This is a genomic window from Candidatus Pelagibacter sp. PS_43 (assembly GCF_059417795.1).
Window position 1 is genome coordinate 633,617 of sequence record NZ_CM182066.1, and the last position, 57,671, is coordinate 691,287.

At 29.2% G+C, this 57,671-nt stretch carries 60 protein-coding genes, 3 tRNA genes and 1 pseudogene (2 of these 64 running past the window's edge); 11 read left to right on the top strand and 53 right to left on the bottom strand.

Annotation, left to right across the window (positions count from 1 at the left end; all coding sequences use genetic code 11):
- From bamA to AC5SLL_RS03690, 41 genes and pseudogenes are all read right to left on the bottom strand, one after another.
- Positions 1–262, bottom strand: partial view of an outer membrane protein assembly factor BamA gene (bamA, locus tag AC5SLL_RS03490; RefSeq protein WP_494586108.1) — the 5' portion only. 1,979 nt of this gene lie to the left of the window's left edge; only the first 262 of its 2,241 coding nucleotides appear in the window; the start codon lies at positions 260–262; the stop codon falls past the left edge of the window.
- 6 nt (positions 263–268) lie between these two features.
- Positions 269–1,435, bottom strand: coding sequence for a 1-deoxy-D-xylulose-5-phosphate reductoisomerase (locus tag AC5SLL_RS03495; RefSeq protein WP_494586109.1), 1,167 nt, complete (start codon positions 1,433–1,435; stop codon positions 269–271).
- Between the two features lies 1 nt (position 1,436).
- Positions 1,437–2,102, bottom strand: a complete 666-nt coding sequence (locus tag AC5SLL_RS03500) for a phosphatidate cytidylyltransferase (protein ID WP_494572596.1) — start codon at positions 2,100–2,102, stop codon at positions 1,437–1,439.
- Positions 2,102–2,778, bottom strand: a pseudogene (uppS, locus tag AC5SLL_RS03505) (polyprenyl diphosphate synthase). Before uppS ends, AC5SLL_RS03500 begins: the two are co-directional and overlap by 1 nt.
- Entirely contained in the window at positions 2,775–3,326 is a 552-nt protein-coding gene (gene frr / locus AC5SLL_RS03510) for a ribosome recycling factor (RefSeq protein ID WP_494572598.1), read from the bottom strand. The pseudogene uppS and the gene frr overlap by 4 nt, the downstream one beginning before the upstream one ends.
- Positions 3,327–4,178 (bottom strand): translation elongation factor Ts, encoded by an 852-nt coding sequence (gene tsf / locus AC5SLL_RS03515; protein ID WP_494586111.1) that lies wholly within the window; start codon positions 4,176–4,178, stop codon positions 3,327–3,329.
- A 4-nt stretch (positions 4,179–4,182) separates the two neighbouring features.
- A complete protein-coding gene (gene rpsB / locus AC5SLL_RS03520) occupies positions 4,183–4,998 on the bottom strand; it encodes a 30S ribosomal protein S2 (protein WP_494586112.1) in 816 nt (271 codons plus the stop codon).
- 129 nt (positions 4,999–5,127) lie between these two features.
- Complete coding sequence (dnaE, locus tag AC5SLL_RS03525) at positions 5,128–7,869, bottom strand: DNA polymerase III subunit alpha (RefSeq protein ID WP_494586113.1); 2,742 nt, start codon at positions 7,867–7,869, stop codon at positions 5,128–5,130.
- Complete coding sequence (locus AC5SLL_RS03530; protein ID WP_494586114.1) at positions 7,850–8,539, bottom strand: ABC transporter ATP-binding protein; 690 nt, start codon at positions 8,537–8,539, stop codon at positions 7,850–7,852. Before AC5SLL_RS03530 ends, dnaE begins: the two co-directional genes overlap by 20 nt.
- Positions 8,532–9,764 (bottom strand): lipoprotein-releasing ABC transporter permease subunit, encoded by a 1,233-nt coding sequence (locus AC5SLL_RS03535; RefSeq protein ID WP_494572603.1) that lies wholly within the window; start codon positions 9,762–9,764, stop codon positions 8,532–8,534. Before AC5SLL_RS03535 ends, AC5SLL_RS03530 begins: the two co-directional genes overlap by 8 nt.
- Positions 9,761–11,095 (bottom strand): proline--tRNA ligase, encoded by a 1,335-nt coding sequence (gene proS, locus AC5SLL_RS03540; protein WP_494586115.1) that lies wholly within the window; start codon positions 11,093–11,095, stop codon positions 9,761–9,763. Before proS ends, AC5SLL_RS03535 begins: the two co-directional genes overlap by 4 nt.
- A 2-nt stretch (positions 11,096–11,097) precedes the next feature.
- A complete protein-coding gene (locus AC5SLL_RS03545; protein ID WP_494586116.1) occupies positions 11,098–11,343 on the bottom strand; it encodes a DUF1467 family protein in 246 nt (81 codons plus the stop codon).
- Positions 11,344–12,999, bottom strand: coding sequence for a ribonuclease J (locus AC5SLL_RS03550; RefSeq protein WP_494586117.1), 1,656 nt, complete (start codon positions 12,997–12,999; stop codon positions 11,344–11,346). It abuts the gene before it with no gap.
- A 2-nt stretch (positions 13,000–13,001) separates the two neighbouring features.
- Entirely contained in the window at positions 13,002–13,748 is a 747-nt protein-coding gene (locus tag AC5SLL_RS03555) for a type III pantothenate kinase (protein ID WP_494572607.1), read from the bottom strand.
- The gene (locus AC5SLL_RS03560) at positions 13,745–14,308 is read right to left on the bottom strand and encodes a biotin--[acetyl-CoA-carboxylase] ligase (protein ID WP_494586118.1); all 564 of its coding nucleotides are present in this window, start codon (positions 14,306–14,308) and stop codon (positions 13,745–13,747) included. The genes AC5SLL_RS03555 and AC5SLL_RS03560 overlap by 4 nt, the downstream gene beginning before the upstream one ends.
- A complete protein-coding gene (gene nuoN / locus AC5SLL_RS03565; RefSeq protein ID WP_494586119.1) occupies positions 14,308–15,723 on the bottom strand; it encodes an NADH-quinone oxidoreductase subunit NuoN in 1,416 nt (471 codons plus the stop codon). The genes AC5SLL_RS03560 and nuoN overlap by 1 nt, the downstream gene beginning before the upstream one ends.
- Positions 15,723–17,216: an NADH-quinone oxidoreductase subunit M gene (locus AC5SLL_RS03570; protein ID WP_494586120.1), complete on the bottom strand. Its 1,494-nt coding sequence runs from the start codon at positions 17,214–17,216 to the stop codon at positions 15,723–15,725. Before AC5SLL_RS03570 ends, nuoN begins: the two co-directional genes overlap by 1 nt.
- The gene (nuoL, locus tag AC5SLL_RS03575) at positions 17,216–19,129 is read right to left on the bottom strand and encodes an NADH-quinone oxidoreductase subunit L (protein WP_494586121.1); all 1,914 of its coding nucleotides are present in this window, start codon (positions 19,127–19,129) and stop codon (positions 17,216–17,218) included. The genes AC5SLL_RS03570 and nuoL overlap by 1 nt, the downstream gene beginning before the upstream one ends.
- A 1-nt stretch (position 19,130) precedes the next feature.
- Positions 19,131–19,442 carry an NADH-quinone oxidoreductase subunit NuoK gene (nuoK, locus tag AC5SLL_RS03580; RefSeq protein ID WP_494572612.1) on the bottom strand — a complete coding sequence of 104 codons (312 nt, stop codon included), beginning with the start codon at positions 19,440–19,442 and terminating at the stop codon, positions 19,131–19,133.
- A complete protein-coding gene (locus AC5SLL_RS03585; RefSeq protein WP_494586122.1) occupies positions 19,435–20,067 on the bottom strand; it encodes an NADH-quinone oxidoreductase subunit J in 633 nt (210 codons plus the stop codon). Before AC5SLL_RS03585 ends, nuoK begins: the two co-directional genes overlap by 8 nt.
- Positions 20,068–20,069: 2 nt before the next feature.
- Entirely contained in the window at positions 20,070–20,555 is a 486-nt protein-coding gene (gene nuoI / locus AC5SLL_RS03590; RefSeq protein ID WP_494572614.1) for an NADH-quinone oxidoreductase subunit NuoI, read from the bottom strand.
- A gap of 2 nt (positions 20,556–20,557) precedes the next feature.
- A complete protein-coding gene (gene nuoH / locus AC5SLL_RS03595; protein ID WP_494586123.1) occupies positions 20,558–21,556 on the bottom strand; it encodes an NADH-quinone oxidoreductase subunit NuoH in 999 nt (332 codons plus the stop codon).
- 2 nt (positions 21,557–21,558) lie between these two features.
- A complete protein-coding gene (nuoG, locus tag AC5SLL_RS03600; RefSeq protein ID WP_494586124.1) occupies positions 21,559–23,601 on the bottom strand; it encodes an NADH-quinone oxidoreductase subunit NuoG in 2,043 nt (680 codons plus the stop codon).
- Entirely contained in the window at positions 23,594–24,925 is a 1,332-nt protein-coding gene (gene nuoF, locus AC5SLL_RS03605) for an NADH-quinone oxidoreductase subunit NuoF (RefSeq protein ID WP_494586125.1), read from the bottom strand. The genes nuoG and nuoF overlap by 8 nt, the downstream gene beginning before the upstream one ends.
- On the bottom strand, positions 24,918–25,526 hold the full coding sequence (nuoE, locus tag AC5SLL_RS03610) for an NADH-quinone oxidoreductase subunit NuoE (protein WP_494586126.1): 609 nt from the start codon (positions 25,524–25,526) through the stop codon (positions 24,918–24,920). Before nuoE ends, nuoF begins: the two co-directional genes overlap by 8 nt.
- Entirely contained in the window at positions 25,526–26,701 is a 1,176-nt protein-coding gene (locus AC5SLL_RS03615) for an NADH-quinone oxidoreductase subunit D (protein WP_494572619.1), read from the bottom strand. The genes nuoE and AC5SLL_RS03615 overlap by 1 nt, the downstream gene beginning before the upstream one ends.
- Positions 26,685–27,293, bottom strand: a complete 609-nt coding sequence (locus AC5SLL_RS03620; protein WP_494572620.1) for an NADH-quinone oxidoreductase subunit C — start codon at positions 27,291–27,293, stop codon at positions 26,685–26,687. The genes AC5SLL_RS03615 and AC5SLL_RS03620 overlap by 17 nt, the downstream gene beginning before the upstream one ends.
- 5 nt (positions 27,294–27,298) lie before the next feature.
- Positions 27,299–27,820, bottom strand: a complete 522-nt coding sequence (locus tag AC5SLL_RS03625; RefSeq protein WP_494586127.1) for a NuoB/complex I 20 kDa subunit family protein — start codon at positions 27,818–27,820, stop codon at positions 27,299–27,301.
- Positions 27,821–27,831: 11 nt separating this feature from the next.
- Positions 27,832–28,200, bottom strand: a complete 369-nt coding sequence (locus tag AC5SLL_RS03630; protein ID WP_494572622.1) for an NADH-quinone oxidoreductase subunit A — start codon at positions 28,198–28,200, stop codon at positions 27,832–27,834.
- A gap of 85 nt (positions 28,201–28,285) precedes the next feature.
- Positions 28,286–28,362, bottom strand: a tRNA-Asp gene (locus AC5SLL_RS03635).
- Between the two features lie 13 nt (positions 28,363–28,375).
- A tRNA-Val gene (locus tag AC5SLL_RS03640) sits at positions 28,376–28,451 on the bottom strand.
- Positions 28,452–28,687: 236 nt separating this feature from the next.
- Complete coding sequence (locus tag AC5SLL_RS03645; protein ID WP_494586128.1) at positions 28,688–29,383, bottom strand: hypothetical protein; 696 nt, start codon at positions 29,381–29,383, stop codon at positions 28,688–28,690.
- Between the two features lies 1 nt (position 29,384).
- On the bottom strand, positions 29,385–30,509 hold the full coding sequence (locus AC5SLL_RS03650) for a S1C family serine protease (protein ID WP_494586129.1): 1,125 nt from the start codon (positions 30,507–30,509) through the stop codon (positions 29,385–29,387).
- Positions 30,506–31,024, bottom strand: coding sequence for a hypothetical protein (locus tag AC5SLL_RS03655; RefSeq protein WP_494586130.1), 519 nt, complete (start codon positions 31,022–31,024; stop codon positions 30,506–30,508). Before AC5SLL_RS03655 ends, AC5SLL_RS03650 begins: the two co-directional genes overlap by 4 nt.
- Complete coding sequence (locus AC5SLL_RS03660) at positions 31,021–31,182, bottom strand: hypothetical protein (protein ID WP_494586131.1); 162 nt, start codon at positions 31,180–31,182, stop codon at positions 31,021–31,023. The genes AC5SLL_RS03655 and AC5SLL_RS03660 overlap by 4 nt, the downstream gene beginning before the upstream one ends.
- A gap of 36 nt (positions 31,183–31,218) precedes the next feature.
- The gene (locus AC5SLL_RS03665; RefSeq protein ID WP_494586132.1) at positions 31,219–32,115 is read right to left on the bottom strand and encodes a DUF3427 domain-containing protein; all 897 of its coding nucleotides are present in this window, start codon (positions 32,113–32,115) and stop codon (positions 31,219–31,221) included.
- 273 nt (positions 32,116–32,388) lie between these two features.
- A complete protein-coding gene (lon, locus tag AC5SLL_RS03670; protein WP_494586133.1) occupies positions 32,389–34,770 on the bottom strand; it encodes an endopeptidase La in 2,382 nt (793 codons plus the stop codon).
- 62 nt (positions 34,771–34,832) lie between these two features.
- Positions 34,833–36,101 carry an ATP-dependent Clp protease ATP-binding subunit ClpX gene (gene clpX / locus AC5SLL_RS03675; protein WP_494586134.1) on the bottom strand — a complete coding sequence of 423 codons (1,269 nt, stop codon included), beginning with the start codon at positions 36,099–36,101 and terminating at the stop codon, positions 34,833–34,835.
- Positions 36,102–36,189: 88 nt separating this feature from the next.
- Positions 36,190–36,801, bottom strand: a complete 612-nt coding sequence (gene clpP / locus AC5SLL_RS03680) for an ATP-dependent Clp endopeptidase proteolytic subunit ClpP (RefSeq protein ID WP_494572625.1) — start codon at positions 36,799–36,801, stop codon at positions 36,190–36,192.
- A gap of 32 nt (positions 36,802–36,833) precedes the next feature.
- Positions 36,834–38,243 (bottom strand): trigger factor, encoded by a 1,410-nt coding sequence (gene tig / locus AC5SLL_RS03685; RefSeq protein WP_494586135.1) that lies wholly within the window; start codon positions 38,241–38,243, stop codon positions 36,834–36,836.
- Positions 38,244–38,258: 15 nt separating this feature from the next.
- Positions 38,259–38,343 (bottom strand) — tRNA-Leu (locus AC5SLL_RS03690).
- A 100-nt stretch (positions 38,344–38,443) separates the two neighbouring features.
- Between AC5SLL_RS03690 and AC5SLL_RS03695 the strand changes: the two genes are divergently transcribed.
- From AC5SLL_RS03695 to AC5SLL_RS03705, 3 genes are read left to right on the top strand one after another with little or no spacing between them, the layout of a single operon-like run.
- Positions 38,444–38,695, top strand: a complete 252-nt coding sequence (locus AC5SLL_RS03695) for a DUF1289 domain-containing protein (protein WP_494586136.1) — start codon at positions 38,444–38,446, stop codon at positions 38,693–38,695.
- Positions 38,688–38,858 carry a hypothetical protein gene (locus AC5SLL_RS03700; protein WP_494586137.1) on the top strand — a complete coding sequence of 57 codons (171 nt, stop codon included), beginning with the start codon at positions 38,688–38,690 and terminating at the stop codon, positions 38,856–38,858. The genes AC5SLL_RS03695 and AC5SLL_RS03700 overlap by 8 nt, the downstream gene beginning before the upstream one ends.
- On the top strand, positions 38,845–39,279 hold the full coding sequence (locus AC5SLL_RS03705; RefSeq protein WP_494586138.1) for a hypothetical protein: 435 nt from the start codon (positions 38,845–38,847) through the stop codon (positions 39,277–39,279). The genes AC5SLL_RS03700 and AC5SLL_RS03705 overlap by 14 nt, the downstream gene beginning before the upstream one ends.
- Here the strand turns inward: AC5SLL_RS03705 and AC5SLL_RS03710 are convergent.
- The gene (locus tag AC5SLL_RS03710; protein WP_494572630.1) at positions 39,276–39,413 is read right to left on the bottom strand and encodes a hypothetical protein; all 138 of its coding nucleotides are present in this window, start codon (positions 39,411–39,413) and stop codon (positions 39,276–39,278) included. The genes AC5SLL_RS03705 and AC5SLL_RS03710 overlap by 4 nt on opposite strands.
- A gap of 36 nt (positions 39,414–39,449) precedes the next feature.
- Positions 39,450–40,010, bottom strand: coding sequence for a histidine phosphatase family protein (locus tag AC5SLL_RS03715; protein WP_494586139.1), 561 nt, complete (start codon positions 40,008–40,010; stop codon positions 39,450–39,452).
- 2 nt (positions 40,011–40,012) lie between these two features.
- Here AC5SLL_RS03715 and AC5SLL_RS03720 point away from each other — a divergent pair, with 2 nt between their 5' ends.
- A complete protein-coding gene (locus AC5SLL_RS03720; RefSeq protein WP_494586140.1) occupies positions 40,013–40,693 on the top strand; it encodes a uracil-DNA glycosylase in 681 nt (226 codons plus the stop codon).
- Here the strand turns inward: AC5SLL_RS03720 and AC5SLL_RS03725 are convergent.
- Complete coding sequence (locus tag AC5SLL_RS03725) at positions 40,683–41,105, bottom strand: YbgC/FadM family acyl-CoA thioesterase (RefSeq protein WP_494586141.1); 423 nt, start codon at positions 41,103–41,105, stop codon at positions 40,683–40,685. The two genes, AC5SLL_RS03720 and AC5SLL_RS03725, sit on opposite strands and share 11 nt — an antisense overlap.
- 58 nt (positions 41,106–41,163) lie before the next feature.
- Here AC5SLL_RS03725 and AC5SLL_RS03730 point away from each other — a divergent pair, with 58 nt between their 5' ends.
- On the top strand, positions 41,164–41,298 hold the full coding sequence (locus AC5SLL_RS03730) for a hypothetical protein (RefSeq protein WP_494586142.1): 135 nt from the start codon (positions 41,164–41,166) through the stop codon (positions 41,296–41,298).
- 7 nt (positions 41,299–41,305) lie between these two features.
- On the opposite strand, the gene AC5SLL_RS03735 is transcribed toward AC5SLL_RS03730, so the two are convergent.
- The 6 genes from AC5SLL_RS03735 to AC5SLL_RS03760 all read right to left on the bottom strand — a co-directional run bounded on the left by AC5SLL_RS03735 (position 41,306) and on the right by AC5SLL_RS03760 (position 47,508).
- Positions 41,306–41,950 (bottom strand): DUF3047 domain-containing protein, encoded by a 645-nt coding sequence (locus AC5SLL_RS03735; protein ID WP_494586143.1) that lies wholly within the window; start codon positions 41,948–41,950, stop codon positions 41,306–41,308.
- Positions 41,951–42,159: 209 nt separating this feature from the next.
- Entirely contained in the window at positions 42,160–42,906 is a 747-nt protein-coding gene (locus tag AC5SLL_RS03740; RefSeq protein ID WP_494572636.1) for an SDR family NAD(P)-dependent oxidoreductase, read from the bottom strand.
- On the bottom strand, positions 42,906–44,369 hold the full coding sequence (locus AC5SLL_RS03745; RefSeq protein ID WP_494586144.1) for a cytosine permease: 1,464 nt from the start codon (positions 44,367–44,369) through the stop codon (positions 42,906–42,908). Before AC5SLL_RS03745 ends, AC5SLL_RS03740 begins: the two co-directional genes overlap by 1 nt.
- Before the next feature lie 25 nt (positions 44,370–44,394).
- Positions 44,395–45,729: a TRAP transporter large permease gene (locus AC5SLL_RS03750; protein WP_494572638.1), complete on the bottom strand. Its 1,335-nt coding sequence runs from the start codon at positions 45,727–45,729 to the stop codon at positions 44,395–44,397.
- A complete protein-coding gene (locus AC5SLL_RS03755) occupies positions 45,729–46,343 on the bottom strand; it encodes a TRAP transporter small permease subunit (RefSeq protein WP_494586145.1) in 615 nt (204 codons plus the stop codon). Before AC5SLL_RS03755 ends, AC5SLL_RS03750 begins: the two co-directional genes overlap by 1 nt.
- Positions 46,344–46,413: 70 nt before the next feature.
- Positions 46,414–47,508 (bottom strand): TRAP transporter substrate-binding protein, encoded by a 1,095-nt coding sequence (locus tag AC5SLL_RS03760; RefSeq protein WP_494572640.1) that lies wholly within the window; start codon positions 47,506–47,508, stop codon positions 46,414–46,416.
- 149 nt (positions 47,509–47,657) lie between these two features.
- On the opposite strand from AC5SLL_RS03760, the gene AC5SLL_RS03765 reads away from it, so the two are divergent.
- From AC5SLL_RS03765 to AC5SLL_RS03790, 6 genes are read left to right on the top strand one after another with little or no spacing between them, the layout of a single operon-like run.
- Entirely contained in the window at positions 47,658–49,253 is a 1,596-nt protein-coding gene (locus AC5SLL_RS03765) for a GMC family oxidoreductase (RefSeq protein WP_494572641.1), read from the top strand.
- Positions 49,253–49,843, top strand: coding sequence for a TerC family protein (locus tag AC5SLL_RS03770; protein ID WP_494572642.1), 591 nt, complete (start codon positions 49,253–49,255; stop codon positions 49,841–49,843). The genes AC5SLL_RS03765 and AC5SLL_RS03770 overlap by 1 nt, the downstream gene beginning before the upstream one ends.
- Positions 49,844–50,602 carry an SDR family NAD(P)-dependent oxidoreductase gene (locus AC5SLL_RS03775; RefSeq protein ID WP_494586146.1) on the top strand — a complete coding sequence of 253 codons (759 nt, stop codon included), beginning with the start codon at positions 49,844–49,846 and terminating at the stop codon, positions 50,600–50,602.
- A complete protein-coding gene (locus tag AC5SLL_RS03780) occupies positions 50,602–51,387 on the top strand; it encodes a M23 family metallopeptidase (protein ID WP_494586147.1) in 786 nt (261 codons plus the stop codon). Before AC5SLL_RS03775 ends, AC5SLL_RS03780 begins: the two co-directional genes overlap by 1 nt.
- On the top strand, positions 51,387–52,163 hold the full coding sequence (locus tag AC5SLL_RS03785) for a fumarylacetoacetate hydrolase (RefSeq protein ID WP_494586148.1): 777 nt from the start codon (positions 51,387–51,389) through the stop codon (positions 52,161–52,163). Before AC5SLL_RS03780 ends, AC5SLL_RS03785 begins: the two co-directional genes overlap by 1 nt.
- A gap of 18 nt (positions 52,164–52,181) precedes the next feature.
- A complete protein-coding gene (locus AC5SLL_RS03790) occupies positions 52,182–53,333 on the top strand; it encodes a M24 family metallopeptidase (protein ID WP_494586149.1) in 1,152 nt (383 codons plus the stop codon).
- Between the two features lie 210 nt (positions 53,334–53,543).
- On the opposite strand, the gene AC5SLL_RS03795 is transcribed toward AC5SLL_RS03790, so the two are convergent.
- The 3 genes from AC5SLL_RS03795 to AC5SLL_RS03805 all read right to left on the bottom strand — a co-directional run.
- Positions 53,544–54,848: an NAD(P)/FAD-dependent oxidoreductase gene (locus tag AC5SLL_RS03795; protein ID WP_494586150.1), complete on the bottom strand. Its 1,305-nt coding sequence runs from the start codon at positions 54,846–54,848 to the stop codon at positions 53,544–53,546.
- Between the two features lie 626 nt (positions 54,849–55,474).
- Positions 55,475–56,209 (bottom strand): hypothetical protein, encoded by a 735-nt coding sequence (locus tag AC5SLL_RS03800; protein WP_494586151.1) that lies wholly within the window; start codon positions 56,207–56,209, stop codon positions 55,475–55,477.
- A protein-coding gene (locus AC5SLL_RS03805; protein ID WP_494586152.1) for a carbamoyltransferase family protein crosses the window boundary here: on the bottom strand, positions 56,190–57,671 show its 3' portion. 354 nt of this gene lie beyond the right edge of the window; 1,482 of the gene's 1,836 nt are visible here — the last part of the coding sequence; its start codon lies beyond the right edge, outside the window; its stop codon occupies positions 56,190–56,192. Before AC5SLL_RS03805 ends, AC5SLL_RS03800 begins: the two co-directional genes overlap by 20 nt.

A 57,671-nucleotide genomic window follows, 5' to 3' on the forward strand; every position in this document is an offset into this window, starting at 1 on the left:
CAATAACAGAAATTTCTAAAATTGAATTATTAATTTTTAATTTAATTTCTTTGAAAAAGTTAGTATCATAGATGTTTTTAAGTAATGTATTTAAATCTTCATCATTATAATCTTTATCAAAATCAATATCGCCAAAAATTATTATAGATTCTTTAGAAATTCTTTTATTTCCATCAACTTTAATATCTTTAAAACTTTGCGCAAAAGTTAGAGAAGAAATAAAGAACAAAATAAAATTAATTTTTAGAACTGCTTTAAACATAAGGATTTATATAGCTAAATTCTCAATTTTCAAACTTACATAATTGTTCAATTTGATGATTTCATCAATGTTTTTTGGCTTTAATTTCCTAAATTTTGAAAATTCTTTCATTTTGATTATTTTTAATAAAATGGTTGAGATTTGATTGAATGTTATTTTTTTATTTAGAAATAAATCGACTAACTTATCATTTGCACTTACTAAAACCGTTTCAAATAAAGAATCCTTATTAGGCATTTTCTTTAGAATATTTACAACTGGAAATTTAATCAAGTCTACATTGGAAAAATTAAGATTATTTAATATATCAAAATCAATATTTTTTGTTGATATTTTTTTTTCATAATTCCTATAAAAAGAATTAAATATAGGTATTCTCATATTAGTATCGTGCATCAACATTTTAATTAAACCATTGTTGAATTTAACAATTGCATGAACATATGAATTTGGATGAATAAGAATTTTTAATTGACTATATTTATAATTAAAAATTTTTTTAGCTTCTATAATTTCAAAAACTTTATTCATCAATGTAGCTGAGTCTATAGATATTTTTTTTCCCATTTTCCAATTAGGGTGTTTTAGAGCTTTCTTTATAGTAATTTCATTAAATTTATTTAATGGAAATCTATTAAATGGACCACCTGAAGCTGTGATAAATACTTTTTCTACATCTGTATTTTTCGCATTATCAATTAAAGACCATATGGAAAAATGCTCAGAATCTACAGGTATAAATTTAACTTTAAATTTTTTTAACTCCTTTTGAATTAATGTCCAGCCACAAATAATAGATTCCTTATTTGCAATTGCTATATTTTTTGTAAACTTAATAGTTTTTAAAGTGGGATTTAAACCTTCTAAACCAGAAATTGCATTTAGAATATAGTCAGCTTTTTGTTTCTTAAAAATTTTATTTAATAAATCATAATTATTATAAATATTAATTTTTTTATTTTTAAGATTTTTTTTTATTTCTAAATAACTTTTCTTGTTTGTAACAATGATATTTTTAACTGTAAAAATTTTTAATTGTTTAAGTAATTCTTTAATATTACTATTAACTGATAATAATAAAATTTCACAATTATTTGCATCTTTTTTTAAAATATTTAAAAATGATTTACCAATAGAACCAGTTGAGCCTAAAAGTGCAATTTTTTTTTTCATTTTAGTTTAAAAGATTTAATAAAAAAACACCTAATGGTGCAGCAAAAATTATACCATCCACTCTATCAAGTAAACCACCATGGCCAGGTAAAAGATCGCTCGTATCTTTAACTTTCGCTTTTCTTTTTAAATAAGAAATAAATAAATCACCTAATTGAGAAGTTAGAGAAATTGCAATTGTTAGTATTAATAAAGTTAGAAAATCGTATATAATTAAATTATTGTAGAATATTGGTATTAAAAAAATTGATAATACAAAAGATCCAATTGAGCCCGATATCGTTTTATTAGGACTTATTTTAGTTAGTTTTTTACCCTTAAAGGTTTTTCCAAATATAAGTCCTCCAATGTCTGACGAAATAGCTATTAAAACTGAATATAATAAATATATTTTTAAATCTGTTAAGTGAGATTCAATAAGAAATACAAAATAAACGAATAATGATAAATATAATAAGGAACCTGACTTAAGCATAAATCTTAACAATCTATCTTTGAATTTATTTTTTTTTATAATTTTAGAAACCATTGCATAGAATTCAATCCATACAATTATTGCCATAATTAATAATGAGCCAATCATTATAAATGAGTAAAGATACATTGCAGAAAGTAATGAGAATAACAAAATAGATGTTAGTATTCTTTTTTTTAATTCAGAAGACATTATATTGAACCATAATTTCTTTTTATAATTTTAAATCTATTTAATATTTTTTTAAAATCACTAACGTTAAAATCTGGCCATAATTTTTTTTCAAAAAAAATTTCTGTATACGCTAACTGCCAAAGCATAAAATTACTTAATCTTTGTGTGTTTCCGGTTCTGATTAAGATATCTGGATCAATTATATTTTTTGTAAATAAATTTTTATCTATGTTTTCTTTATTAATAATAATTCTTTTTTTTTAATATTCTTTATAGATTGAATAATTTCATTTTTTGAACCATAGTTTAAGGCAACATTAACCTGTAAAGATAGATTTTTAGATGTCTTAAATTCAGATTTTTTTATAAGTGCTCTTAATTTTTTTGGTAATTTATTGATTTCACCAATAAATTTTAATTTGATGTTTTTTTTTATTAAATTATCAATTTTGTTAGTAAGAAAATTTTCTAATAAATTAAATAAAAAATTAATTTCTTTTTTTGGTCTTTTCCAATTTTCAGTAGAGAAAGTGTAAAGTGTTAAATATTTAATGTTTATTTTTAAACATTCATTAATAATATTTTCTACACTGTTTAAGCCAGCTCTATGACCATCATTTCTAGAGTTTTTGTGTTTAATGCCCCATCTACCGTTTCCATCCATAATAATGGCAACATGTTTAATTGGGTTCATATAGTCATGATTTCTTTTTCTTTAATCTCAACTTTTTGATCAATCGTTTTAATATGATTGTCAGTAAACGTTTGTACTATCTTTTCATATTTCTTTTCATCATCTTCACTAATTTCTTTAGATTTAAGTAAATTCTTTAACTCATCATTAGCTTCTCTTCTAATGTTTCGAATTGATACTTTGCACTTTTCACCCATTGATTTAATAACTTTTTTAATCTCCACTCTTCTTTCTTCACTTAAATCTGGAACGGGTAATCTTATTAATTGACCATCTATCTGAGGATTTAAACCCAATTCAGATTTTTTTATAGCTGAATCTACTAATGAAACATTGTTGGCATCCCAAACTTGAATATTTATCATTCTTGGTTCAGGTGTTGTAATACTAGCAACTTGATTTATTGGCATAGCTTGGCCGTACACATCAACTTTAACAAGATCTAGCATTGCAGCATTTGCACGACCTGTTCTTAAAGATGTTAGTTCTTTAGAAAAAACCTCAATGGTTTTATCCATTTTTTGATTATATGTTTTGTCGTTAAACATTTATTCACCAATTTTTAATCTATAAAAATCATTAATCTTTAAACCAGAAATATTAAGTTCTTTAACAATATCTTGAACTTTCTTTTTTGGTTCCATAACCCAAGCTTGAGTTAATAATGCATTTTCCTCTTTAAATTTACTCATTTTACCTAAACTAATTTTTTGAACAATTTCATCTGGTTTGCCTGAGCTTTTAAGTTCTTCTGTAACTAATTCTAGTTCTTTTTGTATAAGATCTTTATCAATTGAATCTGCATTTAAAGACAAGGGACTAGATGCTGCAATGTGCATTGCCAATTGTTTTCCAAAAGTTTTGACTTGATCTGAAACATCTTTAACCTCAAGCGACACAATAACAGAAAGTTTAGACAAATTATCTTTAACAACTGTATGCAGGTAGTTAAAATTTTTAGAACCTGAGTTATTAAAAGTTTTTGCTCTACCTATTGTTATTTTTTCACCCATTTTAGCTATAAGTGCAACTAAACTATCTTTAACCGTTTCGCCATTTGACATTTTAGTTTCGCTAAGCTTTTCAATATTAGATTCTGCTTGATTATTAAGTTCACTCAATTCTTTAGCAAATAATACAAAATCATCATTTTTGGCAACAAAATCTGTTTCACAGTTAACTTCAATAATAGAAATTTTATTTTCATCACCAGAAGTTGCAATTACACCTTCTTTAGCATCTCTTGACATTTTCTTAGAAGCTTTTGATATGCCTTTAACTCTTAAAATCTCAACAGCTTTATCTAAATCTCCACCAGACTCTTTAATTGCAAGATTACAATCTTTAAAACCAGCACCAGTTGCTTCACGTAATTGTTTAACTTTTTCTATATCACTCATTAGTTTAATTTTTTTTATCCTTTTTAGCAAATTTGGCATCAAGTTTTTCTCTATCAATTTCTTGAACTGTTTTAGTAGATGCTTCTTTTGATTTGACTTCATCTGCTTCTGGTTTGTCATCTACTTTTGCTGGAGCAGCTTTTTTTGCATTTTCAATAGTTTCTTTTACTAAATTACAATAAAGATCAATTGCTCTTCTAGCATCATCATTTCCCGGTATTGGAAAATCTATTCCATCAGGGTTTGAGTTACTATCCAAAATAGCACAAATTGGAATGCCCAATTTAGATGCCTCAGCTATTGCTAAAGATTCATAATTAGTATCAATTATAAAAACTAAATCTGGAACTTTTTTCATCTCAGCAATTCCTCCTAGAGCTCGTTCCAATTTGTCTTTTTTGACACTCATTTTTAATAATTCTTTTTTTGTGAAACCTCTATTTTCAGCAACAAGATCTGCCTCATATTTTTTCATTTTCTTAATTGAACCTGAGATAGTTCCCCAGTTAGTTAGCATTCCACCTAACCATCTATAATTTACAAAGTATTGACCAGTTTCTTTAGCAACTTCAGCTATAGCTTCTGATGCTTGCTTTTTTGTTGATACAAAAAGTATTTTTCCGTTATTAGCAATTGTATTGTAAACTTTTTCTAAAGCTACATTGGTAAGTTCTAGTGTTTGAGTTAAATCAATAATATGTATTGAGTCTCTTTTTCCAAAAATGTACTTTTTCATTTTTGGGTTCCATCTTAGAGTCTTGTGACCTAAGTGTACTCCTGCTTCTAATAGTTGTTGGATAGTTAAACTTGGTATTTTCATATTTATTCCCGGTTAAGCCACCACAGTAATTTCCATTTAAGGACCGGAGGTATAAAACCACAAACTGTGTGCGTGTTAATTTAATTTACCAGGTATTTACAAATATTTAATGAAACAAACAAGTCTTTTTTATTGTATTATTACTGAAATATCGTCTTTTCTTAGTAAATTTATAGCTTTTCTATCGATTAAACGTCTGTTCTTAAGTTTAAAACTAATATTGTTGTCGTTAGTCTCTAAATTAATTTTTACCTCTGTTGTCCCCTCTTCATTTAATAATTTGGATATTTTTTCAATATCATCAACAGTCTTAATATTAAAAGCAATTTCACTAACTGGTTTATTAAATAAGTCTTTAAGAGAGGCAATTTTTTGAACATTTATTCTTTTTAATTTATTTTCATCATTTGAAATTGTTTTAATTAAAGTAATAATTAATGAATTTCCCTCAATTAAAATTTCTCTATTAAGCTCAAGAATGTCCGAAAAGATAAAAAGTTCAAATACACTAGTTAAGTCTGTAAATTTAATAACTCCATAAGAGTTTCCTTTGGCTGTTTTACGTTCAGAAATTTTTAATAAAGTAGCTGCTATGTTTGCATCTTTAATATTATCATCAGAATTAAACTTTATATAATCTACAATTTTATAATCATCAAAAATTTCTTTAAACTGATTTAAAGGATGGTCCGATATAAAAAAACCAACAGCTTCAAATTCTCTTGAAAGTCTATCCTCAAATTTCCAATCCTCCATATTAAGAATAATTTCATTATCCTGCTCTTCATCAACACCAAACAAGTCTATTTGATTAGCTGCTTTGTTTTCATGAATGTTTTTAGTTTTGAGAATGAAGTTTGGAATTGAATTAAACAATGCTTGTCTATTCTTTTCAATATTGTCAAAGGCTCCTGCTTTAACTAACCCTTCTAATTGAAGTTTATTAATATCCTTTGGATTTACTCTATTTAAAAAATCATTTTCAATATGATTTGGTTTCATTTGCATTAATGCTTCACGCATTCCAGCACTCTCCACCTGAAATAAACCAACTGTATTGCCCGATGAAAGTAATTCAAAAACTTTTTGATCTTCAAAATTTATGTCTTCGATATTAAAATCTTTATTTTTCTTTTTAATTAGTTTTTGAGTTCTATTAATGACTGTTAAAGTTTTTAGACCTAAAAAATCAAATTTTATTAAACCTGCATTTTCAGCAGAATACATATCAAATTGAGTTGACGGTAATAAAAGATCTGCAGAGGCGTCTTTATATAAAGGAACTATTTCAGTTAATTTTCTGTCGGCTATAACAACACCAGCAGCATGAGTTGCAACATTCCGATTTAGTCCCTCTAACTTTAGTGATAAATCAGTAAGTTTTTTAACTCGAGGATCTTCATTTACTAATTTTTGAAGTCTTGGCTCACTATTTATGCATTCAATTAAACTTTGTGGACGTGAAGGATCAAATGGTATCATCTTAGAAATGCTATCAACAAAACCATATGGTAAACCTAAAACTCTACCAACATCTCTTATAACCATTCTTGCTTTTAATTTTCCAAAAGTAATTATATGAGCAACGCTATCTTTGTATTTTGTAGTTAAATATTCAAATACAAGATCTCTTTTTTCTTCACAAAAATCTATATCAAAGTCAGGCATAGATATTCTATCTGGGTTTAAAAATCTTTCAAAAATTAGATTGAACTTTATTGGGTCAACATCAGTAATTGACAAACACCATGCTACTAAGGAACCAGCACCAGAACCTCTACCGGGTCCTACTGGAATATCATTTTTCTTAGCCCATTTAATATAATCAGAAACTATTAAAAAATAACTTGGATATTTCATTTCAATTATAATTCTTAATTCATGATCTAAACGATCTTTATAAAATAAAAATTTTTCATCATTAATGAGGTTTTTTTCTTCAATTTTAAAAACTTTTAAAAACTTTTCTTTTAATCCATTTAATGATTCCTTTTTCAATATTTCATCGGCACTTCCATCTTTTTCTGTGCTTATATTAGGAAGAACAGGTTTGGAAAACTGAGGTCTAAAACTACACCTGAATGGTAAATTAAAATTATTTTCTAAAGCTTCGGGTAAATCAGAAAATAGAGCACACATTTCTTCTGAAGACTTAAAATAGTGTTGATCGCTATATTTAATTCTATTTTTATCATTAAGATATGTTTTTTCACCAATGCAAGTAAGAGCATCATGGGCTTCATGCATGTCTTTGGTTAAATAATAGACTTCATTTGATGCAATAATTGGAATTTTTAATCTAAAAGATTGTTCTAAATTAAACTTTTCAAAGGATATTTCATTTTGATCACCATGTCTTTGAATTTCTAAATAAAAATTATCTTTAAAATTTTTTAGTAAATCTTTGTAGATTTTTTGTATTTCATCAAATCTTCCTTTTTCAAATAATTTGCCAAATAAGCCATGATTTGTCCCTGATAAAAGAATAACATCACTAATGTTATCTAATAATTCTTTGATATCCAAATGTGGTTTTGATAAAACGTCATTTTCTAAATATGATTTTGAAGATAATTCAATAATTTTTTTGTAACCATTTTCATTGAGAGCGATTAAGGGAAGTAAACCTGTTGTGTCTTCATATTTAAAATTAATTTGAGTTCCAATAATAGGTTGAGTGCCTACTTTAGAGATATTTTCAGAAAATTCTAATGCACCACATAAATTTTCGGTGTCACAAATTCCAACAGAAACTAATTTATTTTCTTTACAAAAATCTTTTAAACTCTCAATTTTGATAGCACCTTCACAAATGGAGTACTGAGTATGAACTTTGAAGTGATTAAAATGTTTATTGTTTGAATTTTGCATTGATAGTTTTTATATTACCATCAATCATTTCTAATTTGCAATCTGCCATATTGGCAAAATATCTATTATGAGTTGCATATATAATTAATCTATTCTTGTCCTTTAATTTATAAAGAATATCAAAAATTTCTTTAGCGGTACTTTGATCTAAACTTCCAGTTGGTTCGTCTGCTAATATTACATCGGGTTCATTAATCAGTGCTCTAGCAATTGCTATTCTCTGCATTTCACCACCAGATAATTCAGATGGATAATGATCTTCTCTTGATTTTAAACCCATTTTTTTTAAAATTATTTGAGCCTTATGTTTTGCCTCTATTTTATTATTAGTTAAAGCTAAATGGGCCATGTAAACATTTTCTAAAGCCGTAAAGTCAGTCAATAAATTATTTTGTTGATAAATAATGCCAATTTTATCTGATCTTATTTTATCATTGTCTAAAGTTTCAGAAAAATTCACCACTTTATTACTGATAGATAAATTTCCACTAGTCGGCCTATCAATCATTGATAAAATATTAAGCAAAGTTGATTTCCCAGAACCAGATGGTCCTACTAAAGAGTAAATTTTACCCTTTGTAAATGAATAATTTATTTTTTTTAATACTGAAATTTTTTTATTATTATAAAATGATTTAGAGATATTCTTTAAATTTATAAGATTATTCATATTTCAAACCTTTTACTGGATCAAGCTTAGAGGCTTTTATAGCAGGATATATTGAAACAATTATAGTTATTAAAATCGAACAAACGGAGATTATCAATATAGAAACAAGGTTTATTTCTGTTGGCATTTTACTTAAAAAATAAATTTCCTCAGGAAACAAACTTATATTAAAAGTATAACTCAAAAACTGTCTAATATTTTCAATATAAAGTGAAAATAATACACCCAATAAAATACCAAATATTGTAGCTGTCGTCCCAATTGTAACTCCTACTAAGAAAAAAATTTTAGTAATTGATTTATTTAAAACACCTATTGATTTAAGAATTGCAATATCTCTAGTTTTATTTTTCACTAATATTGTAAGACCTGAAATTATATTAAATGCTGCTACTAATATTATTAAAGACAAAATTATAAACATTACATTTCTCTCAACTTTTAATGCTGAAAATAACGAGCTATTCATATCAGCCCATGTATAAATAAATTCATCTTTAAATATTTCTTTAACTTTATTTTTTGCAATAACTATGTCTGAAGGATTTTTAAGATAAATTTCTAAATTTCTATTATCTTTATTAAAATCAAAAAAATTGTCTAATGTATCTATATTTATAAAAGCTATATTTCTATCAAAGTCAGCTAATCCACTTTCAAAGATTGAGCTAACCGTAAAAACTTCTTGTTTGGGTAAATTACCAATAATAGTTTCTATCCCAGATGGAGAAATAATTGATAATTTATCTCCGATCTTAAGTTCTAAATCAAAACTTAATTCCTTACCGATTGAAATATTGTTTTTATAAAGTTTCTTCGAATTGCCAGAAAATCGACCTTTATTTACCACGTTAAGCTTTGAGAAATCTTTTTGACTGTACCCTCTTAAAACAATACCTTTGGTAAAATCTTGACTAATAATAATTGCTTCACCCGAATTACTATATAGCAATTCTTCAGAAATCTTTTTTAACTCTTTATTTTTAAGTTTATCTACAGAGATAGAATTTTCGTAAGGCTTAATAGTAATATGAGGATTAAAACCAACAATTTTGTTTATAAGTTCTGTTCTAAAACCATTCATTACCGACATAACGATAATTAAAACAGCAACACCTAGACTTATTCCAATAAAAGAAAATATTGAAATTATATTTAAAAAACCATCTTTTTTTCTAGTTTTTAGATATCTAAATGTAATCTCTTTTTCTAAAGTAGAAATCAATTTTTTTCTTTTTGTTTAATTAAAATTTTTAATATTTGATCTAAAGTTAAATTTTGAGGATCTTTGCCGATTTCTTTAAATTCTAGCAAATCACCATCTGACTTTTTTCCAATAATAATTTGAAAAGGAACGCCAATTAAATTAAATTTTTTAATTTTAGCTGATAGGTTTTCATCCATATCATCAATTATTGCATCAATACCATTGACATTAAAAAATTCAAAAATTTTATTTGCTTTTTCTAAAGTTGAATTATCATTTTTGTTAATCATTGGTAATATTGCTAGTTCAAATGGAGCAATAGCAAATGGCCATTTCATGATTTCTTCTTTATCATCATACTTAGCTTCAATAATTGCACCGACTAACCTGGACACACCGATTCCATAAGATCCCATTTTAACAAAATCCTTCTTACCCTCAGGTAAATCTACTGATGCATTTAATGGTTTAGAGTACTTATCTCCAAAATAAAATATATGCCCAACTTCAATTCCTTTTGTTATCAATCTATTTTCAACAGAAACTTCTTTTTCAAATTCTTCTTTTTTAAATTTTTCATCTGTAACAGAATAATATTGTTCAAATTTTTTTCTTAAATTTTCTAAAGAATTTTTTTCTATTATTGAACCATCGCTATTCAAGTCAAAAATTCTTTTGTCTGTAAAAATTTTACTTTCACCTGTGTCAGCAAGAATAATAAATTCATGTGAAAGATTTCCTCCAATTGGACCTGTATCGGCAGCCATAGGAATTGCAGTTAACTCAAGTCTTTTAAAAGTTTTTAAATACGATAAGAAGAATTTATTGTAAGAAAATACAGCCTCTTCATCACTCACATCAAATGAGTAAGCATCTTTCATGTAGAATTCTCTACACCTCATTATTCCAAATCTTGGTCTTACTTCGTCTCTAAATTTCCATTGAATATGATATAATAATTGTGGCAATGATTTATATGATTTAATACTAGATCTAAATATATCAGTGACTAACTCCTCATTTGTTGGACCATATAACATTTCTCTATTCTGGCGATCATTTATCCTTAACATTTCTTCTCCATAATCATCATAGCGTCCACTTTCTTTCCAAATTTCACTAGATTGAATAGTAGGCATCAAAATTTCTTGAGCACCGATTTTGTTTTGCTCTTCTCTAACAATTTGTTCAATTTTTTTCATCACCTTAAATCCTAAAGGTAACCAAGAGTAAATACCCGCCGAGGATTGTTTTATCATACCGACTCTTAACATTAATTGGTGTGATTTTATTTTAGCTTCAGAAGGGTTGTTTTTTAATATGGGTATAAATGATTTTGATATATGCATATTTAACTAATTATATTTCTTAAATTTAAGTATTCATATTTAATTAAAATATAAATTATTATAAAAATTAAGGATGTAATACCAGTACAATAAAAAAATTTTTTTAACATCTTTGGATTTTCAGGAGATCCGGCATCTTCACCTTCAATTTTAATAGTCTTATTTCTGTTAACATCTATTGGTAAAATTGCAAAAAAAACTATCCACCATATTATGATATAAATAATTGCTAGTCCTGTTGCGCTCATCTAAATTTTTACTAAATTGATATTTGTAAAAGGTTTTTTTCCTGTCATTTCTTTAGTATATTTTTTACAAGTGATCTTTAATGCATCGATTAAGTTATACTCTTGTTTTTTATTACCTAAAGAAAAGGTTTTTATTGTACCTTCAATAGCTTCTTCTAATCCATAAATAAATTCATCTACATCATAAACTGGAATACCTCTAAAAGTTAATACTGGTCTTTTATGTATATTTCCTTTTTGAGAAATTAAAATTGTAACTTCCATATATCCATTTGCACTTAAATTTTTTCTATCTTTTATCGACTGTGAATCTTCTTCAACACTCATATTTCCATCAAGATAAAGTCTACCACTAGGTGCTTTATCAAATACATGAGGTTTTCCTGGAAATAATTTTACAATATCACCATTTTGTACTTGTACTGGATGTGGCACCTTCATTTCATGAGCAAATTTCATATGTTCAATCATATGACGATGCTCTCCATGTACTGGTATTACACAATTAGGCTTCACCCAATCATACATTTCTCTTAAGTCGTCTCGATTAGGGTGACCAGAAACATGTACAAATTCACTTTCTTCTGAAATAACTTCGATGCCATCTTTGACTAATTGATTTTGCAATTTAAACAATTTTTTTTCATTTCCTGGAATAATTTTAGATGAAAAAATAACTGTATCATCTTTCTCAATAAAAACATCAGGATGTGTGTAGCTGGCAATTCGCATCAAAGCTGCCATTGGCTCACCCTGACTACCTGTGCATAAATAAACAATTTTTTCTCTAGATATTTTTTTTGCTTCTCTAGCATCTATGGGTTCAATTACATTTTTTAAATATCCGCATTGCCTAGCTGCTTTAAAAATTCTATGCATTGATCGACCAACTAAAGAAATTTGTCTGCCAGTTTTTTCTGCACAATAAAAAGCTGTCTCCATTCGTGCAACATTTGATGCAAAAGATGCTATAACAATTCTTTTTTTTAGACTACCCATAATATTTAATAGACTCTTTCTAACATCTAACTCTGAGCCTGCTTTACCCATGCTAAATACGTTTGTTGAGTCACATATCATTGCAAGAACACCTTCTTTACCAACTTCTTTTAATCTGTTTGAATTAGTTTTTTCACCAATTAAAGGTTCTGGATCGATCTTCCAATCTCCAGTATGTAAAATTATACCAGCCGGTGTTTCAATTCTTAGTCCATTAGGTTCAAGTATAGAGTGGGTTAATGTTATATATTCTATCTTAAATGGTTCTAGATTTACTGTACCATTAAGTTGAACAATCTTTAAATAATTAGTTATATCTATATTTTTTTCTTTAAATTTTTCTTTAATTAAAACAGCAGTAAATGGTGTTGCAAAAATTTTACACTTAAGCTGTGGCCATAGCAGAGCTATTGCACCGATATGATCTTCGTGCGCGTGTGTTAAAATAATTCCTAGCAGATCTTCTTTTTTATCAACAATAAAACCTGGATCTGGATATATTAGATCAACACCTGGAATGGTATCGTCAGCAAATGTTACACCAATATCTACCATAATCCATTTATGTTCACCCGGTTTTCCATAAGCAAACAAATTCATATTCATTCCAATTTCACCAGAGCCACCTAAAGGGCAAAATAATAATTCATCTTTCATATTTATTTAATTAGAATTGAGGCTTTGATTAAGCCATTAATAGTAATATCTTTATTTAATGTAACTTTCGCTTTGATTGATTTTTTAAACAAATTAGAAAATCCTCCAGTAATTATTATTACAAAGGACTTCTTTGTCTCTTTCTTAATTAAATTAACAATATTGTCAATTAAACCTGCATATCCCCAAAAAAAACCAGACCTAACTGCATTTATGGTGTTTTGGCCAATAACTTTTTTTGGCTTTTTTAGGTTTATATTGGGTATTAAACTAGCTCTATCAGATAATGTTTTTAAAGACAGTTTAACACCAGGAGCTATTACACCACCATAATAATTTTTTTTAACTAATACATCAAAAGTTGTTGCTGTACCAAAATCTAAAATAATATAATTCTTTTTTTCACCAATAACACTTAAAGCATTAGCCAATCTATCAGATCCAATTTGTTTATAATTAACCTTGATATTAATCATTTTTTTTAGATCTAAATCTTTAAGTTCGTAAATTTTAATTTTAAGATTTTGATAAAAAATTTTTTTAATTTGATTGAAAGCTTTAGGGACAACGCTACAAAATAAAACTTTTTTAATATTTATTTTGCTCAACTTTAATTTAGTCAATAGCAATGATAGAGAGTTATTATTGATATCTTTAGTTTTGATTATTATTTTTTTAATAATCTTGTTTGATTTGTCAATTAAACAAACCTTTGTCTCTGTATTTCCTATGTCTCCAACTATTATCATTTCAAAATACTATATATTTTTTTAATATTATTTTTTTGTATCATCGGAATATATTTTTCATAAATTTTTATTAACTTTCTTCGAATATTATTAACTGTTATTTTGCTATTTGTTAAATCTAAAAGATTGGTAGTAGGATAATTTGTTAAATTTGGATTTTTAATCAAATTTACACCTATTCCAATAATTATGAATTTTTGATCAAGTTTTAATAGAGTTTCTTGTAATATTCCTGAGACTTTTTTATTATCAATTAGTAAATCATTTGGTTTTTTAATTTTTATGGTTCCTTTATAGAATAAAGAGATTGTTTTTTTAACTAATATACAATTTATTAAAGTAAATTTCTTTAAATCAAAGTGTTTATTGTCTATAGGAAAAAAAATACTTACATACAGATTGCCTTTTGGTGATACCCAAGTTTTACCATATTGCCCTTTACCTTTAACTTGCTTTTCTGCTGAAACAATCCCAAACTTATTTTTTGAGTGTAGTATTATTTTATGTGCTAAATTATTTGTGCTATTTACTATTTTAAAGTTGAATTTTTTTAGCTTCATCAAAGAATATTAATTCTTGAGACTACCTCAACTATTTGACCTGGAAAGATAAAATATAAAAGAATTAACAATGTTGATAAAGTTAGTGATGCTTTTAACCAAATATTATGATCATCATCATATTTGTCTTTTTCTTGATCAAAATAAATAACTTTAATTATTTTAAGATAATAAAACGCCGCTATTACAGTAGATAGCAACCCAACGATTGCTAAAAAATACATTGATTGTTCTATTACAGCTTTAAATATATAAAATTTTGCAAAAAAGCCTGCCAATGGTGGAATACCTGCTAATGAAAATAATATGATAAGTAAAGATAATGATAAGACTGGATGATTTTTTGATAAACCTGATAAATCATCAATAGTTTCAAAGTATTCATCGTTTCGCTTAAGCATTAATAAGCAGCTAAAAAATGCTAAATTCATAACTAAATAAATGCTTAAATAAACAATTGAACTTTGAATTCCTTCGTTAGAACCTACTGATAATCCTGCAAGAGCATATCCCATATGACCAATTGAACTATAGGCAATAAGTCTTTTAAGATTACTTTGACCTATTGCTGCAATGGCTCCAAAAATCATAGAGGCGATAGATAAAAAAATTAATATAGGTTGCCATTGTTCAATCATGCTTACAAAAGGTACATATAAAAATCTTATAAATACTGTAAGTGCAGCAACTTTTGGCACTAGTGCAAAAAATAATGTTACTGCTGTAGGAGAACCCTCATACACATCAGGAGCCCACATATGGAATGGGACTGCTGATATCTTAAAGGCTAACCCAACTAAAATAAAAACAATTCCAAAAGTTAATCCATAATTATCTGAGTTCATTGAATTATTTATAATTTCAAAGTTTGTAGACCCTGAGAAGCCATAAATTAGAGAGCATCCATAAAGCAATAAACCTGATGATAAGGCACTTAGAACAAAATATTTAAGTCCAGACTCTGATGATTTTAAATGATCTCTATTGAATGAAGCTAAAACATATAAAGCTAATGACTGAAGTTCTAGACCAATATAAAACACCATAAGATCATTAGAACTAATCATCACCATCATTCCTAGTACTGAGGATAGTATTAAAATTGGGTATTCTATTAAAAAAATCTTAAATATTTTTAGATATCTAGTTGATATAGATAAAACAAATGCTGTGGCTATGATTGTAAGAATTTTCATATATGATGAAAGTTTATCGACAACATAACTGTCATTAAACAACATAATATTTTGATTTAATGACTCATTAAAAATCAAAACACCAGTAATTAATAAAGAAGCTAAAGCACAATAATGAACAATAATTGAACTATTCTTTTTAAATACTCCAAGAAGAAGTAAAAACATTATTGATAGTGAAATAAAAATTTCTGGTAAAATGGAAGCTATATTGATCATTAGTTATTTACCTCTGTAATAATATTATTTAAATTAAAATTATACATCTCAATTAAATCTTTTACTGAAACTTCTATTGTATTGATAATTGGTTCCGGATAAAAACCAAAGAACAATACAGGAATTGCTAAAGACCATAATATTAGCTTCTCTGAATTATCTAGGTCAGTCATTTTTAAAAGATCTTTGTTTACAATTTTACCAAAAACAACCCTTCTATATAACCAGAGCATATAGGCTGCACCAAAAATAACTCCCAAGCTAGCTATAACTGCAACTAAAAAATTGTCTTTAAAGGCTCCCATTAGTATTAAGAACTCTCCAATAAAACCACTTGTACCAGGCAAACCTAAAGCTGCTAAAGTAAAAAGCATAAATAATATTGAATACTTTGGTATAACAGATACTAAACCACCATAAGTTGCTATTAATCTTGAATGCATACGGTCATAAATAATTCCGACGCATAAAAATAATGCTGCAGAAACTAATCCATGACTAATCATTTGAAATATACTTCCTTCGATACCTTGCTGAGTAATTGTAAATATACCTAAAGTAACAAAACCCATATGAGCAACAGAAGAATATGCTATTAATTTCTTCATATCTTCTTGCATTAATGCAACTAAAGATGTGTAGACAATAGCAATTAAACTTAAAATATAAACTAGAGGTGTAAATAATTCAGAAGCAATAGGAAAAAGTCCTAAAGAAAATCTTATAAAACCGTATCCAGCCATTTTTAGTAATATAGCAGCAAGTAAAACAGATCCTGCAGTTGGAGCTTCTACGTGGGCATCAGGTAGCCAAGTATGTACTGGCCACATTGGTGTTTTAACAGCAAATGAACTAAAGAAGGCAAGCCATAATAAATTTTGATATTTGCTATCTATTCCAAGATCATAAAGTAGAGTAATATCAGTTGTTCCAGATATCCAGTAAATTGAAATTATAGCTATTAACATTAATACAGAACCAAGAAGTGTGTATAAGAAAAATTTGAATGCTGAATAAACTCTTCTTGTGCCACCCCAAATTCCAATTATTAAAAACATGGGGATTAAACCAGCTTCAAAAAATAAATAAAATATTACTAGATCTAATGAACAAAAAACACCGATCATTAAACTTTCCATCACCAAAATTGCAATCAAAAAATCTCTTAATCTATATTTAACAGAATTGTTGACTGATATAATGCAAAGAGGAGTTATGAATGAAGTTAAAACAACAAACAATATTGATATACCATCAACACCTATTTTATAATTAATGAAACCTTTTAACCACTCTCTATCTTCAACAAATTGAAAGCTAGATGTAGTTGAATCAAATTGATACCAAAGATAAATTGAAATTAAAAAATTAACAAAAGATGTAAATAAAGCAACATACTTTCCTGTATTTGAATTTTTATCTTTTGAAAAAAGTAAAAACAAAGAACCAATTACTGGAAGTAAAATTAACGATGATAGAATTGGAAAACTCATTAGTTTAAGATTAAAAAGGTTAATAATGCAGAAAATCCTAATAATATCATGAAAGCATACTGATAAATAAATCCACTTTGAAATTTACTAGCTCGTAATGATAAATTTTTAATCAGTAAAGAAACTCCATCTGGACCAAATTTATCGATCACCTTAACATCAATTATTTTCCAAAAAAATAAACCAATTTTTTTTGAAGATTGAATAAACAAAACATTATAAAGCTCATCAAAATACCATTTATTTATTAAAAAATTATATAGGGGTTTATTGGATTGAACGATACGATTTGGTATATCTTTATTCTTAACAAACAAGTAATAAGCAAGTGGTATAGATATCAATACTAAAATTGGGGTAGTTAAAAGAAACCATAAAGGTGGATGCTCTATGCTCAAAGGATTTAAAAATTTTATCGAATTTCCCCAAAAAACATTTTGCTCACCGTGACCAATGAATAAATCTTTAAATAAAAAACCAGCAAATATTGCGCCAATTGCAAGCACAAATAAAGGTATAAGCATTACCAAAGGTGACTCGTGCATTTCATTTATATCAATTTTTCTATTATTGTATTCGCCATGGAATGTTTTAAATATTAATCTCCAAGAATAAATTGAGGTTAAAACAGCAGTAAAAATACCAATTCCAGCCGCATAATATCCTGTCGTGTTACCTTTAAGATATGCAAATTCTATAATTGCATCTTTTGAGTAAAAGCCTGACAAAAAAGGAAATCCTGTAAGTGCTAAAGTGCCAATAATCATAAAGATATATGTGTAAGGTAACTTTTTATATACAGCGCCCATTTGGTTGATATCTTGTTCATCTTTGAATGAATGAATAACTGACCCTGAACCTAAAAAAAGTAATGCTTTAAAAAAAGCATGAGTGAAAAGGTGAAACATTGCAACATTATATGCGCCCACACCAGCAGCAAAAAACATATAGCCTAATTGACTACACGTAGAGTAAGCAATGATTTTTTTAATATCAGTTTGAACTAAAGCAATAGTTGCAGCAAAAAATGCCGTAGTCATTCCCACTATTGTAATTATATTAAGTGTTAAAGGTGAATATTCAAAAATTGGAGAACATCTAACTACTAAAAAAACTCCAGCTGTAACCATAGTTGCGGCATGTATTAAAGCTGATACAGGTGTCGGTCCCTCCATCGCATCAGGCAACCATGTATGTAGAAATATTTGTGCTGACTTACCCATTGCACCAATAAATAAAAGAATACAAATAAGATCAACAGCATCTATGTTTATACCCAAAAAAAATAATTTTTTATCAACAGTTTGAGGAATCTGACTAAATACTTCATTATAATTTACCGTACCAAATAAATAGAAAATTAAAAATATTCCTAAAGCGAAGCCAAAATCACCTACTCTATTAACCACAAAAGCTTTGATTGCTGCCGCATTAGCAGAGTCTTTTTTAAACCAAAAACCAATTAAAAAATAAGAGCAAAGACCTACTCCCTCCCAGCCAAAAAATAATTGAAGAAAATTATCTGAAGTAACCAACGTAAGCATTGAAAAAGTAAAGAGTGATAAGTATGCCATAAATCTAGGTTTGTGAGGATCATGAGACATATATCCTATCGAATAAATATGCACCAAAGCAGAAACTAAAGTCACAACAACTAACATTACTGAAGATAATGCATCAACTTTTATGGACCAGTTAACATCTAAACTTCCAGAGTTAATCCATGTGGCAACGACTACGTTATTTTCATAGTCATTAACAATGACATTATAAAATATCAGTAAAGAGATTATTGCAGAAATTGAAACAAAAACACTTGTAATAATTTCAGAATTTCTGTCACCCAAATATTTACCAAAAAAACCTGAAATAATTGATGCTAGTAAAGGAAGAAATAATAATGCAATTTCCATATTATCCTTTCAGACTATCAATATTTTCAACATCTATAGTTGAAGAATTTCGATAATAAACAACAATTATTGCCAAACCTATTGCTGCTTCAGCGGCTGCTACTGTTAAAATAAATAATGTAAAAATTTGTCCAGATATATCATTTAAAAATATAGAAAATGAAACAAGGTTTATATTTACAGATAGCAATATAAGCTCAATACTCATCAATATTACAATAATATTTTTTCTATTTAAAAATAATCCAACTATGCCAATGGTAAATATGATTGCAGCCAAGGTTAAATAATGACCTAATCCAATACTAATCATCTGCCTTTACTCCTTCATTAATTTTGACATCAATTATCTCAACACTATCTGATCTTTCTCTAGTAATTTGATTAAAATATCCTTGCCTTTTAACTCCAGATCTTCTTCTATAAGTTAGAACTATTGCACCAATCATTGCTACAAGCAAAATCATGCCACTAAGTTGAAATATATGTATATAGTCAGTATAAAGTACATAACCTATAGAGTGTGTATTACTGATATCTTGATCTATAGGTAAGGACATAGCAGAAATAACATCTGGTTTATACTTCCAGCCACCTATAACTATAATTAATTCAAAAAATATAATGACACTTACTATTAGCCCTATTGGAATATGTTTTGAGCTTTCTTTAGCAGAAAACCATTGATTCTTTTGTTGAGCAACATTGAGCATCATAACAACAAATAAAAATAGAACAGCAACGGCACCAACATAAACAATTAGCATAATCATACCTAAAAATTCTGCACCTATCATGATAAATAAACATGAAATACTTATAAAATCTAAAATTAGAAAAAAAACAGAATGAACAGTATTTTTGGAAACGGTTACCATGATGGCCGAAACTATTGCTATAAATGCAAATATATAAAAAAAAATTGCGTGCGCTAACATAATTATCTGTAGGGATTATCAGCTTTAATATTTGCTGCTAAAATATTCTCCCATCTGTCTCCATTATCTAATAATTTTTCTTTGTTGTAATAAAGCTCTTCTCTTGTTTCGGTAGAAAATTCAAAGTTTGGACCTTGAACGATTGCATCTACAGGACAAGACTCTTCACAAAGACCACAGTAAATACATTTCATCATGTCAATGTCATATCGAGTAGTTTTTCTGCTACCATCTTCTCTTTCAGAGGATTCTATAGTAATAGCTTGAGCAGGACAAACAGCCTCGCATAATTTACAAGCTATACATCTTTCTTCACCATTGGGATATCTTCTTAAAGCGTGCTCACCTCTATAACGAGGAGAAATTTTTCCTTTTTCAAAAGGATAATTGATTGTTTTTTTTGATTTAAAAATTTCTTTTAAAGCAATTTTTAACCCTCCTAAGAAATCTAATAAAAAAATTGTTTTAAATATTCTAGATATTTTCATAATTAGTTTGTTGGTAATAGATTGAAGTAAAATAAATAGCTAGCAGTTAAAACTACCCAAGTTAGTGACATTGGAAGAAATACTTTCCATCCCAAACGCATTAATTGATCATATCTATATCTAGGAACAATAGCTTTTACCAATGCAAATAAAATAAATAATAACAAAATTTTTATTATTAACCAAATTGCACCTGGAATTAAGTTAAATGGATAAAGCTCGATTGGAGACAGCCATCCTCCTAAAAAAAGAATAGCACCCATAGCACACATTAAAAGAATATTTGCGTACTCACCCAGCCAAAACATTGCATACATCATTCCCGAGTATTCTGTTTGATATCCGGCAACCAATTCTGCTTCTGCCTCAGGTAAGTCAAAAGGTGGTCTATTTGTTTCTGCTAATGCTGAAATAAAGAAAATTACAAACATTGGAAACAAAGGTATTACAAACCATAGATTTTCTTGAGCCATTACAATGTCATTTAAGTTTAACGAGCCAACACATAACAAAACATTTATAATAATAACACCAATAGAAACCTCGTATGAAACCATTTGTGCTGCTGATCTAATCGCTCCCAAAAAAGGATATTTTGAATTAGAAGCCCAACCTCCCATAATAATTCCATAGACACCTAAAGATGAAACTGCAAAGAGATACAAAATTCCAACATTAATATCTGCTAAAACTTGTGTTGCACTAAAAGGTATAACAGCCCATGAAATTAATGCTAATGTCATAGTTACGATTGGGGCTAAAATAAAAATTACTTTATTAGAGCTTGAGGGAATAATAACTTCTTTAAAAATGTACTTTAACGCATCAGCTAAAGACTGTAATAAACCAAAAGGTCCCACAACATTTGGTCCTTGTCTTTTTTGAACAAAAGCCCATATACGACGATCTAACCAAACTATCATAGCAACAGAAACCAAGACCGGAACTAATAAAAATAATATTTTATAAGTTTCAGAAAGAATTATATTTAAATATTCCATGTTTATCCTTCTGTTCCTGTAGATTTCAAATTAGTTTTAGCAGATTTGCATTCAAACATGGTCTTTGATGCTCTAGCTATAACATTAGAATAATAGTAGTCTTCATTAGTAATCTTTAAAATTTCATTTTCAAATATTAAATCTTTAATTTCAGTTGAAATAACTAAATTATTTTTTTTTATATAAAGATTTAGATAATTGAGCATGCTACTATCAAGTTCATCTTTATCATTGAATAATGTTCTATGATTCATAGCTTCAGCTAACTCATTAATTATTAACCAATCTTCTTTTGCTTCTTCAGGTGGATAAGAAGCTTTATAGGCTTTTTGTAGTTTACCCTCTAGGTTTGTAAAATAACCATTCTGCTCTGTATAAGCGGCACCTGGCAGTATTATATCAGCAATTTCTGCACCTTTGTCACCATGACTACCTTGATAAATAATAAACTCATTCTTTTTTTTAAATTGAAAACTATCTAGACCTAATAAATAAACAATTTCAAATTTATTGTTATTTAGATCATTTAAAACTTTGTTTGAACCATCAGTAGTTTTATATAATCCTAAATCTAAACTTCCAACTGCTGAGGCATTATCTGAAATTACATTAAGCGAATTCCATTCATTGGAAATCTTATTATTCTTATTTAAAAAACTCTTCATAGCCTCAAATATATATTTTGCAGATTTTGATTTAAAAGCAGATTGACCAAATACAATTAAAGGTTTTTTAGCTTCTTTTATTAACTTTGAAACTTTATGACTATCCTCTGATATTTCTTTAATATTATTAATTTTACCATCAAGAAACTCGTAAGGGTATGTAAGGTCTCCAACATTATTTAAAGAAATAATTTTTGTTTTATTTTGGACATAAGATTTTCTTATACGTGCATTTAGAATAGTAGCTTCGTATCTAGGATTAGTTCCAATCAGAAAAATAAAATCTGATTCCTCTATCCCATTTATTGATGAATTGAATAAATAGTTTTCTCTTTTCTCTGCATTTAAATAAGTGTGATCATTTCTAGACTCAACATTTTGTGAACCAAGTGTCTTATTAAAGAATTCTTTAAATATATATAGTGTTTCCATATTTACTAAATCACCTGTTAATCCACAAATTTTATTTTTATCTGTATTATTAAATTTTGATTTAATTATATTAAAAACTTCATCCCAAGATGCTTTTTCAAATTTATTATTATATTTTACATAAGGTGTATCTAAACGCTGATTTAATAAACCATCACAAGCATATCTACTTTTATCAGATATCCACTCTTCATTAATATTTTCATTAATTCTTGGAAGAATTCTTTTTACTTCCCATCCATAAGTATCAACTCTAATATTGGAACCAATTGCATCCATTACATCTATGGACTCTGTTTTCTTTAATTCCCAAGGACGAGCTTCAAAAACATAAGGTTTTGACGTAAGTGCTCCAACAGGACATAAATCAACAACATTAGCTGACAGCTCAGATTGCATAGACTTTTCGAGATAGGTTGTAATTTGCATATCTTCTCCTCTGCCTATTGCTCCTAATTCTGGTACTCCTGCAATTTCAGTTGCAAATCGAACACATCTAGTGCAATGAATACATCTAGTCATTTGTGTCTTGATTAATGGTCCCATATTTTTCTCTGGAACTTGTCTTTTATTTTCGTTAAATCTGGACTTATCTACTCCGTAGAACATTGATTGATCTTGAAGATCACATTCTCCACCTTGATCACAAACTGGACAATCTAAAGGATGGTTAGCTAATAAAAACTCCATAACGCCTTTTCTAGCTTTTTCTACAAAAGTGGTGTTGGTTTTAATATTCATTCCTTCTGCTGCTGGCATTGCACAAGACGCAACTGGTTTAGGTGATTTTTCCATTTCAACAAGGCACATTCTACAATTTCCAGCAATTGATAATTTTTCGTGGTAACAAAATCTAGGAATTTCAACTCCAGCTTTCTCACAAGCCTGCAAAACTGTTAAGCCCTCTTCAACCTCAACATCAATATTATTAACTTTTAATTTAAGCATTTTTTTTATCCATTAAATGTTGATCTACCAAATATGGAATATCTTTTTTCTTTTTAATTGAGGGATCAAAATTATTTCTTTGCTCTATTTCTTTTTTAAAATGTCGCAATAATCCTTGCACTGGCCATGAAGAACCCTCACCAAAAGCACATATTGTGTGACCTGCTATTTGGTTAGTTACATCTCCCAACATATCAACCTCTTCTCTTGAAGCTTCACCTATTGCCATTCTTTCAAGCATTCTCCACATCCATCCAGAACCTTCTCTGCAAGGTGTACATTGACCACAGCTTTCATGTTTATAAAATCTAGCAATTCTTGCCATGCATTTAATGATATCTTGATCTTTATTTATAACAACTATGCCAGCAGTACCTAAGCCACTTTTTTCAGCAACTAAAGAGTCAAAATCCATTGTTAAAGTTTCGCAAGTTTTTTGAGGTATCAATGGCATTGAAGATCCACCAGGTATTACTGCTAATAAATTATTCCATCCTCCCACTACTCCTCCTGCGTGAACTTCAATTAATTCTTTTAGAGAAATACTCATTTCCTCTTCTACATTACATGGTTTATTAACATTACCTGAAATACAAAAAATTTTAGTTCCTGTATTTTTAGCTTTGCCTAGAGATGAAAACCATTTTCCTCCTCTTTTTAAAATTGTTGGTACAACTGCTATTGTTTCAACATTGTTAATTATTGTCGGACAACCATATAGGCCTATAAGTGCTGGAAATGGTGGTTTCAATCTTGGTTGGCCCTTTTTACCTTCAATACTCTCAAGTAATGCAGTTTCTTCACCACAAATGTAAGCTCCAGCTCCGTAGTGAATATAAATATCTAAATCCCAACCAGTGCCAGCCGCATTTTTACCAATTAAATTTTTTTTATAAGCTTCATTAATTGCTGTTTGAAGTTTTTGGCCATCTACAAAATACTCACCTCTAATATAAATATAACAAACGTGTGCCTGGACAGCATAAGCTGCAAACAAACAACCCTCTATTAACTTGTGAGGTTCAAATCTTAAAATATCTCTATCTTTGCATGTACCTGGTTCAGATTCGTCACCATTAATTACCAAATAATGTGGCCTGGAACCTAACTCTTTTGGAGCAAAAGACCACTTTAAACCAGTTGGAAACCCAGCGCCTCCTCTTCCTCTCAGCTCTGAGGTTTTAACTTCATTAATAATCCATTCTCTTCCTTTTTTTATTAAATCTGCAGTACCTACCCAATCACCTCTTTTTTTTGAAGAATCATAATCAGATCCTCTATCGTTATATAAATTCTGAAATATTCTATCTTCGTCTTTAAGCATTTTTTAAATCTAAAAGTGTTTTTCTATTATTTTCTGGCTCATTATTAATTCTACCCCTGTAAGAACCTGGTTTTGGTGTTTTATCATTTAATATATCATCCAGAATTTTTAAGGTTTTTTCTTTATCAAGATCTTCATAATAATCATCATTAATTTGCATCATTGGTGCGTTAACACAAGCTCCCAAGCATTCAACTTCCATCCAAGAACACATTTTATTTTGAGACAATTCATTTTCATTTTCAGAGATTTTTTCCTTACAAGCTTCAACTAATTTATATGCTCCTCTAATCATACAGGGTGTTGTGGTGCAAACTTGTACAAAATGTTTACCTACTGGGGAAAGGTTATACATTGTATAAAATGTAGCAACTTCATAAACCTTTATATAAGGCATGTCTAAAAATTTACCTATGTATTTCATTGCGGCTAATGGAATCCAATTTTTATTTTGTTTTTGAGCAATATATAATAATGCCATTACAGCACTTTGCTGCTTACCATCGGGATAGTTAGAAATAATTTCTTTTGCAGTAGCTAAGCTATCTTGATTGAATTCAAAACTCTCTGGTTGATCTTTAGCAGGTTTTCTTAAACTCATTATCTGTCTACCTCACCAAAAACTATATCTAAAGAGCCTAATACTGCTGGTACATCAGCTAACATATGACCTTTAATTAAATAATCCATCGCTTGTAAATGAGAAAAACCAGGGGCTCTAATTTTGCATTTATAAGGTTTACTTGAACCGTCAGAAATTAAATAAACACCAAATTCTCCTTTTGGTGCTTCAACTGCAGTATAAATTTCATCATTAGTTACACGATAACCCTCTGTAAAAAGTTTAAAGTGATGAATTAAAGCCTCCATTGACTCTTTTATATCTTTTTTTGGTGGAGGACTAATTTTTCCATCTAAGGATTTAATTGCTCCTCTTGTCATTTTTGCTAAACATTGTTTTATTATAGATACACTTTCTCTCATCTCTTCAATTCTACATAGATACCTATCATAACAATCGCCATTTTTTCCAACTGGTATTTTAAATTCAATTTGATCATAACAATCGTAAGGTTGTGATTTCCTTAAATCCCACGGCACGCCAGATCCTCTTATCATCACACCACTAAAAGAATAATCTAACGCGTCTTCTTTAGTAACAATTCCTATGTCTACATTTCTTTGTTTAAATATTCTATTATCAGTTAATAGAGTTTCAAGATCATCAATTATTTTTGGAAAGGTTTCACAAAATTTTGCAATATCGTCTTCAAGCCCCATTGGTAGATCTTGATGAACACCGCCTGCTCTAAAATAATTAGCATGCAGCCTTGATCCGGATGCTCTTTCATAAAAAGTCATAAGTGTTTCACGTTCTTCAAATCCCCACAACGATGGTGTTAATGCCCCAACATCTAAAGCTTGTGTAGTTACATTTAATATATGACTTAAAATTCTTCCAATTTCACAAAACATTACTCTTATAAATTGAGCCCTAATTGGAACATCAATACTTAAGATTTTTTCAATTGCCAAAGCAAATGCGTGTTCTTGATTCATAGGAGCTACATAATCCAACCTATCAAAATAAGGTACAGCTTGCATATAAGTCTTATTTTCTATTAATTTTTCTGTTCCACGATGTAATAGTCCAATGTGAGGATCAGCTTTCTCAACCACTTCACCATCTAATTCCAAAATTAACCTTAAGACACCATGAGCAGCAGGATGCTGAGGACCAAAGTTAAGATTTAATGTTTTAGTTTTTTTTGTCATTCTCTTGATCTGTCTGTTTCTTAATATACTTTGTTCCTTCCCATGGACTCTCATAATCAAAATTTCTATAGTTTTGTTCTAATTTAACTGGTTCACTAATAACTTTTTTTTGATCTTCACTATATCTAACCTCTGTATGCCCAGTCAGAGGAAAATCTTTTCTAAGTGGATGACCTTCAAACCCATAATCTGTAAGAATTCTTCTTAGATCTGGATGATCTTTAAACTTAACACCATACATGTCAAAAACTTCACGCTCCATCCAGTTTGCAGCAGGAAATATTGATGTTAATGAAGGAATCACTTCATTTTCATTAATTAAATAACTTAATATAATTCTTTGATTAAACTCATGACTTAAAAATAAATAAACAACTTTAAAACGTTGAGAGTTTTCTGGATAGTCAACAACCGTTAAATCTATTAATTGTCGGAATTTAGTATTTTCATTATTTTTTATAAATAAAGCTACATTTAATAAATCTTCACTTTCAATATTTATATAAAGTTGATCGTGTCTAATTTCAGTTTTTTTTATTTTAGTGGTAAGTTCTGAATTAATTTTTTTTTCTAGATCTATACAGCTTTTCATAAATATTATCTTTCGAAAGAGCCTTTGTTTCTAATTTTTTTCTGTAATTGCATAATTCCATATAATAATGCTTCTGCAGATGGTGGGCATCCTGGAACATAAATATCAACAGGTACAATTTTATCACAACCTCTAACTACAGAATAAGAATAATGATAATAACCTCCTCCATTTGCACAACTTCCCATTGATATAACATATCTTGGTTCTGGCATTTGATCATAAACCTTTCTTAACGCTGGTGCCATTTTGTTTGTCAATGTACCAGCTACAATCATGACGTCAGATTGTCTTGGTGATCCTCTTGGTGCTGCACCAAATCTTTCTAAATCATATCTGGGCATAGCTGTTTGCATCATTTCGACTGCACAACATGCTAGACCAAAAGTCATCCAATGTAACGATCCAGCTCTTGACCAATTGATAAGATTATCTAGAGATGTGGTTATAAAACCATTTTTACTAAAATCCTCAGAGAGCTTTTTAAACTCTTCAGGAATTTCATTATTTTTTTTATTTAAATCCATAATCTAAATTATTATTCCCAATCTAATGCACCTTTTTTCCATTCATAAATAAATCCAACTGTTAAAATGAATAAGAAGATCATCATGGAAGTAAAACCCAAACCTCCAATAGCTCCAAGACTAATTGCCCATGGAAAAAGAAAAGCGATTTCTAAGTCAAAAATAATAAATAAAATTGCAACTAAATAAAATCTAACATCAAATTTCATTCTTGAGTCTTCAAAGGGTTCAAAACCACATTCGTAAGCCGATAATTTTTCAGGGTCTGGATGTTTTGGAGAAAGTATCAAATTAACAACTACAAAAGCCCCACTTAGACCAAGTGCAATAACCAAAAATATTATAATAGGCAGATAATCTTTTAAAAACTCTGAAAGCATGAAATCTATATAACAGTTTTTTTAACTTCTTGAAGTGTACATAAGGGGCAATTTTGACACTATTAACAGTCAATATTAAGAAAAGTGGCGGGAGTGAAGGGACTCGAACCCTCGACCTATCGCGTGACAGGCGATCGCTCTAACCAACTGAGCTACACCCCCACTTTAGTTGTTTTGGTGGGCAGTAAAGGACTCGAACCTTTGACCCCCTCGGTGTAAACGAGATGCTCTACCAACTGAGCTAACCGCCCAAAACCAAATTACGCACCTTTTATAACAACTTATTTGAGAAAGCAAACACTTAAGAAAGGCATATGAGGGAAATAAGTGAACAAACTCCATACCTATAGCATACCTGGCTTTTGGAAGATGGAATTTTGTTCTCCATACCTGGTGCATACCTGGCTGCTTTTTTATTACCCTTGTTTAAGTGAGGGTAATGACAACAACCCCAGAACCACGATCCCTAAAAGTTTTTTCATCTCATTTAATTTTTTTTACAAAGTTCTTTATTAGTATAATGGTTTCCAACAACAAGATCTTTAATACCCAGTTCGTAAATTTCATATATTTTGGTGAAATAGTTATAAAGATTTGCATTTTCAATAAAAATATTATTTAGATGATTGACTGGATCATCGTTATACGCTTTTTTTAATTTCTTAATTTTATCATCTAAAGTTTTTAAATTTGATATTATCTCATTAACTTTTTTCTCATCTAAAGATTGTTTTGCACTTTTGGGTATTTGATTATTTTTTATAGGTCTTATCATTATAAAACCTTGAGTTAACCATTCCTGTGGACTTCGATGTAAGTTTAAACCTGTGCCAAGGTAATTGTAATTTAGACCTATATAATTTTCTTGTTTTACAACATTATACCATACATTCTTTCCACCGTGAAACTCGTCTAAAACAAACATCAGACTTTCACCAGCGTCTGGTAAATAATCACCATTCTGCATTCTAAAATAACTTACAACATAATATGGCTCGTCGTTATGTGAAACTGGAGTAAATCCCAAAAGATATGCTTTCGGATCGTTAATATCATGACATTTAAAAATAATATGAGGCTTATTGTTTTTCCCTAAAATTCTATTATCAGCTAAAGTTGTTGCCATTACATTTGAAGTTTTAAATGATAAACTGATAATCAATATGGTCAAAAAAATTTTCATCTTAATTACAGTACGTATAAACCGTTCCCTCTTCAAGAATATTTCTAAGCTGTTCTTTATTTTTGGATCGTGAATATAAAGATTTATCAACATTAATGTTGTTTGATTTTAAAAAACGTTCAGCAGCAGATGATTTAATTCCAAAGTTTATTCCTTCAGTTTGGTCTTTCGACATACCAGAAACTGCTATTGCAATAAGGTTTCCATTTTCATTAATAATAGGCCCACCACTGTTTCCAGGGTTAATTGGTGCATCAATTTGTATTTCGTTTGAATTGTCTTCAAAACCTTTCAATGAACTTACTGATCCTGGATTTATTTTAAGATCATCACTTAACCCTTTACCTAGTGGATATCCTGCAACATAAATTGTATCAAGTTTTTTAGCTTCATCTTTTGAAAAATTTATAAATGTTTTAGGTTTAAGTTCTGCTTTCAGTAGAGCTAGATCTAGAGTTTTATCAGTTGCAATTAATTTTGTGTCGTAGTCTTTATTTTTGTAACTAATTTTGGATAAGGTACATCCATCAACAACGTGATTATTAGTTAATAAGTAACCTTTTTTATTGATAAAAAATGCAGTACCACTTGAACCTTTAGAAGATTCAGCTAATTTTTCTTTTTCACAAACATCGTTTAATGGATAATTTTTGATTGCCATTTTTGCAGTTTTAATCATTTCTTTGCCTCCTGCTGTATCTGCAAATACTCTTTTTGAAACTCTATTTGTTTTTAAATTTATAGTAATTTCTTCATAATGGTTAAATGTAGGAACATTATATTCTTGAATTCTTATTGCAATTATTTCATCTTCATCAACAAATTGTATTTTGTAATTATAATTATTAACTTTTGATTTTGGCGGTGTTGGTACACCTTCCTCTTCTGCTTTTTCTAATATTTCTAACGTAAAATTTGATGTCACTGCCGTATAATAAATTAAACCATCTTCATAACTTATATAATATTCTTTTTTGCCTCCTAATTCTGAAATCTTTTCACTATTAGGATTTGAAGAGAAATGACCTGCAGGATAAACAGTTTTACAATTATTAATAAGAATGCCCGCATAAGCATTCCCACTCAACAACAAACCCAGAACCATGATCCCTAAAAGTTTTTTCATTTGAATTCGTATTGTAAAAATTTTCTTAATTTATTAACAACAGAGTCTGGTAAAAATATAGAAATTAAAATTAAAAAAACAAAGCAAATTAAAAGAGAAACCCATGTTGTCATATCTTCACTCCAAGTAGAGGGAAATATTTCATAAGATTCCATGACACCTGCTGATAACACCCAAAATATAAATAATGACCAGATAAAGAGTGTTACATCTAAAAAATTGGGTAACATAAATTTGCCAATAAATTTACTTAATATTCTATTAATTACAAAAGTAATAACTAAGGCAAAAATACCAAGTTTAAAATTAATTAATGTAAATAATATTATGGTAGGTAAAATTGACCAAACACCCATAAGACATATAAAGCTCAATGCAAAGTTATAAGAATATTTATGTTTTGGATCGATAACAGTTTTTGTTGTTGAAGATAATGAAGCTAGCATCCCCGAAAATATTCCAGAAAATGCTAATAACCCTCCGTATAATATATCTTTGTCAAAAGTTTCTATCAATGCAACACCCTATCCCAAACTTCAATCTTAATATACTGCCAACCATCATCATATTGAATTTCTATATTGAAATAATCATCTGGATCTAAGGTTCTACGAACTAAATCAACGTATTTGTCTATTTTTGTATAAGAAATTTTTCCTCTAAAAGTTTTCACAAAAGTTTTCACAATCCAAGACTAACAAATCCTGAACTATTCAACCAGCTCAAATTTTTTATATCTTAAAAACTTAACGTTATTAACAACATCTAATGAAAGCCTAATATTTCTATCCTCTTCTAAGGCAATAATTAAGCCTTTTACTTCTTGATTGTCGCTAGCTAAATTCTTTTTAATCCATCCCATATATCTAGTTATTTGACCCACAACCTCATCACTTGCCTGACCTTTTTTTAATTCAATAACTAATAATTCAGATTTATCTTTTTTAACGGCAAGTATATCTAGAGGACCTGAACCAGCCCAATTTTGACCAGGCTTACCTGTAGATTTATTTGGAACTAAATCATAATTTTCAGATAACGATATTTCTTCCCAATTCTTAATCATAAATTTTTCCAACTCTTTTTCTTTGGCATAAGCAGAAGATTTAGATGAGATTGTTTTTGTAATGGTTGTTGGTGTTTGGTCTATAGGAGTAATTATCTCTTGAATTATATCTCCTGAATCTTGAATATTTAATTGCAATTCTATAGTTTCAGAGTCGTTACCTTTGCCGTCTTTACAATGCACTCCATCTTTATAGCTAGCTATTTTTCCAATACCTAAATATGTAAACGCTGGATCTTTAGTATCCCATCTTGCAAAAAAATATGGTGTCAGCTCGCCAGCTAACAATTTCTTAAATGTGGGTTGATTAGAATGAGATTTAGGTTTTCCGTACCAAACAATTTTCTGAGTTTGATTGTCATAATAATTATCAAAATCATGACCAGTTTTACCAGGAACACCAATGTTCATAAATATAATGAGTTTATCTTCGACTCTAACGTACCCTGTATCCCAATCGCCACCAGCAGGTCTACCTTTATCAGGTAAACAGATCCAACCTACATCTACCCTTGTATATTTAGAACCTTTTTTAAACATATTAAAAATTTAACAGAGTCTAAACGTAGAGTCTATTTGCTTGAAATAGTTATTTTATGTCGATTATGGAACAACTTTTTTCCATACCTATTGCATACCTGGCTTGATTATAGGTCACCCATTGAGTAAGTTGTAATTGTTGTAGATGAAAGATTATTTGAGTTTTTGTTTTTCTGGATTAGTTCCGTGTAAACGAGATGCTCTACCAACTGAGCTAACCGCCCAAAACAAGCGCTACTAATACATCAACGAATAGATAAAGTAAATTGGTAATTATTGAATACTGGCTTGAGATTTATCGTCAGATTTAGAAATTTGTTCAACTTCAACCCACTCAACTCTTTTCAATTCTTTAGTTAAAGCTATTTTCAATACATCATCTGCATATTCCACTGGAGTAATTTTTATATCGTCAATAATCTTCTTTGGCATATCTACTAAATCTTTTTCATTCTCTTTAGGAATAACGACCTGTTTGATTCCAGCTCTATGAGCAGCCAATAGTTTTTCTTTAAGTCCACCAATAGGTAAAACTTGTCCTGTTAAAGTAACTTCTCCAGTCATTGCAACATCTCTTCTAACAGGAATTTTAGTAATTGCTGAAACAATTGAAGTAACCATGCCTATACCTGCAGAAGGACCATCTTTAGGAGTTGCTCCTTCAGGAACGTGAATATGAAAATCTTTCTTTTCAAATAATGGAGGAATAATTCCATAATCTAGACTCTTAGATCTTATAAATGATTTAGCAGCTTTGATTGACTCTTGCATTACATCTCCTAGTTTTCCAGTAATTTGCATTCTGCCCTTTCCAGGCATAACGACAGTTTCAATCTTAAGTATTTCTCCACCATATTCAGTCCATGCTAAACCAGTTACAACACCAATTTTATCTTTGTACTCAAGCTCACCAAATTTAAATTTTTGTATTCCTAGGAAATCATGAAGATTTTTTAAATCTACTTTAACCTGTTTTTCTTCACCAGAAACAACTTTTTTTACAACCTTACGTGCAACTTTTGAAATTTCTCTTTCTAAATTTCTAACACCCGACTCTTTGGTATAACTTCTGATAATTTCTTTAATTATATCATCAGATAAAGTCATTTCATTTTCTTTAACACCATTGTCTTTTATCTGTTTTGGTAAAAGGTAATTGTTTGCTATATTAATTTTTTCATCTTCTGTATATCCAGCCAACCTTATAACTTCCATCCTATCAAGTAATGGCGGTAATATATTTAGCGTATTAGCTGTTGTAACAAACATTACATCAGATAAATCATAATCAACTTCTAGATAATGATCATTAAATGTTGAATTTTGTTCAGGATCCAATGCTTCTAATAATGCTGATGAAGGGTCACCTCTATAGTCATTACCAATTTTATCAATTTCATCTAAAAGAATTAATGGGTTTTTAGTTCCTGCCTTCTTCATCATTTGAATAATTTTACCAGGTAAAGAACCAATATAAGTTCTTCTATGTCCTCTAATTTCAGCCTCATCACGCATTCCTCCAACAGATACTCTTACAAATTCTCTATTAGTTGCTTTTGCAATTGATTTACCTAAAGAAGTTTTTCCAACACCTGGGGGTCCAACTAAACATAATATAGGTCCTTTAATTTTATCCATTCTTTTTTGGACTGCTAAGAACTCTATAATTCTTTCTTTTACTTTTTCTAGACCAAAATGATCAGCATCCAATACTGATAATGCTTTTTTAAGATCAATATCAACTTCACTTTTTTTATACCATGGAAGCTCTATCATCCAATCAAGGTAATTTCTAATAACGGTTGCTTCAGCAGACATCGGGCTCATATTTTTTAATTTTTTTAACTCTGCCAAACATTTTTTTTCTACATCTTTAGGCATTTTTGCCTTAATAATAGATTTGTTCAGACTAGATGTTTCATCTTTACCATCTTCAATTTCACCTAACTCTTTTTGAATTGCTTTTAGTTGCTCGTTTAAATAATATTCTCTTTGAGTTTTCTCCATTTGAGTTTTAACTCTACCTCTAATTCTCTTTTCAACTCCTATAATACTAGTTTCATTTTCCATAATTTTGATAATGGAATTTAATCTCTTCTTTACATCTATAGTCTCAAAAATTTGTTGTTTTTCTAAAATGGTAGCTGTTAAGTGCGAGGCAATGTTGTCAGCAATATGAGATGCATCAGTTAATTTTTTGATATTATTGATTGTCTCTGTTGAAACTTTTTTATTAATTGAAGTAAGTTTTTCCAATCTTCTTACTGCAGTCATAGCTAAAGGTATCAAATCTTCATCTTTAGATGCTACTTCATGCTGATGAGCATACTCACAAATTATAAACTTTTCATTATCTTTAAAATCTAATATCTTAACTCTTTTACTTCCCTCAACTAAAACTTTAACTGTTCCATCGGGTAATTTTAATAATTGAAGTATATTACCTTCACAGCCATGCATAAATACGTCTGTCTTCTTAGGATCATCTATTTCTGAATTTTTTTGAGTAATAAGGATAATCTTTTTATCTTTTTTCATTACTTCATTTAGAGCTGCAATTGATTTGTCTCTTCCAACAAATAAAGGGATTACCATATTTGGAAACACCACTATATCTCTTAGAGGTAATAAAGGTCGTTCTATTTTAACATCCATTATCTAAATATGGATATTAAAAAGAAATTTGCAATAGCTATTTATTAGTTATTAACGTTGAATTAAGCGGCAGACGTTTTGTCTGTCTTTGTTTTCGTATTATTTTTTGAATGAACAATGATGGGTTGCGATAGACCTTTAGCCGCACTAGCATCTACTATCACTTCTTCAACATTATCCTGACTTGGTAAATCATACATGGTCTTTAATAAAATATTTTCTAAGATCGATCTTAGTCCTCTGGCACCAGTTTTTTTGGTAATTGCTTTTTGTGCAATTTCTTTCACTGCATTTTCTTTAAAACTTAATTTGGCACCATCTAATTTAAATAATTCTTGATATTGTTTGATTAAAGAATTTTTTGGTTCTTGTAATATTTTTATTAAAGATTTCTCATCTAAATCTTCTAGTGTAGCTATCATTGGTAATCTTCCAATAAACTCTGGTATCAAACCATATTTCAATAAATCTTCAGGTTCTAAGGTTTTCATCCACTCGCCAGTTTTTTTATCATCAGTTTTTTTAACATTTGCACCAAAACCAATAGAAGTTCCCTTGTCTCTTTGTGAGATAATTTTATCTAAACCAGCAAATGCACCACCGCAAATAAATAGTATATTTGTAGTATCAACTTGTAAAAATTCTTGTTGAGGGTGCTTTCTTCCTCCTTGAGGTGGAACACTCGCAACTGTTCCTTCCATAATCTTTAAAAGGGCTTGCTGAACACCTTCACCGGAAACATCTCTTGTAATTGAAGGGTTCTCAGATTTTCTGCTAATCTTATCTACTTCATCAATGTAGACAATTCCACGTTGTGCTTTTTCTACATTATAATCAGCTGCTTGTAATAATTTTAAAATAATGTTTTCAACATCTTCACCAACATAACCCGCTTCTGTAAGAGTGGTTGCATCAGCCATTGTGAAGGGAACATCAAGTATTCTAGCCAAAGTTTGTGCTAATAAAGTTTTACCACAACCTGTAGGGCCCACTAGTAGAATGTTGGATTTTGAAAGTTCAACAGTTTTACTAGTCTTGCTTTCATAGTTTAATCTTTTGTAGTGATTATGCACCGCTACAGACAAAACTTTTTTTGCATGAGGCTGTCCAATTACATAATCATCTAATACTGCACAAATTTCTTTTGGCGATGGTAATCCATCTTGATGTTTTACAAATGAGTCTTTGCTTTCTTCTTTTATAATATCCATACAAAGTTCAACACACTCATCACAGATAAAAACTGTTGGACCAGCAATTAATTTTCTAACTTCATGTTGGCTCTTGCCACAGAAAGAACAGTAAAGAATATTTTTATTATTTGTGCTCATAATTTATAAACGAATCAATGTTGTTACTTTAATATAGATGACTCATACTAATCAAGTATGTACTTAATAATTTTCAAGATATTGTGGTTTAAGATCTGTTCTCTACTACTTCATCTATTAAACCAAAGTCTTTAGCAATATCAGAGGTCATAAAATTATCTCTTTCAAGAGCTTTTTTAATATCGTCTACTGATTTGCCAGTGTGCTTTGAGTAAATTTCATTAAGTCTTTTTTTAAGTGCCAAGACTTCATTTGCATGAATTTCAATATCTGTAGCTTGACCTTGAAAACCAGCAGATGGTTGGTGAACCATAATTCTAGAATTAGGTAGAGAAAACCTTTTACCTTTTTTTCCAGCAGCTAAAAGAAAAGATCCCATTGAAGCAGCCTGCCCAATGCATAAAGTTGAAACATCTGGTTTGATGTATTGCATAGTATCATAAATACCTAGACCAGCAGTTACAAGACCACCTGGACTATTAATATATAAATTAATTTCTTTTTTTGGATCCTCAGATTCTAAAAATAAAAGTTGCGCGGTAACAAGAGACGCTACGTTATCGTTAATTGGTCCAACTAAAAAAATTATTCTTTCTTTTAAAAGTCTAGAATAAATATCATAAGCTCTTTCACCCTTGTTAGATTGTTCCACAACCATAGGGACTAATGTATTCATTTGATCAGAAAAATTTGTTGTCATAAGTTGATTCTTATCAGTTATACAACTTGTGATTACTTTTTGCTAACTTTTTTTGGTGCAGCTTTTTTTGTTTTTGTGGGCTTAGTTGCAGCTTTTTTGGGTGCTGCTTTTTTTTGTGAATCTTCCTGATCGTGATTATGATCATGTTCTTGCTTTTGATGTTCTTTTAGTATTTTTTCAGCTTCGTCTTTACTTATTTCTTTTTTATTAGGTTTTGCTTTTGATTTAATTACATCAATTATTTTTTCTTCATATACTGTTCCTCTTAAGCTAGCCAAAGCTGATGGATTTTTTTGATAAAATTCCATAACCATTTTTTCTTGCCCTGGCATCATTTTAAGTTGTTTTTGTACCTCGGCTTGTATTTCTTGCTCTGTAACTTTAATCTTGTTTTGCTCACCAAACTCATTCAAGATCAATCCAACTTTAATTCTTTTTTTAGCTATTTCTTCAAATTTTTTTCTACTTTTTTTAGAGTCTTCCTCACTCATGCCCTGTGATAAGATTTTAACCTCTTCCTCTAAAAGATTTTCAGGAATTTCGTCAACTTTAAAATTTTCAATTTCTTTAAGAATTTGTGTTTTAGCCAACCTGCCTAAAGAATTTTTATATTCATCATTAATTTGCTTAGATACTAAAATTTTCAAATCAGCTAAATCTTTAGCTCCTAAATTTTTTGCAAATTCGTCATTTATTTTTACTTCTTCAGATTTCCTTACAGATATAATCTTGCATGTAAAACTAGCTTTTTTATTAGCAAATTCTTTATGAGGGTAATTTTCAGGTAGTGTAGCCTCTACAACTTTTTCATCATTTTTTTTAACACCAATTAATTGGTCATCAAATCCCTTAATAAATAAATCTTTTCCAAGTATTAATTGAGTATTTTTACCTTCACCACCAGTAAATTCTTTACCGTCAATTGTTGCTTTATAATCAAAAATAACCAAATTTTCTTTTATAGCTTTTGTCTCATCAGCAACATCTTTAAAGTTATTTTGACTTTTGGCGATTTCATTAATTCTCTTATCTGTTTCTGAATTTTCAATTTTAACTGAATATTCATCAAATTTTATATTTTCAACAGACTTAAGTTCAACTTTTGGAAGTTCTGTTACAGAAATCACATATTCTAAATCCTTATCTTCTCCATAGGTTTTTAAATCAAGCTTGGGTTGGCCTGCTGGTTTTATTTTATTATCCTCTAATGCCTTGGTGGATGTTTCTTTTAAAACCTTGTCTAAAACCTCACTAAAAATTGCTTGGCCAAATTGTCTTTTAAGAATTTCTTTGGGAACTTTTCCCGGTCTAAAGCCTTTTAAATTAACAGTCCCTTTGATTTCTTCATACTTTGCGTCCATATGAGTGCTCATAGTTTTTTTATCTATGAAAACTTTAATGTCCTTATTTAAACCTTTTATATTCTCTACTGTTACTTTCATAATTTTATAACTTTTTGGTAGGCGAAAAAGGACTCGAACCTTCACATCTTGCGATACTGGTTCCTAAGACCAGCGCGTCTACCAATTCCGCCATTCGCCCACAATCTTGTGGGGTTTTATATATTATTGATATCATTTGTCCAATGACAATAATTATAAAATATATTAATAATCATGTGATTTAGTAATAATTTATAAAAATGATAATTTCACCCTGCATTAGTATATGCAAAACCGATCCCCAAACAGGGTATTGTTACGGTTGCGGTAGAAACAACGAAGAAAAAAAAATGTGGAAATTAGACAGTACTACTAATCAATGGAAACAAGATAATTTAATTAACATTCAACAAAGACTTAACGGTTGGCAACTTGAGAGCTTTAAAGATTCATACAAACATAAAACAGAGAATGGTATTTCTTTATACAAAAAGAGTTTAAATAATGAGTAAATCAACATTAGTTATTATAATTTATATAGCAGGACTTATATTTGGTGCTTTAGTGCTAGATTTATGGAGTGCAGAAACAGGGCCCAAAGCCTTCATTGGTATTGGTTGGACAGCCATTCTACTTGTTGCTCTACTCCATGCTGATAAGTATGAAAAAAAATAGTTTACAAACTAAAATAATTTATTTTTTATTTTTTTTTATTGGCATTCAATCAGTATCTATTTCAGAAATAATGCATTTGACTGGTTGCAAAAACCTAAAAGATGGGTTTATTAAAAATGAATATATTTTAAACTTTGAAAAATCATTAATGATTAGAAATTATATATATGACAATAAGACATTTAAAAGATATAAGTCTACTGATCTAAGTGTGAAACAAGAAGGTTCAGTAGAAAGATTTATTTATGAAGAATCAGATCTAATTTATACTGATAAAATTGGCTATCCACAGTTCTACACTCAACTTATGTTTAAAAAAGATAGTCCAATAATAAATATCAAAACAGTAATTAACGGAGAAGAAGGTATATCAAAAATATCTACTTGCAAAAAAGTTGAGGTATTTGTTAAAGAAAGTTAAGATTTTTTATTTTTTTTATTTAACTTACTTATAAAATTAGTTTTTTTTGGAATAGGTCTATTGCTTGTAATATTACTTCTATGTTTAGCAAATGCTTGTTTTTGAGCTAACTTCATTGCTTTTTTTGATGACATTATTTTATTCTATATTTATTCCTAATAAAATAAACGTTAATTAATTGAAATTTTTTGTCTTTGTAAAACGTTAAAATTTTTATCAGTAATTACCATTTCACCAGATGAAACAGCAGTATTCGTAACTTCTAAGATTGTAACATAGTGGGTAATTAAAACTAAATTTTTACTACTATTCCATTCATTTACATATTCTTTTAGTTCTTTGATTTGTTTGGTTTTATTTTTTGAAAATTTTTCACTAAAAAAAGAATTTAAAAAGCTTTTTGTTTCAAATTTTTTAAAAGCATATTCAGCTGTTTGTTTGCATCTACACCATTCACTAGATAAAACTTTATCAACCTTTATTTGATTTTTTGTAAAAAAAATTCCTAAATTTACAGATTGAACGATGCCCTCTTCATTTAAATTCCGTTGGGTGGAACAATCGGTTGCATCAAAATTGCTAGGATCTCCTCCTCCAGGGGCATAAGCATGTCTCACAAATATTAATTTTCCCCCTTCCTTTAAAATATTTTCAATGTTTGTGTTAGAATAAGTTTTAAATGGTAGATTGAAAGATATAAGTAAAAATATTAAAATTTTAATAAGTTTCATGAATGACTATTAAGTTCGAAAAAATAAATAATTCAATAATTAAATGTAAAAAATGTCCTCGCTTAATTAGTTATAGTAAAAAAATTTCAAAAGACAAAAGAAAGCAAAATATTAATGAAATTTATTGGGGAAAACCTGTGCCCGGGTTTGGTGACATTAATGGCAAATTAATGATTATTGGACTTGCACCTGCAGCACATGGAGGAACAAGAACAGGTAGAGCTTTTACTGGAGATAAGTCGGGTGATTTTTTATTTAATTGTCTCTATAAAGTTCAAATTTCAAATCAACCTAAATCTACAAACATCAATGATGGTTTGAAATTAAAAAATACTTACATCACAAACATACTTAAGTGTGTTCCCCCAGAAGATAAGCCCTTAAAAAGTGAGTTGGATAATTGTTCAAGTTATTTTGATTATGAAATTAAAAATTTAAAAAAATTGAAAGTAATTTTAACTCTAGGAAAGATAGCTTTTGATAATTGCATTAAATTTTATAATAAAAGTTATAAGTTTGAAAAAAAATTTAAATTCAAGCATGGAGCAAAATATAAGTTGCCAGATGGGAGGACTTTAATTGCAAGCTATCATCCGAGTCCAAGAAATGTAAATACTAAAGTTATTAATACAAAAAAAATGATTTCATTATTAAGAAAAGCTAAAAAATTATTTAAACTTTAATACTGTCACAAAAATAAGGTTTTAAATCTTCAAATAAACTTCCTGGAATTTTCATAGGTTTTCCTTCTTCATTAACAAAGACCAAATGAACTTTAGCTTCTGTTATCAAATCTTCATCCCTACTAATAAATTGATTCATAAAAAACGAGGTTTTTGTAACTGACTTTATAAAAGATCTCACTTTAAGTTGATCCTCAAGATATGAGGGTTTTATGTATTCTATATTGCATGACTTTACTATTATTAAAGCTCTAAATTTTTCTTTTATCTTTTTATTACTGAAACCAAGTTCGACTAAAGCTTCAGTTCTAGCTCTTTCAAGAAATTTTAGATAATTTGCATAATAAACTACACCACCCGCATCTGTGTCTTCATAATAAACTTTTAAATCATAAAAAAAATTTTCATGCATGTAGATATACTAACAAAAAAAATGATTTTTAACATCAAAGTAAGATATAATAATAATAATGAAAGTTTATATAATTTGGCTAACTGCCGTTATAGCTTGGAATTTCATGGTACCTAGAGCAACACCATTAGAAGATGTGGTTGTTGCTGTACTTTTGTCGTTAATGAGTATGTTTCTTAAAAAAAAACTTTAAATTAAATTTATTTATCTGAAAAATAAATATTTTGATAATACGATATTGCTTTTAGTTTTGAATTATCGGTATCAGTCATTATTGCTACACCTGAAATATTATCTACATCTAAACCATGTAACTTCATAAAATCTTCTTTAACATTGGCTTTAACTGTAACCCATGTATTAGTTTTATCGATTGTAGTTGACAAAACATAGTCAATAGATTTTTTTGTGTACGGACTAGGCCAATTTTGATCAATTATATTATTGCTTGAAAATACGTAGTTAATTGCTCTATTTGACAGGGGTGTTGCTCCTGTTTTTTTAATTACAAAAACACGTGCTGCATAATCATGACCTTTTTTACTGTTTTCAATTATCCCTGAAAGATCTTTTTCAACTTTCCAAGTAATATTAATAAATGGTGTTTTATTTAAATCTATTTCTATTTCCTTACCAAGTCCTGAGCCTACCCCTTCAGCTTCAGCTTTGATATAAGCACCATTCTCATTAGACCCAAGTGTCCATTTGGTTTCTCCTTTGACCTTTTTTACTTGTAGATTCTTGAACTCTTCATCCGTAAATTCAAATACCCTAATATTTTCAGCAACAGTACTGGTTGAAAATAGAATTAATGTTAGAAATAAAATTAAAAAATTTTTTATCATTGCAGTCTATATAGCTATTGTATTTCAAAAAACAATATTTGAACAAAATTTAAACATTTAAAAATCAACTTTAGGTATTAATCCTAATTATATGAAAATAATTTCTATATTTGTCCTTTTAGTCTATTGGTCGGTAATACTGCTGGCACCTGTCATTTCTAAAGAACAAAAAATTTACAAGACTGAGACCAAAATAACCCTAAATAAGCTTAATAAGTAGATCTACCACCACTAATATCAAATACTGCTGCTGTAGAAAATGAATTTTCTTCAGAGGATAACCAGCAAACTAATGAAGTAAACTCTTCAATTTCTAGAAATCTACCTCTTGGAACTTTTGATAACATCCTAGCAACGTGTTCCTTTGACATTTGGTCTAAGATTCTAGTTTTTGCACCAGCTGGCGTTATTGCATTAACAGCAATATTTTTATCAGCTAATTCTTTGCCTAGTGATTTAGTTAGACCAATAGCCCCTGCTTTTGCTGAACTATAAGCGCTCGCATTTGCATTCCCATCTTTGCCAGCAACTGAAGCAACGTTAACAATCCTTCCATAGTTATTCTTGATCATATTGGGAACAATGCATTTGCAGCAATTAAAAGTGCCCATTAAATTAATCTGAACTATCTTATTCCATTCATCAACATCGTAGTCCCACAGAGATGAGGTTGAGCCAGTAATACCAGCATTATTAATTAAAATGTCAATATTAGATATTTTTGTTATTTGGTCTACGGTATTTTTAACATTACTAAAATTAGATACATCCACTACATTATATGCAAGGTTTGGATTGTTTATTTCTTTTACAGCTTTTTGTAATTCTTTTTCATCAATATCCCAGATTATAGTTTTTACGCCAGAATTTAAAAATCTCTTTGCAATATCTAGACCGAACCCTTGTGCGCCACCAGTAATTATTGCAGTTCTATTTTTAAGATCAAATTGATGCATTAAGATTTTTTATCAGCAATAAGGTAATAAGTTAAGGAAGAAATAAAAGTACCAATTATCCAAGAATAAGAATGAAAACTCATTAAGCTTTCATTCCAAATTGTAGAAGCAGAAAAGATAAAGCCTAAAAATAAAGAATAAAGACCTCTTAAATTCCAACCATTTGAGTAAAAATATAGCCCATCTGCATTTGATGAAAAAATTTGTCTATTATCTAAATTAGTTTCTTTAACAAAGTAATAGTCAATAATTATAAGTCCAAATATTGGTCCAAAAAAAGAGCTTAGAGTGTCAATAAACGCTAAAATGCCAATCTGACTTAATAAGGGTAACCAAAAAATACCAATTATAAAACCAGTACAACCAATTATGATTGCTGAACTTCTTAAATTTAGAATACTTGGAATAAAATTTATTAGTGAATTTTGAGTTGGAATATAATTTGCAATTAAATTAGTTGAAGCAGATGAAAAAATAATAAAAAATAAAACAATCACGGTTAATTGTATATTATCGATCTTACCCACTATATCAGTTGGGTTTGTTAAAATTCTTTCCATAAGTTCTAAATTTTTATTTAGAAAAATATCTGCCCCGATGACAATAAAAACTGTAAAAAAAGAAAATAATAATAAATTTAATAATAGGCTTAAGTTACCTTTTTTTAATTCCTTTTCGTCTTTAACATATCTGCTAAAGTCTCCATAATTTACAATTATAACAGAAAAATATGCAAAAACTGTTCCAACTACAGCAAGTAATGGAGCTATATTGGTTTTATCAAATAGATTGTTTATAGAAAAAATATCAACAAAAGCTGAACTTATAACCTTAACGTCATAGAGCAATACAACTAAAAAAAATATTAACATCCCACTATAAACAGTAATTGCTGAAAATTTTATTATACTTCTATTAAATTGATGGCTTTTGCTAAATAAAAAAAGCTGCAAACTAATTGTAAAAATAAAAGCTATCCAATCAATTAAATTTAATCCTAAAATAAAAATTAAAAAAATATCTTCATCAAGAAAAGAGCTATCAATAGAAAAAATTGAAATCCTAATCAGGTAACTAAAAAGTTTTGATAAAAAATAAGTTTGAATGCCGAACATAAAGATGCCAACAATTCCTCTTATTAAAGCAAAATATTTAGCTCCATTAATTCCAAGAGCGCTTCTTAAAATTACTGGAAACGGTAATCCATATTTTTGGGAGGGTTTACCGATTAAATTTGCAAAAAAATAAACAATTATAGATGCAATTAAACTACCAAATAAAACTACAAATATATTAAGTTCATAAACTAAATAAAGAGAAGCAATTAAAGAAAAAGCAATTACACTTTGAATATTACATCCCCAAAAATAAAATAACTCTTTCCAAGTCCAATTTTTGTCATTGGGATTAACACTAACTAACTCCCAGTTTATTAAAGCATTGTTTGATTTGATTTGATTCACTAGTTTTATAATAAACTAATAAATACTACTGTCCATATAGATAGGTTGGTAGCCATAAAGCAATTTGTGGAAATACTATTATTAAAATAAGTCCAATAACTTGAATCACCATAAATTGCATCATTCCATAATAAATATCTTTAAGATCCCATTCTGGAACTACACCTTTTAAGAAATAAGCAGATAGAGCTACAGGTGGTGAGAGCCATGCGGTCTGTAGATTAACTGCAACAAGTATTGCAAACCAAGTTAAATTAAATCCTAGAGCTTCAACTAATGGTATAATTATTGGAACTATAATCATTACTATTGGTACCCATTCTAAAGGCCAACCTAATAAGAAAATTATAACCATAATCATACCAAGGATTAAATATCTATTCATTTCTAAACTTAGTAAAAATTCAGTTAAAAGCATCGGTGTTCCTAATCTAGAAAACACTGCTCCAAAAAAATTTGATGCTGCAACCAATACCATTATCAAAGCTGAAATTTCTAGAGTTTTAACTAAAGCCTCTTGTAACTTTTTAAAAGTTAATTTTCTATAAGCGACCGCTAAAAGCAAGGATCCCATTGCACCACAGCCTGCAGCTTCAGTTGGAGTTGCAAAACCAAATAAAATACTTCCTAGCGCAGCGAAGACTAAGGCAGCTGGTGGAACTAGTCCTAGAAAGAATTCTATCCAAACTGCTTTCATGCTAGTAGCTCTCAACTCAACTGGTAAAACCGGTCCAAGACTTGGGTCAATCCAACATCTAATTGTTGTGTAAGCCGCATATAAGGTTGCTAATAATATTCCAGGAATAATTGCTGCAGCAAAGAGGTCTGTTACTGGAATTTCCATTATTGGACCCATCACAACTAACATAATGCTTGGTGGTATTAGAATACCCAGTGTACCACCAGCTGTAATTGTTCCAGCGGCCAATCTCACATTATAACCTGATTTATTCATAGATTTGGCTGCCATTATTCCAAGTATAGTTACAGAGGCACCAACAATTCCTGTGGCAGCTGCAAAAACAACTGATACAAAAAGAACAGCATAATATAAAGAGCCTCTTACTTTAGAAAGCATTAGCTGAAATGCTGAAAATAATCTCTCCATCAAACCAGCCTGCTCCATCATAATTCCCATAAAAACAAAGAGGGGAACAGCGGCCAAAGTTTGCTCTGTCATGACCATAGAAAACTGCAGGGTCATTAAATAAAATACTAATTTACCAAATCCAAGGTATCCAAAAACAAATCCAAGGAATATTAAAGTAAATGAAATTGGAAAACCTACAAAAATAGAGAACAACATTACTCCTATTAAAATGAAACCTAAGACAGCTGGATCCATAAATTCAGCTAACATTATTTTTGTTCTCCTGGCCACTTACCTTTAGTTGCGGCCCAATAGCTTTTTAATAATTCAGATACACCTTGAACTAATAAAAATATAATTCCTAAAAATAAACATGCTTTAATTGGCCACATATATGGCATCCAAGCAGTGTCCATCCCTTTTTCACCTCTCATTATAGATTCTTGTAAAAACCCAGTCGACATATACAAAAATACGCTTAATCCAGGAAAATAAAATATAAGGTATAACCAGAAATCTATTCTACCTTGGTTTTTAGTTTTAAAATTTCTGTATAAAAAATCAGCTCTTATATGAACACCTTTTGATAAAGCATAACCAGCACCAAGCATGAATAGAGCTCCATACATAAATCTACTCATGTCATACGCCCACATTGTAGGAGCATTAAAAAGTTTTCTTGCTAAAACCTCATAAACCATTGCAAATATTAAAGGGATGGTGATCCAACAAACCACATTACCAATCCACTTACTTGCTAAATCAATTTTTGTAATAGTTAATGCCATCCATTTTGGCATATCGTCAGGCATTGATCCTGAACCACCTCGCCTTTCAGCTATCATTTCATCGGATATATCTAACTTGGTAGGTTTGTTTGCCATAATTAATTTTCTAAAAAAAAACTAAAGCGGATCGTTAAATCCGCTTTAGTTATATTTAATTTTTTAAATACTACTTTAATGTTTCAGCGTGAGCCATTCCTAGCTTAGCGTTAGACATTTGAGATCCAGACCAGAAAGGCACTGCAATATCAGCAAATGCTTTTTGAGAGTCCCAAACTTTTTTAAAGAATTTGTTCTCATTAGCATTTTTTTCTAAACTTGCTTTTGCAGCAGCCATATATGCTGGGAAATAATCAGCTGGAGTATCATGTAAAATCACACCGTGTTTTCCAGTCAACTCAGCTAGAGCTTTTCCGTTTTCATATATTCTGTAACTCATTGATTTTGATAGAGATGCATTCGCAGCAACTTCTAAAGCTTTTTTCTCTAAAGCAGACATCTTTTTGTATTTAGAGCCTGTAATATAGAAGTCAGCATTTACTACTACTTGGTGAAGACCTTGTAGGTAGTAATGTTTTAGAACTTTCTGGAAACCGAATGTCATGTCAGGTTTTGGACAACACCATTCAGCAGCATCAATTGTTCCTGCTTCAAGAGCTGGAAGAATATCTCCACCACCCATTGCAACAGAAGCTACACCAATATCTTTATAAGTTTGTCCTGGAATTCCTGGAGGAGTTCTGAACTTGTACTTTCTAAAGTCTGCCATGCTATTAATTGGCTCTTTAAACCAACCTAAAGCTTCAGGGCCTACTGGTTGTAACATAAATCCTTTGATGTCTCTTCCCATCTCAGACCATAGTTGGTCGTAAAGTTCTTTACCACCACCGTATTGGAACCAAGATAAAAATGCGATGTTATCAATACCAACACCTGCACCTGCTACTGGCGAACCAAATAACATAGCTGCTGGGTGATCACCTGACCAGTAGTGAGTCCAAGCAAAACCACAATCGATTAATCCTTTATCAACTGCATCTAAAGTTTCTTTTACACCTACTACAGCGCCTGCTGGCATAATTTCGAACTTAAGTGATCCACCAGTTAATTCTGTTACTGTGTCAGTGAAATCTTTTAACATTACCACTTCATCAGCTTTTGAACTAATTACTGTTTGACACTTAAGAGTTTGTGCGGATGCACCTGTTACTGTCATTACAGTAAGTAGAAGCGATCCAACGAACAAAGATATTATTTTTTTCATATTAATATTTCCTTCTTATTGTGTTTTTTTATGTACGAGACCTTCTCAAAAAATTTAATTAGAAACAAGTATTAATATAAAAAAAAACCAAGTTATTTTCATTGCTAACGCTAGTATTTTATTTTTTTAGATATTATAAGACCTAAGTCATGGACAAATTTGATTTTATCATACTTGGAGCTGGTTCAGCAGGTTGTGTACTAGCAAACAGATTGTCTGAAAATCCTCATCATAAAGTTCTTTTAATTGAAGCTGGTGGCAAAGACAATTATCCATGGATTCATATACCAGTTGGTTATTTTAAAACTATGCACAATCCTAATGTGGATTGGTGTTACAACACTGAGCCGGATGAAACTATGAACAATAGATCTATAAGATATCCAAGAGGTAAAACTTTAGGTGGCAGTTCATCTATTAATGGTTTGCTTTATATAAGAGGACAGCACAGAGATTATGATATTTGGAGACAGTTAGGAAATAAGGGTTGGAGTTGGAATGATGTTTTGCCTTATTTTATTAAAGCTGAAAATCAAGAAAGAGGTAAAAATGAATATCATGGTGTTGGGGGACCTCTTTCAATTTCAAATCAAAGAATGAGTTTACCTTTATTAAATGAATTTAGAAATGCAGCAGAAGAGTTTGGAATTCCAAAAACAGATGATTTTAATACAGGCAACAATCATGGTTGTGGTTATTATCAGGTTACAGAAAAAGATGGATTTAGATGTAGTACAGCCGTTGGATATTTAAATCCAATTAAAAAAAGATCTAATTTAAAAATAATTATAAATGCACATATAAAAAAAATAAATTTTGAAAATAAAATTGCTAAAGAGGTTGAGTACTGGGTTGATAATAAGTTATTTACTGTCGGTGCTGATAAAGAAATTATCTTATCATCAGGGGCAATTGGATCTCCACAACTTTTACAAGTTTCTGGTATTGGAGACTCAAATAAACTTAAAAAATTAGGTATTGAAATAGTTCATGAATTGAAGGGTGTTGGTGAAAATTTACAGGATCATTTAATGTTTAGACCTATTTATAAAATTCAAAATTTAAAATCTCTTAATAAAAAGATTAATAGTCTTTTTGGAAATTTATTAATTGGGTTAGAATATGTTTTTAATAGAAGCGGTCCAATGACTATAGGAGCCAGTCAACTTGGGATGTTTGCTAAAAGTGATCCTTCAATAGAATTACCTGATTTGCAATGGCATGTTCAACCTATGAGCATGGATACTTTAGGTGCAACTAAAAATCACGATTTCCATGCATTCACTCCTACTGTTTCCAATATAAGACCAACTAGCAGAGGACATATAAGTATTGTAGATAAAGACTCTCGAACTTACGCAAAAATAAAAATGAACTATCTATCAACTGATGAAGACAGAAGAATTGCAGCAGCTGGTCTTAAATTGACTAGAAAAATTGTTTTAGAATCAGAAACATTTAAAAAATATCATCCAGAAGAATATAGGCCTGGAATTCATTTAAATGAGGATGAAGAAATTTTAAAAGCTGCAGCAGACTATGCGCAAACAATATTTCACCCAGTTGGCACTTGTAAAATGGGAAATGATGATAGTGCAGTAGTTACAGATCAATTAAAGGTTCATGGTATAAATAATTTAAGAGTAATTGATGCTTCAATCATGCCCAACATTACTTCTGGAAATACTAACGCACCTACAATAATGATTGCAGAAAAAGGTGCCGATATGATACTTAACAATTGATGTTTGCTGAATTAATAAGCCCAGAACAGCTAGTTATTTTAACTCAAATTATTTTTATTGATTTAGTTTTAGCAGGAGACAATGCCATTATTATTGGAATGGTTGCTTCTAAATTTCCACCTGAACAAAGAAAAAAAGTAATCTTTTGGGGAATAGGTGGTGCAGTAATTTTAAGAATTATCCTTACCATGTTAACTGCTTATTTATTGCAAATAACAGGATTAAGATTGATAGGAGGATTACTTCTTCTTTACATAGTCTACAAACTCTACACAGACGTAATCAAAGGTCAGTCAAGTGACGAAGATATTAAAGTGGATAATTCAAGCTTTATGAAAGCTATATGGACTGTTTTACTTGCTGATTTTACAATGAGTTTGGATAATGTTTTGGGTGTAGCTGGTGCTGCTGGTGATCACTATGTATTATTAGTATTTGGTTTAGCTTTATCAATAATTCTTATGGCAACAGCTGCCACTGTAATTTCAAGATGGATTAATGAATATAAATGGATAGCTTGGATTGGTTTAATTGCTATACTGGTTGTTGCAATCGAATTAATTTATACTGATTTAAAATTATTTATTTAAATGTATTTACAAAAAATAAACCTTAAAAACAAATATGCATTAGTTACAGGTGCTGGTAAAGGATTGGGAAGAGCCTGCTCTATCGCTCTTGCTGAAGCTGGAGCTACAATTATTGCATTAAGCAGAACACAATCAGATCTTGATAAGCTTGAAAAAGAAATAAAAAAGTTAAAAGGTAAAGTTATCAAAGTTAATTGTGATGTAATGAATTACAAAGAATTAAAAGAAAATCTAGATAAAATTAAAATCATAGATGTTTTAGTTAATAATGCTGGGACAAATATTCCAGAACCTTTTGAAAAAATTAAACAAAAAAGCATGAATTATCTTGTAGATTTAAATCTAAAAGCAGCATTTAACGTGGCACAACTTGTTGTAAAAAAGATGCTAAAAAATAAAAAAAGACCTGGCTCAATTATAAATATGTCATCTCAACTAGGTCATGTTGGTATGAGCGGTAGAAACATATACAATATGACAAAATTTGGAATAGAAGGATTAACAAAAGGTATGGGTGTTGAGTTAGCTAAAAAAAATATCAGAGTAAATACAGTAGCACCTACTTTCGTTGAAACACCTATGGTTAAAAACTTTTTTAAAAACAAAAAATTTAAAAAATTAGCCCTTGGAAATATCCCAATTGGAAAAGCAGCTACTGAAAGTGATGTTGCTACAACAGTATGTTTTTTAGCTTCATCTGCTTCATCTATGATTACAGGAACATCTATAATAATAGATGGTGGCTGGACTGCTCAATAATGCCTAGATTGCTAATATTAATAGCAATTTTTTTTACAACCCAATCTTTTGCGTTAGAATTTGAGGGAAAATTCATTCAAGGACATTACATTATTGGAAAAACTGAACCTGGTACTTTAATTTTAGTAGATAAGAAAAAAGTTAAAGTCTCAAAAGATGGTTATTTTGCATTTGGAATTGAAAAAGATAGAAAATTTGACATCATAATTACTGAAAACAATAAAGATATCATAAAAAAGATTCAAAAGAGGAAATATAATATTCAAAAAATAGAAGGTTTGCCTAAAAAAAAAGTGACTCCTCCTAAAGAATTCTATGAAAGAATAAAAAAAGAAAATAAATTAATTGCCGATGCAAGAGAAATAGAAAGTGACTTACAATTTTTTAAGGAAAAATTTATTATTCCAGTTGATGATGCGATAATTACTGGTGTTTATGGTAGTCAAAGAATTTTAAATGGTATACCCAAATGGCCACACTATGGTTTAGATTTTGCTCAAAAAAAAGGTACTCCTATTAAAGCAATGAATAACGGTATAGTTACTTTGGCTGAAAAAGACTTGTTTTATACTGGTGCTACTTTAATTTTTGATCATGGCCATGGAGTTTCAACTCTCTACATGCATATGGATGAAATTTTTGTAAATGTAGGTGATCACGTTAAAAAAGGAGACATCATCGCAACTGTTGGTTCCTCTGGTAGATCAACTGGGCCTCATCTCGATGTAAGACTTAATTGGTTTGGTACTAGACTAGATCCTGCAACTATATTAAACATTCAATAATGAAAAAAACCTTATTAGAAAAAACTGCAGATAAATTAGTTAATGCCTTTGTTAACAATAAAATAATTGCTCCTCTTCCAGCTAAATTTACAAAAAAATTAGATGAAGCTCAAAAGCTAAGAAAATTCTGTGAGAGTAAAATTAAAGATCCAATAATTGGATTTAAAGCTGCGGGTACTGGAATACCTGTAATGAAAAAACTTAAAGAAAAGAAACCTTTCTACGCTGCAATTTTTAAAAAGAATTTTATCAAAAGTGGAAAAAAAGTGAAAATTAATAAATCTACTTTAGGTATAGAGCTTGAGGTTTGCTACTTAATTAAAAAAAACTTTTTCTCATCCAAGAGATCAATTACTATGAAAAACGTAACAAAGTACATTTCACATATGGCTCCTTGTATTGAGGTTATAGGTTATAGACAAAAGAAAAAAGGCATAACTAGCTTTGGTGATTTATGTAGTGATTTTGGTGCTAACGTTAAATTTTTGATTGGTCAAAAGAAGAAATATAAAAGAATAAAAATTGGAAACTTAAAGACAAATATTACTAATAAAAAAATTGGGCAAAGTGTTAATGGAAATACAAATACTGTTTACATAAATCCGCTTAATTCACTTAAATTTGTTTTGAATGAATTAAAAAAAGATAAAGTAAATCTTGATAAAGATTTTTACGTATTCACTGGATCAACGGTTGGGGTTGTGCCAATTTTAGGCAAAGGTCTTTACACTGGAAAAGTAGATCAACTTGGGTCTGCCAAAGCAATTATTCATTAATTTTTAAAAAATTTATTAATGGCGTTACACTTTAGTAAACAAGAATTTAAAAAAAGAAAACTAGCAACATTAAAGTCTATGAAAGAGCAAAATCTTGATGCTCTTTTAATGTTCAGACAAGAATCTATGTTTTGGCTCACAGGTTATGACACCTTTGGCTATGTTTTTTTTCAAACTTTAATATTAGACCATAAAGGAAATATTATTCTTTTAACAAGAGCTCCAGATTTAAGACAGGCTCAAAACACTTCAAATATTGAAGATATAAGAATTTGGGTAGATAAAGACCAGTCTAATCCAACAGATGATCTTAAAATCATCTTAAATGAACTAAATTTAAAAGATAAAAAAATTGGTATTGAGTATGAAGCTTACGGTATGACAGGTCGTAATGCATTAAGACTTAATAAATCTCTAAAAGGTTATTGTGAGGTAGAAGATCAATCAGAATTAATTACAAAACATAGGGTAGTTAAATCTCAAGAGGAGATTGTTTATGTAAAAAAAGCTGCAGCGCTTGCCGATCAAGCTCTTGATGAAGTATGGAAATATGCAAAAGCTGGCGCTAGTGAAGCTAAGATTTTAGCAGAAATGCAAAGAGTGGTTTTAGAGGGTGGCGGTGACTACCCAGCAAATGAATATATTATAGGCTCTGGACACAACGCATTACTATGTAGATATCAATCAGAAAAAAGAATTTTATCTGATACTGATCAATTAACTATTGAATGGGCTGGAACTTATAAACATTATCACTCAGCAATGTTTAGAACCATTCCTATTGGTAAAGCTGATCCAAAACATATTAAAATGCATGAGGCATGTCTTGAGGCTTTAACTAATTGTGCAAAAACCCTAATACCAGGAAAAACTGCAGGTGATGTATTTGATGTACATGCTAAAACTTTTGATGATCTTGGGTACAATAAATCAAGAATGAATGCTTGTGGCTATTCATTAGGGACAACCTTCTCACCCAATTGGATGGACTGGCCAATGCTATACACAGGTAATCCTTATAAAATTGTTCCAGGTAATGTCTTCTTCATGCACATGATATTAATGGATTCAGATAGTAAACTAGCAATGAATTTAGGGGAAACCTACCTTGTGACAGAGAATGGCAACAAAAGATTAGGTAAGCAAAAGTTGGATTTAGTTGTTCTTTAACTAACTTTAGTACCTCAGTTGATTGCTTGATATTTGTATTTACTACAGAATACGTTTCAATCAAATGATTCAACTTAATTGTCAAAAATTTCTTAATCAATATTTTTGCAGGTAACTATTGGAATTGGGTTTGCCACATTACTTTTAATTATGATTACTAATTTTAAGTATTTAAGCCCTAAAGTTTATCCACTTATAAGAAATCAATAACTAAACATCAGATCGAGATCTAAATCTTTCAAATATTAATCTTGTTTTAATTCCAATATTTAAAAATGGCTGCGGTGGGAGCCAAGTAGGCTTACTTCTAGATTCTATTATATTAATTTCATCACTATTTTCATTGCTTGCTTTAATTGCTATCTGTTCACCAAATAAAGTGCCAACTCCAATACCAGAACCATTATAGCAACCTGCTACAAAAACATTATCTTTTATTTTTTCAAAAATTTGTGAACTATTTCTAGTTCTGGATACAACCCCAGACCAACTAGATTCAATAATATCATCTGCTAAACTTGGAAATCTTTTTTTGATACCAAGTTTTTGATTTAAATATCTTTTATCTAACTCTGATTTAGACATTTTAAAAGGACTATGAACTTCTGCAGTATTTCTAATTAAAATCCTTTTATCTTTTGTCATTCTAATAGTTGCACCCATTGGTCTTACAGGTAATACTCCCCACTCCCTGGGCTCACCAATTGACTTGTACTCTGTATCAGTTAATAGTCTTGTCATACTTGCAGTCAAAGTTAAGGGAAAATTATAATTATTTTTTATACCAAGTGATTTTAAAAAACCATTAGTACAAAAAATAATCTTTTTAGTGATTATTTTATGATTATTAAATTTACAAATAATTGTATCACTATTTTTTGACCATTCATTTAATTGAGTGTTTTCTAATAGCTCAACATTATCTGGCAAAGTGTCAACCATTGCTCTAACTAATTTTCCTGGATGTAATAAAATTCCTCCTTTAGTATAAAGTGCTAGGTTATAAAAATTTGTACCTAATCTTTTACCTAAATCATCTTTATCAAAAATATTATGTTCAAAATTTAATTTTAATAAAGTTTTGCTAAAATTTTCTATTATCTTTCTATCTTTTTGATTTGAAGAGGCAAAGTATTTTCCACTTTCATTCCAATCACAATCTACCTGATGCTCTTTAATAAACTTTTTTACAACATCAATTCCTAATTTATAAATATCTGTCTTCTTTTTATAATTAGAAAGTTCTTTATTGGATGTAAAACCATCATTAAGCGTTGTATCGACTAAATATCCTGAGTTTCTTCCACTAGCACCCTCACCTGCTAATTGAGCATCAACAACAATGATTTTTTGATTTGGATGAAGTTCTGATAATTTTCTAGCAGCAGATAAACCTGTATAGCCAGCACCTACTATTAACCAATCACAGGATTTATTTTTATCTAAACTTTTTATATTAGATCTTCTATCAAGGTCATTAATCCAACTACAACCAGTATCATTAATTACTTTCATGTAGTTAGATTATGACAGATAAGATATTTTTAAAAGATCTTAAGATACCAAAGAACCTTGTTTGATCATGTCTTTTTTTTAATCATCAATTTTAACCACTTTTTTTCAACATCCCATCTAACATGCCTGTCAAGTTCTTGATTAATAATTAATTAGATAAACATTTAATTTCTTTCTTTTAATTTTTTACAAAAGATTTACTTTATTTATAAATGCTAAAGCTTTTTATCTCTATTGCTAAATATCTATTTTCTATTTAATGATTTCATAAATTTTTGAAGCCACCAACTTATATCCTTTTTTGGAATAATGAGTTTTTTCTTTGCTAAATAACTCTACTGAATATTCATTTTTAAATAATTCTTTGTGAAGATCTATAAGTTCAATATTTGAATTTTCTATAATTTCTATAATTTTTTTATAATTGTCATTTATATAGACAGGTCTACTATATCTTTTAAATTCAGGTAAATAAATAAAATATAATTTTAAATTTTTCTTAATTGTAAAATTTTTTAGAGATTTAATTATTATTTCAAACTCGCTTGATAATTTTTGATTATCTTTATAAAATAATAAATTTCTTAGATAATAAAATTTAAAACTAAATTTTGTTTGATCTTTTTTTATATTTTTTGATTTTTTTTTAGTTCCTTAAATTTACTATGAAGTATTTCAGAATTAAATTTATTAATTTTAGATTGTTGATTTAACAAATTTTGTGAAAAGCTTTCATCAGAAATATATTTTTTTAAAATATCAAATTGAATTTCGTTTTGCAAATCATGTAAATCATTCCCTTCATAATAAAACCATAAAACATTTTTGACTTTATCTTTAAACAGATATTCTCTTATCGTTGCTAGATTAAGTAGAGGCCCGTTAGAGTCCATTCCTAAATTTAAAACTTTTTTATTTGAAATTTTTTTTAGGTTAAAGGAAATATTATATTTTTGGTGAACACATGCTCCTTGTACAAAAGAATCCCCAATTAATAAATAATCTATGATACTGTTGCCCCAAATATCATCTGGGTTATTAAATCCATACCTATCACTATTATATTTTTCATAATAACCTTCTTCATTACAGTAAATGGTATTTTCATGAGAAATACCTGATAGAGGTAAAAAATCTTGTTTTTGATTGATTAAATGATTACTGGGGTTAACAGCTAAAATTTTGCCTTGCTCATAAAAATTAATTTTTTCTACAATTTGTATTCTGTTATTAGTATAAATTTTTTTTTGCAAAAAAAACAAGTATGTCTCAACTAAATATAATGAAATTATTATAGATATAATAATTAGTAAAATTTTATCTATATTTGCTACAATTTTATTAATCCAATTCAAATTCATTTGAATAATCCTTTTTTAAATCTTGATTTTGTTTTTTTTTATCTAATATACAATTTCCAATAACTAAATAATCTAATTCTGTTCCCATAAAACAATTAAAAGCATCTGATGGTGTGTTTACAATTGGCTCTCCTCTTACATTAAAAGAAGTGTTTATAATTACTGGACACCCTGTTCTTTCTTTAAATTTAGAAATTAAATCATAGTAAGGTTTGTTAGTATTTTTTGTTACCGTTTGAATTCTAGCAGAATAATCTACATGGGTTACAGCAGGTATTTCTGATCTTTTTATATTTAACTTATCAATTCCAAAAAGTTTTTTTTGATCATTAGTCATCTCAATTTTTTTATCTGAACTAATGTTAGCCACTAATAACATGTATGGGCTATCAACATTCAAATCAAACCACTTAGACAGATCGTCCCTTAAAATTGATGGAGCGAATGGTCTAAAACTTTCTCTATATTTTACTTTTAAGTTTAAATTTTTTTGCATTTTGTCAGACCTTGGGTCTCCCAATATTGATCTACCTCCTAAAGCTCTAGGTCCAAATTCCATTCTACCCTGAAACCAACCAATTGCTTTTTCAATTGACAAATATTCAGCTGTTTTTTTAATTACATCCTCATAATCTAAAGTTTCAAATTTTGCTCCTATCGATTTTAGTTCTTTTTCAATTTCTTCTTGAGTAAATTTCGTTCCTAGGAAAGAACCTTGCATTTCATCATTTGTGTTAACCACTCTATTATTTTTCTGTTCAATATGCCAAAATGCTAAGGCTGCACCTAATGAACCACCTGCGTCCCCTGCCGCTGGTTGAATCCAAATATTATCAAAAATTTTTTCTTTAAGTATTTTTCCGTTAGCAACACAATTCAATGCTACACCTCCAGCTAAACATAGATTTCTTATCCCATATTCTTTTTGAATAGATTTTGCTAAATTTATCATAATTTCTTCAGCCACATTTTGAATTGATGCTGCAATATCCATATGAAATTGAGTAATTTTTTCTCTTTGTGGATTTCTAGGACTTTGACCAAAAAGTTTATGAAATTTTTCATTAGTCATTGTAAGTCCAGTTGCATAATTAAAATACTTTTGGTCTAATCGAAAAGTCCCATCATCTTTAATATCAATGAGTTGTTTTATTTCATTCTCAAAAATTGGATTTCCATATGGTGCTAAACCCATTAATTTATATTCTCCACTATTGACTTTAAACCCTGTGTAATATGTAAATGCAGAATAAAGTAGTCCTAGGGAGTGAGGAAAATGAATTTCTTTTTTTATTTCTAAATCTTTATTTTTACCAATCGCAACAGTGGTTGTTGCCCACTCTCCCACACCATCTGCTGTTAATATAATTGCTTCCTCGAATGGTGATGGAAAAAAAGCGCTAGCGGCATGACTTAAATGATGATCTGAAAAAAAAATATTTTTATCAGATCTATAATAAAT

Bases quoted from the DNA above. Each gene is read 5' to 3' on its own strand.
- AC5SLL_RS03750 (WP_494572638.1), bottom strand. From the start codon at position 45,729: ATGTTAGCTGAATTTATGGATCCAGCTGTCTTAGGTTTCATTTTAATA.
- AC5SLL_RS03730 (WP_494586142.1), top strand. From the start codon at position 41,164: ATGAAAGTTTATATAATTTGGCTAACTGCCGTTATAGCTTGGAATTTC.
- AC5SLL_RS03555 (WP_494572607.1), bottom strand. From the start codon at position 13,748: ATGATAATAGTTGGAGACATAGGAAATACAGAGACAAAGGTTTGTTTA.
- clpP (WP_494572625.1), bottom strand. From the start codon at position 36,801: ATGACAACAAATTTTTCTGATCAAATGAATACATTAGTCCCTATGGTT.
- AC5SLL_RS03790 (WP_494586149.1), top strand. From the start codon at position 52,182: ATGGCGTTACACTTTAGTAAACAAGAATTTAAAAAAAGAAAACTAGCA.
- nuoK (WP_494572612.1), bottom strand. From the start codon at position 19,442: ATGATTAGTATTGGATTAGGTCATTATTTAACCTTGGCTGCAATCATA.
- AC5SLL_RS03545 (WP_494586116.1), bottom strand. From the start codon at position 11,343: ATGAGCGCAACAGGACTAGCAATTATTTATATCATAATATGGTGGATA.
- AC5SLL_RS03625 (WP_494586127.1), bottom strand. From the start codon at position 27,820: ATGGATTTAAATAAAAAAAATAATGAAATTCCTGAAGAGTTTAAAAAG.
- AC5SLL_RS03795 (WP_494586150.1), bottom strand. From the start codon at position 54,848: ATGAAAGTAATTAATGATACTGGTTGTAGTTGGATTAATGACCTTGAT.
- AC5SLL_RS03770 (WP_494572642.1), top strand. From the start codon at position 49,253: ATGTTTGCTGAATTAATAAGCCCAGAACAGCTAGTTATTTTAACTCAA.
- AC5SLL_RS03785 (WP_494586148.1), top strand. From the start codon at position 51,387: ATGAAAAAAACCTTATTAGAAAAAACTGCAGATAAATTAGTTAATGCC.
- AC5SLL_RS03800 (WP_494586151.1), bottom strand. From the start codon at position 56,209: ATGAATTTGAATTGGATTAATAAAATTGTAGCAAATATAGATAAAATT.
- AC5SLL_RS03615 (WP_494572619.1), bottom strand. From the start codon at position 26,701: ATGACAAAAAAAACTAAAACATTAAATCTTAACTTTGGTCCTCAGCAT.
- AC5SLL_RS03760 (WP_494572640.1), bottom strand. From the start codon at position 47,508: ATGAAAAAAATAATATCTTTGTTCGTTGGATCGCTTCTACTTACTGTA.
- dnaE (WP_494586113.1), bottom strand. From the start codon at position 7,869: ATGCAAAATTCAAACAATAAACATTTTAATCACTTCAAAGTTCATACT.
- AC5SLL_RS03705 (WP_494586138.1), top strand. From the start codon at position 38,845: ATGAAAAAAAATAGTTTACAAACTAAAATAATTTATTTTTTATTTTTT.
- AC5SLL_RS03755 (WP_494586145.1), bottom strand. From the start codon at position 46,343: ATGGCAAACAAACCTACCAAGTTAGATATATCCGATGAAATGATAGCT.
- nuoG (WP_494586124.1), bottom strand. From the start codon at position 23,601: ATGCTTAAATTAAAAGTTAATAATATTGATGTTGAGGTTGAAGAGGGC.
- AC5SLL_RS03585 (WP_494586122.1), bottom strand. From the start codon at position 20,067: ATGTTAGCGCACGCAATTTTTTTTTATATATTTGCATTTATAGCAATA.
- AC5SLL_RS03650 (WP_494586129.1), bottom strand. From the start codon at position 30,509: ATGAAAAAACTTTTAGGGATCATGGTTCTGGGTTTGTTGTTGAGTGGG.
- AC5SLL_RS03630 (WP_494572622.1), bottom strand. From the start codon at position 28,200: ATGCTTTCAGAGTTTTTAAAAGATTATCTGCCTATTATAATATTTTTG.
- lon (WP_494586133.1), bottom strand. From the start codon at position 34,770: ATGGATGTTAAAATAGAACGACCTTTATTACCTCTAAGAGATATAGTG.
- AC5SLL_RS03695 (WP_494586136.1), top strand. From the start codon at position 38,444: ATGATAATTTCACCCTGCATTAGTATATGCAAAACCGATCCCCAAACA.
- AC5SLL_RS03560 (WP_494586118.1), bottom strand. From the start codon at position 14,308: ATGAAGCTAAAAAAATTCAACTTTAAAATAGTAAATAGCACAAATAAT.
- nuoN (WP_494586119.1), bottom strand. From the start codon at position 15,723: ATGATCAATATAGCTTCCATTTTACCAGAAATTTTTATTTCACTATCA.
- AC5SLL_RS03495 (WP_494586109.1), bottom strand. From the start codon at position 1,435: ATGAAAAAAAAAATTGCACTTTTAGGCTCAACTGGTTCTATTGGTAAA.
- AC5SLL_RS03740 (WP_494572636.1), bottom strand. From the start codon at position 42,906: ATGCATCAATTTGATCTTAAAAATAGAACTGCAATAATTACTGGTGGC.
- AC5SLL_RS03530 (WP_494586114.1), bottom strand. From the start codon at position 8,539: ATGAATAATCTTATAAATTTAAAGAATATCTCTAAATCATTTTATAAT.
- nuoI (WP_494572614.1), bottom strand. From the start codon at position 20,555: ATGAAAATATCTAGAATATTTAAAACAATTTTTTTATTAGATTTCTTA.
- nuoE (WP_494586126.1), bottom strand. From the start codon at position 25,526: ATGAGTTTAAGAAAACCTGCTAAAGATCAACCAGAGAGTTTTGAATTC.
- AC5SLL_RS03700 (WP_494586137.1), top strand. From the start codon at position 38,688: ATGAGTAAATCAACATTAGTTATTATAATTTATATAGCAGGACTTATA.
- AC5SLL_RS03570 (WP_494586120.1), bottom strand. From the start codon at position 17,216: ATGAGTTTTCCAATTCTATCATCGTTAATTTTACTTCCAGTAATTGGT.
- proS (WP_494586115.1), bottom strand. From the start codon at position 11,095: ATGCATATATCAAAATCATTTATACCCATATTAAAAAACAACCCTTCT.
- AC5SLL_RS03500 (WP_494572596.1), bottom strand. From the start codon at position 2,102: ATGTCTTCTGAATTAAAAAAAAGAATACTAACATCTATTTTGTTATTC.
- nuoH (WP_494586123.1), bottom strand. From the start codon at position 21,556: ATGGAATATTTAAATATAATTCTTTCTGAAACTTATAAAATATTATTT.
- AC5SLL_RS03665 (WP_494586132.1), bottom strand. From the start codon at position 32,115: ATGTTTAAAAAAGGTTCTAAATATACAAGGGTAGATGTAGGTTGGATC.
- tsf (WP_494586111.1), bottom strand. From the start codon at position 4,178: ATGAGTGATATAGAAAAAGTTAAACAATTACGTGAAGCAACTGGTGCT.
- AC5SLL_RS03550 (WP_494586117.1), bottom strand. From the start codon at position 12,999: ATGAAAGATGAATTATTATTTTGCCCTTTAGGTGGCTCTGGTGAAATT.
- AC5SLL_RS03765 (WP_494572641.1), top strand. From the start codon at position 47,658: ATGGACAAATTTGATTTTATCATACTTGGAGCTGGTTCAGCAGGTTGT.
- tig (WP_494586135.1), bottom strand. From the start codon at position 38,243: ATGAAAGTAACAGTAGAGAATATAAAAGGTTTAAATAAGGACATTAAA.
- AC5SLL_RS03780 (WP_494586147.1), top strand. From the start codon at position 50,602: ATGCCTAGATTGCTAATATTAATAGCAATTTTTTTTACAACCCAATCT.
- rpsB (WP_494586112.1), bottom strand. From the start codon at position 4,998: ATGAAAATACCAAGTTTAACTATCCAACAACTATTAGAAGCAGGAGTA.
- nuoL (WP_494586121.1), bottom strand. From the start codon at position 19,129: ATGGAAATTGCATTATTATTTCTTCCTTTACTAGCATCAATTATTTCA.
- AC5SLL_RS03735 (WP_494586143.1), bottom strand. From the start codon at position 41,950: ATGATAAAAAATTTTTTAATTTTATTTCTAACATTAATTCTATTTTCA.
- AC5SLL_RS03725 (WP_494586141.1), bottom strand. From the start codon at position 41,105: ATGCATGAAAATTTTTTTTATGATTTAAAAGTTTATTATGAAGACACA.
- AC5SLL_RS03775 (WP_494586146.1), top strand. From the start codon at position 49,844: ATGTATTTACAAAAAATAAACCTTAAAAACAAATATGCATTAGTTACA.
- AC5SLL_RS03715 (WP_494586139.1), bottom strand. From the start codon at position 40,010: ATGAAACTTATTAAAATTTTAATATTTTTACTTATATCTTTCAATCTA.
- AC5SLL_RS03710 (WP_494572630.1), bottom strand. From the start codon at position 39,413: ATGTCATCAAAAAAAGCAATGAAGTTAGCTCAAAAACAAGCATTTGCT.
- frr (WP_494572598.1), bottom strand. From the start codon at position 3,326: ATGTTTAACGACAAAACATATAATCAAAAAATGGATAAAACCATTGAG.
- AC5SLL_RS03645 (WP_494586128.1), bottom strand. From the start codon at position 29,383: ATGAAAATTTTTTTGACCATATTGATTATCAGTTTATCATTTAAAACT.
- AC5SLL_RS03720 (WP_494586140.1), top strand. From the start codon at position 40,013: ATGACTATTAAGTTCGAAAAAATAAATAATTCAATAATTAAATGTAAA.
- clpX (WP_494586134.1), bottom strand. From the start codon at position 36,101: ATGAGCACAAATAATAAAAATATTCTTTACTGTTCTTTCTGTGGCAAG.
- AC5SLL_RS03620 (WP_494572620.1), bottom strand. From the start codon at position 27,293: ATGAAAAGCTGTATAGATCTAGAAAAAAAAATTAATTCAGAACTTACC.
- nuoF (WP_494586125.1), bottom strand. From the start codon at position 24,925: ATGCTTAAAGACGAAGATAGAATATTTCAGAATTTATATAACGATAGA.